Source organism: Phocaeicola intestinalis (genome assembly GCF_014837065.1).
Lineage (GTDB): Bacteria > Bacteroidota > Bacteroidia > Bacteroidales > Bacteroidaceae > Phocaeicola > Phocaeicola intestinalis.
This window is the reverse complement of the sequence record NZ_JACSPP010000009.1, coordinates 1-57,671: the sequence shown is the minus strand read 5'-3', so window position 1 is coordinate 57,671 and position 57,671 is coordinate 1. Positions and strand designations below refer to the sequence as shown.

General features: G+C 49.9%; 48 protein-coding genes (1 of these 48 running past the window's edge). 21 read left to right on the top strand and 27 right to left on the bottom strand.

Annotation, left to right across the window (positions count from 1 at the left end):
* The 7 genes from H9625_RS04820 to polA form a co-directional block, all read right to left on the bottom strand.
* A protein-coding gene (locus tag H9625_RS04820; RefSeq protein ID WP_022041124.1) for a chloramphenicol acetyltransferase crosses the window boundary here: on the bottom strand, positions 1-435 show its 5' portion. The gene continues 216 nt to the left of window position 1, outside the view; 435 of the gene's 651 nt are visible here — the first part of the coding sequence; its start codon is at positions 433-435; its stop codon lies off the left edge, out of view.
* A gap of 6 nt (positions 436-441) precedes the next feature.
* Positions 442-1,353, bottom strand: a complete 912-nt coding sequence (locus H9625_RS04815) for a ketopantoate reductase family protein (protein WP_191763215.1) — start codon at positions 1,351-1,353, stop codon at positions 442-444.
* 150 nt (positions 1,354-1,503) lie between these two features.
* Positions 1,504-2,607, bottom strand: a complete 1,104-nt coding sequence (ychF, locus tag H9625_RS04810; protein ID WP_191763213.1) for a redox-regulated ATPase YchF — start codon at positions 2,605-2,607, stop codon at positions 1,504-1,506.
* A gap of 114 nt (positions 2,608-2,721) precedes the next feature.
* Complete coding sequence (locus H9625_RS04805) at positions 2,722-3,330, bottom strand: zeta toxin family protein (protein WP_191763211.1); 609 nt, start codon at positions 3,328-3,330, stop codon at positions 2,722-2,724.
* Positions 3,317-3,532, bottom strand: a complete 216-nt coding sequence (locus tag H9625_RS04800) for a hypothetical protein (protein WP_191763209.1) — start codon at positions 3,530-3,532, stop codon at positions 3,317-3,319. The genes H9625_RS04805 and H9625_RS04800 overlap by 14 nt, the downstream gene beginning before the upstream one ends.
* Before the next feature lie 398 nt (positions 3,533-3,930).
* On the bottom strand, positions 3,931-4,317 hold the full coding sequence (locus H9625_RS04795) for a DUF3836 domain-containing protein (protein ID WP_022040529.1): 387 nt from the start codon (positions 4,315-4,317) through the stop codon (positions 3,931-3,933).
* Between the two features lie 152 nt (positions 4,318-4,469).
* Positions 4,470-7,241: a DNA polymerase I gene (gene polA, locus H9625_RS04790; RefSeq protein ID WP_191763207.1), complete on the bottom strand. Its 2,772-nt coding sequence runs from the start codon at positions 7,239-7,241 to the stop codon at positions 4,470-4,472.
* A 94-nt stretch (positions 7,242-7,335) separates the two neighbouring features.
* Here polA and H9625_RS04785 point away from each other — a divergent pair, with 94 nt between their 5' ends.
* The 5 genes from H9625_RS04785 to H9625_RS04770 all read left to right on the top strand — a co-directional run bounded on the left by H9625_RS04785 (position 7,336) and on the right by H9625_RS04770 (position 15,965).
* Positions 7,336-8,310 (top strand): polyprenyl synthetase family protein, encoded by a 975-nt coding sequence (locus tag H9625_RS04785; protein ID WP_191763205.1) that lies wholly within the window; start codon positions 7,336-7,338, stop codon positions 8,308-8,310.
* A gap of 751 nt (positions 8,311-9,061) precedes the next feature.
* A complete protein-coding gene (locus H9625_RS04780) occupies positions 9,062-12,316 on the top strand; it encodes a SusC/RagA family TonB-linked outer membrane protein (RefSeq protein ID WP_087212452.1) in 3,255 nt (1,084 codons plus the stop codon).
* 23 nt (positions 12,317-12,339) lie between these two features.
* On the top strand, positions 12,340-13,329 hold the full coding sequence (locus tag H9625_RS17955; RefSeq protein WP_317173076.1) for a RagB/SusD family nutrient uptake outer membrane protein: 990 nt from the start codon (positions 12,340-12,342) through the stop codon (positions 13,327-13,329).
* Position 13,330: 1 nt separating this feature from the next.
* Positions 13,331-14,296: a RagB/SusD family nutrient uptake outer membrane protein gene (locus H9625_RS17950; protein ID WP_317173075.1), complete on the top strand. Its 966-nt coding sequence runs from the start codon at positions 13,331-13,333 to the stop codon at positions 14,294-14,296.
* A 25-nt stretch (positions 14,297-14,321) separates the two neighbouring features.
* A complete protein-coding gene (locus H9625_RS04770; RefSeq protein WP_191763203.1) occupies positions 14,322-15,965 on the top strand; it encodes a DUF5123 domain-containing protein in 1,644 nt (547 codons plus the stop codon).
* 202 nt (positions 15,966-16,167) lie between these two features.
* Here H9625_RS04770 and H9625_RS04765 read toward each other — a convergent pair whose 3' ends face one another.
* From H9625_RS04765 to H9625_RS04755, 3 genes are all read right to left on the bottom strand, one after another.
* Positions 16,168-17,583: a glycoside hydrolase family 28 protein gene (locus H9625_RS04765; RefSeq protein ID WP_191763201.1), complete on the bottom strand. Its 1,416-nt coding sequence runs from the start codon at positions 17,581-17,583 to the stop codon at positions 16,168-16,170.
* 343 nt (positions 17,584-17,926) lie between these two features.
* Positions 17,927-20,233 (bottom strand): GH92 family glycosyl hydrolase, encoded by a 2,307-nt coding sequence (locus H9625_RS04760; RefSeq protein WP_191763200.1) that lies wholly within the window; start codon positions 20,231-20,233, stop codon positions 17,927-17,929.
* Positions 20,234-20,397: 164 nt separating this feature from the next.
* The gene (locus H9625_RS04755) at positions 20,398-21,468 is read right to left on the bottom strand and encodes an acyltransferase family protein (RefSeq protein ID WP_191763198.1); all 1,071 of its coding nucleotides are present in this window, start codon (positions 21,466-21,468) and stop codon (positions 20,398-20,400) included.
* Positions 21,469-21,556: 88 nt separating this feature from the next.
* On the opposite strand from H9625_RS04755, the gene H9625_RS04750 reads away from it, so the two are divergent.
* Positions 21,557-21,727 (top strand): hypothetical protein, encoded by a 171-nt coding sequence (locus tag H9625_RS04750; RefSeq protein ID WP_162608482.1) that lies wholly within the window; start codon positions 21,557-21,559, stop codon positions 21,725-21,727.
* Positions 21,728-21,755: 28 nt separating this feature from the next.
* Here H9625_RS04750 and H9625_RS04745 read toward each other — a convergent pair whose 3' ends face one another.
* The 6 genes from H9625_RS04745 to dtd form a co-directional block, all read right to left on the bottom strand.
* The gene (locus H9625_RS04745) at positions 21,756-23,927 is read right to left on the bottom strand and encodes an alpha-N-acetylglucosaminidase (RefSeq protein WP_191763196.1); all 2,172 of its coding nucleotides are present in this window, start codon (positions 23,925-23,927) and stop codon (positions 21,756-21,758) included.
* 711 nt (positions 23,928-24,638) lie between these two features.
* Entirely contained in the window at positions 24,639-25,121 is a 483-nt protein-coding gene (locus H9625_RS04740; RefSeq protein WP_087209154.1) for a DUF3990 domain-containing protein, read from the bottom strand.
* Positions 25,118-25,357, bottom strand: a complete 240-nt coding sequence (locus H9625_RS04735) for a DUF3791 domain-containing protein (protein WP_013618368.1) — start codon at positions 25,355-25,357, stop codon at positions 25,118-25,120. Before H9625_RS04735 ends, H9625_RS04740 begins: the two co-directional genes overlap by 4 nt.
* A gap of 88 nt (positions 25,358-25,445) precedes the next feature.
* Complete coding sequence (gene deoC / locus H9625_RS04730) at positions 25,446-26,354, bottom strand: deoxyribose-phosphate aldolase (protein WP_191763233.1); 909 nt, start codon at positions 26,352-26,354, stop codon at positions 25,446-25,448.
* Between the two features lie 44 nt (positions 26,355-26,398).
* Positions 26,399-26,728, bottom strand: a complete 330-nt coding sequence (locus tag H9625_RS04725; protein ID WP_022040543.1) for a nucleotide pyrophosphohydrolase — start codon at positions 26,726-26,728, stop codon at positions 26,399-26,401.
* Positions 26,729-26,846: 118 nt separating this feature from the next.
* Entirely contained in the window at positions 26,847-27,299 is a 453-nt protein-coding gene (dtd, locus tag H9625_RS04720) for a D-aminoacyl-tRNA deacylase (protein ID WP_013618371.1), read from the bottom strand.
* A 136-nt stretch (positions 27,300-27,435) separates the two neighbouring features.
* Here dtd and H9625_RS04715 point away from each other — a divergent pair, with 136 nt between their 5' ends.
* The gene (locus H9625_RS04715; protein ID WP_225226272.1) at positions 27,436-28,776 is read left to right on the top strand and encodes a nucleoside hydrolase-like domain-containing protein; all 1,341 of its coding nucleotides are present in this window, start codon (positions 27,436-27,438) and stop codon (positions 28,774-28,776) included.
* 98 nt (positions 28,777-28,874) lie between these two features.
* Here H9625_RS04715 and uvrC read toward each other — a convergent pair whose 3' ends face one another.
* The 5 genes from uvrC to H9625_RS04690 form a co-directional block, all read right to left on the bottom strand.
* A complete protein-coding gene (gene uvrC / locus H9625_RS04710) occupies positions 28,875-30,683 on the bottom strand; it encodes an excinuclease ABC subunit UvrC (protein ID WP_191763194.1) in 1,809 nt (602 codons plus the stop codon).
* A 126-nt stretch (positions 30,684-30,809) separates the two neighbouring features.
* Positions 30,810-31,334: an adenine phosphoribosyltransferase gene (locus H9625_RS04705; protein ID WP_191763192.1), complete on the bottom strand. Its 525-nt coding sequence runs from the start codon at positions 31,332-31,334 to the stop codon at positions 30,810-30,812.
* Between the two features lie 56 nt (positions 31,335-31,390).
* Positions 31,391-33,262, bottom strand: coding sequence for a tRNA uridine-5-carboxymethylaminomethyl(34) synthesis enzyme MnmG (mnmG, locus tag H9625_RS04700; protein ID WP_191763190.1), 1,872 nt, complete (start codon positions 33,260-33,262; stop codon positions 31,391-31,393).
* 517 nt (positions 33,263-33,779) lie between these two features.
* Entirely contained in the window at positions 33,780-34,205 is a 426-nt protein-coding gene (gene ybeY, locus H9625_RS04695) for an rRNA maturation RNase YbeY (protein WP_191763188.1), read from the bottom strand.
* 120 nt (positions 34,206-34,325) lie between these two features.
* A complete protein-coding gene (locus tag H9625_RS04690; protein ID WP_191763187.1) occupies positions 34,326-35,555 on the bottom strand; it encodes a nucleoside recognition domain-containing protein in 1,230 nt (409 codons plus the stop codon).
* A 207-nt stretch (positions 35,556-35,762) separates the two neighbouring features.
* Between H9625_RS04690 and H9625_RS04685 the strand changes: the two genes are divergently transcribed.
* The 5 genes from H9625_RS04685 (at position 35,763) to H9625_RS04665 (ending at position 42,382) form a co-directional block, all read left to right on the top strand.
* On the top strand, positions 35,763-36,812 hold the full coding sequence (locus tag H9625_RS04685) for a DUF3810 domain-containing protein (protein WP_191763185.1): 1,050 nt from the start codon (positions 35,763-35,765) through the stop codon (positions 36,810-36,812).
* A gap of 295 nt (positions 36,813-37,107) precedes the next feature.
* Positions 37,108-38,238 carry an N-acetyltransferase gene (locus H9625_RS04680; protein WP_087249485.1) on the top strand — a complete coding sequence of 377 codons (1,131 nt, stop codon included), beginning with the start codon at positions 37,108-37,110 and terminating at the stop codon, positions 38,236-38,238.
* A gap of 118 nt (positions 38,239-38,356) precedes the next feature.
* A complete protein-coding gene (locus H9625_RS04675; RefSeq protein WP_022040551.1) occupies positions 38,357-40,285 on the top strand; it encodes a DNA topoisomerase IV subunit B in 1,929 nt (642 codons plus the stop codon).
* A gap of 16 nt (positions 40,286-40,301) precedes the next feature.
* Entirely contained in the window at positions 40,302-40,766 is a 465-nt protein-coding gene (gene coaD, locus H9625_RS04670; RefSeq protein ID WP_087209133.1) for a pantetheine-phosphate adenylyltransferase, read from the top strand.
* Entirely contained in the window at positions 40,763-42,382 is a 1,620-nt protein-coding gene (locus H9625_RS04665) for a S41 family peptidase (RefSeq protein WP_394354915.1), read from the top strand. Before coaD ends, H9625_RS04665 begins: the two co-directional genes overlap by 4 nt.
* A 65-nt stretch (positions 42,383-42,447) precedes the next feature.
* Here H9625_RS04665 and H9625_RS04660 read toward each other — a convergent pair whose 3' ends face one another.
* Positions 42,448-44,505 (bottom strand): HD family phosphohydrolase, encoded by a 2,058-nt coding sequence (locus H9625_RS04660; protein ID WP_191763183.1) that lies wholly within the window; start codon positions 44,503-44,505, stop codon positions 42,448-42,450.
* Between the two features lie 85 nt (positions 44,506-44,590).
* Here H9625_RS04660 and gltX point away from each other — a divergent pair, with 85 nt between their 5' ends.
* The gene (gltX, locus tag H9625_RS04655; protein WP_087209130.1) at positions 44,591-46,117 is read left to right on the top strand and encodes a glutamate--tRNA ligase; all 1,527 of its coding nucleotides are present in this window, start codon (positions 44,591-44,593) and stop codon (positions 46,115-46,117) included.
* 8 nt (positions 46,118-46,125) lie between these two features.
* Positions 46,126-47,349, top strand: coding sequence for a 3-deoxy-D-manno-octulosonic acid transferase (locus H9625_RS04650; protein ID WP_191763181.1), 1,224 nt, complete (start codon positions 46,126-46,128; stop codon positions 47,347-47,349).
* A 94-nt stretch (positions 47,350-47,443) separates the two neighbouring features.
* Here H9625_RS04650 and H9625_RS04645 read toward each other — a convergent pair whose 3' ends face one another.
* The gene (locus H9625_RS04645; protein ID WP_191763179.1) at positions 47,444-49,717 is read right to left on the bottom strand and encodes an outer membrane beta-barrel family protein; all 2,274 of its coding nucleotides are present in this window, start codon (positions 49,715-49,717) and stop codon (positions 47,444-47,446) included.
* A 227-nt stretch (positions 49,718-49,944) separates the two neighbouring features.
* Here H9625_RS04645 and H9625_RS04640 point away from each other — a divergent pair, with 227 nt between their 5' ends.
* On the top strand, positions 49,945-50,250 hold the full coding sequence (locus H9625_RS04640; RefSeq protein WP_191763177.1) for a helix-turn-helix domain-containing protein: 306 nt from the start codon (positions 49,945-49,947) through the stop codon (positions 50,248-50,250).
* Between the two features lie 92 nt (positions 50,251-50,342).
* Here H9625_RS04640 and H9625_RS04635 read toward each other — a convergent pair whose 3' ends face one another.
* Positions 50,343-50,648 (bottom strand): helix-turn-helix transcriptional regulator, encoded by a 306-nt coding sequence (locus tag H9625_RS04635; protein WP_191763175.1) that lies wholly within the window; start codon positions 50,646-50,648, stop codon positions 50,343-50,345.
* Complete coding sequence (locus tag H9625_RS04630; RefSeq protein ID WP_191763174.1) at positions 50,608-50,961, bottom strand: type II toxin-antitoxin system RelE/ParE family toxin; 354 nt, start codon at positions 50,959-50,961, stop codon at positions 50,608-50,610. Before H9625_RS04630 ends, H9625_RS04635 begins: the two co-directional genes overlap by 41 nt.
* 439 nt (positions 50,962-51,400) lie before the next feature.
* Here H9625_RS04630 and H9625_RS04625 point away from each other — a divergent pair, with 439 nt between their 5' ends.
* From H9625_RS04625 to H9625_RS04600, 6 genes are all read left to right on the top strand, one after another.
* On the top strand, positions 51,401-52,156 hold the full coding sequence (locus tag H9625_RS04625; RefSeq protein ID WP_191763172.1) for a DUF6261 family protein: 756 nt from the start codon (positions 51,401-51,403) through the stop codon (positions 52,154-52,156).
* Between the two features lie 141 nt (positions 52,157-52,297).
* Positions 52,298-52,561 (top strand): DUF6364 family protein, encoded by a 264-nt coding sequence (locus H9625_RS04620; protein ID WP_087395929.1) that lies wholly within the window; start codon positions 52,298-52,300, stop codon positions 52,559-52,561.
* Positions 52,558-52,974: a type II toxin-antitoxin system VapC family toxin gene (locus H9625_RS04615; RefSeq protein ID WP_087395931.1), complete on the top strand. Its 417-nt coding sequence runs from the start codon at positions 52,558-52,560 to the stop codon at positions 52,972-52,974. The genes H9625_RS04620 and H9625_RS04615 overlap by 4 nt, the downstream gene beginning before the upstream one ends.
* Before the next feature lie 25 nt (positions 52,975-52,999).
* Entirely contained in the window at positions 53,000-54,370 is a 1,371-nt protein-coding gene (locus H9625_RS04610) for a sensor histidine kinase (RefSeq protein WP_191763170.1), read from the top strand.
* 109 nt (positions 54,371-54,479) lie between these two features.
* Entirely contained in the window at positions 54,480-55,175 is a 696-nt protein-coding gene (locus tag H9625_RS04605; protein ID WP_191763168.1) for a response regulator transcription factor, read from the top strand.
* Between the two features lie 146 nt (positions 55,176-55,321).
* On the top strand, positions 55,322-56,566 hold the full coding sequence (locus H9625_RS04600) for an alpha/beta hydrolase family protein (protein WP_191763166.1): 1,245 nt from the start codon (positions 55,322-55,324) through the stop codon (positions 56,564-56,566).
* Between the two features lie 52 nt (positions 56,567-56,618).
* On the opposite strand, the gene H9625_RS04595 is transcribed toward H9625_RS04600, so the two are convergent.
* Both H9625_RS04595 and H9625_RS18100 read right to left on the bottom strand, forming a co-directional pair.
* Complete coding sequence (locus H9625_RS04595; RefSeq protein WP_022040565.1) at positions 56,619-57,266, bottom strand: DUF1349 domain-containing protein; 648 nt, start codon at positions 57,264-57,266, stop codon at positions 56,619-56,621.
* 25 nt (positions 57,267-57,291) lie between these two features.
* Positions 57,292-57,671 (bottom strand): hypothetical protein (locus tag H9625_RS18100; RefSeq protein ID WP_225226270.1); only part of this gene is annotated, 380 nt, incomplete at its 5' end.

Sequence of the window (57,671 nt, the reverse complement as noted above, 5' to 3'; positions counted from 1 at the left end):
GAGCAGGAAGACATCGAAATCCCCCTGCTGGGCTATCTGCTTGTCTGTTCCGTACGGGTCTCCGTCTTCGGGAATGGACGTGATGATGCGCCGCGCTTCACGGTAGAATGTATCGAAGTCGGGATGATAGGGAATACGCACGGTGTAGAATGTACGTCCCGGTACGGCGATAGGTGTAATCACATCCACCGTATCGTGGTAGACCACTTGCCCGTTCTTATCCCAGCGATAGCGCAATTCCTTGATTTCGTTTACCGCCTTCGTGATGGCATAAAGATAATAGAGGAAAAACGAATGCCCTTGTGCCTTTGCCCGTGCGTATGCCTCGGTGCAATCGGCTTCGCTCGTTATGGCAATCCACGAGTTGGCAAAGCCTCGGAAGAAGTTATAATTGTCTTTCCGTTCCCATGTATCAATGTTGATGATGTGTTTCATGCTTTCTTATGCTTTCTTGAATTTTAATGCCACTTTGTGATACGTCGGCAAATCGATGCCCAGCCGTTCGCCCAAGTCAATCATATCGAACAGCAAGCCTTGTATTTCCGATTCGTGTCCGCGGGCAATGTCTTTCTGCATCGAGGCGGTGCTATGCGGGTCGAGCTTGTCAATGACTTTCAGGTTATACGTTACGGGGTCTTCGGGGAAGATTACACCCAGTTTACGCCCGATTTCGGCACTTTCCTGCGATAATCCGATAAAGGTATCGCGCACCTCGCCTTCGTGCTGCACTTCGCCCATGGGCACATTGTGGTAGGCTCCGGTACATGCCATGGCGGAGATGAATGCCCACTTGATGAAGGTGTCGCGGTTGATGTCGTCCGATACGTCTACTTTGATGCCGCACGCACGCAGTTCTTCGGCTATTTGATTCAATTGTTCGCAGGAAATGCCTTGTTCAGGGCGTGCGCCGAACACCAGGCGGAAGATGCTTCCCATTTGGGTAATCTCGCCTTCTCCCGAAACAAATCCTACGATGTAGATGCATCCGTCGAGCACGTGTACCGAAGGCACAAGCCTTCCGATGCGCGGTCCGGTGCCATACACGTTGAGGATAGGGATGACCAGCGTTTCGGGGGTGGAAGCACGTTCTAATACTTCCTTGATAGAGTCGATGGAATATCCTTTCACGCATACGAAAATCACGTCGGCTTTTCCTTCGAATTCTTCGGCGGTATAAGCCTTCACGGGAAGAAAATGTTCGCCTTTCAAGTCTGATTTCAGGTGAAGCCCTTTTTGTCGGATGGCATCCAGGTGTTTGCCGCGTGCGATGCAGGTCACGTCTTTGCCTGCCAGAGCGAGGAATCCGGCGATAGAGCCTCCCACGCCCCCTGTTCCTACTACTAAGTATTTCATGGTGAGTTTTTTAAGTTCTTGAGGTTTTCACCACAGATTACACAGATTTTATTCTATTAAAAATCAAAGAGAGACAATAATAACACTATTCTCGCTTGCCATTATTATAATAAATAGAAAAATCTGTGTAATCTGTGGTGAAAAAACGGATTACACATTAAAGCGGAAGTGCATGATGTCGCCGTCCTGCACCACGTAGTCTTTGCCCTCTACGTTCAGCTTGCCAGCCTCGCGTACGGCGGCTTCACTTCCGTATTGGATATAGTCTTCGTATTTGATGACTTCGGCACGGATGAAGCCCTTTTCGAAGTCGGTGTGAATGACACCGGCACATTGCGGGGCTTTCCATCCTTTGTGGTATGTCCATGCCTTGACTTCCATTTCGCCTGCGGTGATGAATGTTTCCAGGTTCAAGAGCTTGTATGCTGACTTGATGAGGCGGTTCACGCCCGATTCTTCCAGTCCCACTTCTTGCAGGAACATCTGGCGGTCTTCATACGTCTCCAGTTCGGCGATGTCGGCTTCGGTCTTGGCTGCAACGACCAATATCTCGGCATTTTCGTCCTTTACGGCTTCGCGCACCTGTTCTACATATTGGTTGCCCGTTACGGCACTGGCTTCGTCTACGTTGCATACGTACATCACCGGTTTTGCCGTGAGCAGGAACAGGTCATGCGCTATTTTCTGTTCGTCTTTCGATTCGAACTGTACCGTGCGTGCCGATTTGCCTTGCTCCAGTGCCTCTTTGTAGCGCACCAGTACATCATAGGTTTGTTTAGCTGCTTTGTCACCTCCGGTTTGTGCCTGCTTTTGTACGCGTTGGATACGGCTTTCGATGGTTTCCAGGTCTTTCAGCTGGAGTTCGGTATCAATGATTTCCTTGTCGCGTACCGGATTTACCGTACCGTCTACGTGGGTCACGTTTTCATCATCGAAGCAACGCAGCACGTGGATGATGGCATCTGTTTCGCGGATGTTCGCCAAGAACTTGTTGCCCAGTCCTTCGCCTTTGCTGGCACCCTTCACCAGTCCGGCGATGTCTACGATTTCTACGGTAGTAGGCACGATGCGTCCCGGATGGACTAATTCCGCCAATTTGTTGAGGCGTTCATCGGGAACGGTAATTACGCCCACATTCGGTTCGATGGTACAGAAAGGGAAATTGGCTGCTTGAGCCTTTGCGTTTGATAAGCAATTGAAAAGCGTAGATTTGCCCACGTTCGGCAAACCGACGATGCCACATTGTAAAGCCATAATGATATATTGTTTTTATTGTTTTGATTTCTTGCTTGTTTCAACGGGCAAAGGTAGTCATTTCTTTTGGCATATCGGGCAGGGCACTCCGATTATTTACATAGAAGCCTCTTATTATCGGGCATCTGGTAATAGGATTTTCGCCCATTCAGACACTTCGGTCACATACATTTTCTTTAATTCGCCATTGACCAAGCGGAATTGAAGTCTGGCATCTTCGCCGTCTATGGAATTGTCGTACACATAAAGGCGGTCCACAATCGGTGCTACGGTCTTGCAATTTTCTATGGACTTGAAATAGCGCGAAATGATTTTAGTGATGGGCACGTCATGTCCCCCTTTCATCACCCTGTTGGCAATTCTTGCCGCATTGATAGAGGGGTGTGAAGTCGAGATAAAGAATAAACGGATAAAGAAGCCTTGCCGTTTGGCTTTAATGATGAATGCGACTTTATCTTCGGCGGACATTACGGTTTCAAACACAAAGCTTTTTCTTTCCGATAAACATGTTTCTCGTAGCTCGGCGCAATAATTAGCTGCTTTTAGTACAGCTTCCGGTGAGTTCCAGTCGCCATATTTATCTTTAGCCACTTCGTCCGGATTGATGTATAGCGTGCCTTCCGCCCATTCGTGATGCAGGAACTTTTGAGTGACGGATGTCTTGCCTGAGCCATTAGGTCCGGCTATTACAATCATTTCCGGTAAGCGTTTATTTGTGTCCATTCCGTATGTTTTCTATGTCTTTCGCCCATTTTGCTTGTTTTGTCAAAACGTTTTGCCGCATTTGCATGAAATGCTCCTCCGTCGCCTTTTGGTTGCTCGTTCTCGCTTCCTCGGCAACTTCCCTCATGATTTGTTCCAGCATTTCGTCCGTAGGCTCCTGCTCCGGACTGAAGCGGTATGCGTTTAATTCTTTCTCTGACATGATTGAGGTATTACGTTAGGGTGCAAATATAGTCATTTCTTTTGGCATATCGGCACACCTCTGATATTTGTTATGCAAAATTTACTTGCATAGCCAGCTTCTTTTTACGTCCTCCGTCCCGAGGACGTATGTTTTTGGTATGGAGGACGCACATCCTTCGAACGGAGGATGTATATCCTTGGGACGGAGGACGTAAAAGGATGCAGGTTGATTCAAGAAAAGTATATGGGTGAAACGAGAAAGAATAGACTGATTGCTTACAAATCGTAACTTAATGAGGCTTTATTTGGTATGAATCTATACTTTAAGGACGCTAAAAACAAAAAGAGACGCTTCCTCGCGAGGCGTCTCTTTCGGATTGTTGAGAGTTTATGAAAATATGTTTGTTTATGTGCTGCTTATTGTTGTACCGTAACGGTCATTTCCGGAACAAGGATAAAGTCTTTCTTGCCTTTATTCCACTTGTAGTATTCGATGGTTACGTTGTCTCCAGCGTATGAATACTTGATACACATGTGGTTACGCCAGTCGTTGCGGGTTGCATCCCACTTCATCAATGTGCTTTCAATGACTTGTTTATTGTCATTGTACTTATAGTTATATTTCTCGTAGTTGGTCAGGATGCCTTCGTTCATCTTGTAAACGGTTTCCGACATCTTAACGCCATCCACTTCTTCGGTGTTGTAAATCAGGTTCGCTTCCGGTGTGTTAGCGGAAATTGTAAGGTTTGCTACGAAAATGCAAGCTACAACAAAAATACTCTTCAATAAATTCATTGCTTTCATATCTTTAAGTTTTTAAGGGTTTACTATCTTTTTGTTTTTGATTACGCTGCAAAGGTAGTGAAACTTTTGATATGAGCTAACATTTCGGCTAAAAATTTATTCGATTTTAGCAAAATGTTAGCAAATAAAGATATGTTAACTATTGCGAATCCTTAGTGCGCTTCCAGCCAATTTTGACCCCAACCGCAGTCGGCTTGCAAAGGAACTTTCATTTTGTAAGCACTCTCCATTTCAGTTATCACAATCTGTTGCACTTTTTCCTTTTCTTCGGGCAGGACGCTGAAGTTAAGTTCATCGTGTACTTGGAGAATCATCTTCGAACGGATTCCCTCTTCGCGGAAGCGGCGGTAGATGCGCGCCATTGCTACCTTGATGATGTCGGCGGCACTTCCTTGGATAGGGGCGTTGATGGCATTGCGCTCGGCATATCCCCGCACTACGGCGTTGCGTGAATTGATGTCGGGCAAATACCTGCGGCGGCGGAAGATGGTTTCGATGTAGCCTTTTTCGCGTGCCGACTGGATACTTTTGTCCATGTATTCCTTTACGTGCGGATAGTTTTCGAAATACCCGTCTATCAGCTCCTTGGCTTCCTTACGGTCGATGTTGAGACGTTCGGCAAGTCCGAATACCGAGATGCCGTAAATGATGCCGAAATTGGCGGTTTTCGCCTTGCTCCGTTGCTCGCGGGTCACGTCTTCCAGCTTTTCCTTATATATCTTGGCGGCGGTGGCGGCATGGATGTCCTGATTCTCGCGGAAGGCTTCTATCATGTGCGGGTCTTCGCTGAGGTGCGCCATGATGCGAAGCTCGATTTGTGAATAATCGGCCGAGAAGAACTCGCAACCCTCGTCGGGGATGAATGCCTTACGGATTTCTTTCCCGTCCTCGTTGCGTATGGGGATGTTTTGCAGGTTCGGGTTGCTCGAACTAAGCCGTCCCGTGGCGGTCACGGTCTGGTTGAACGAGGTATGGATATGGCCTGTCTGCGGGTTGATAAGCTGGGGCAGGGCATCGATGTAGGTGCCGAGAAGCTTCTTCAATCCGCGGTGTTCCAGAATCTTTGCTACGATTTCGTGTTTTCCCTTCAGGCTCTCCAGCACTTCTTCGGAGGTGACATATTGCCCCGTCTTGGTCTTCTTGGGCTTGTCTGTGATTTTCAGGCGGTCGAACAACACTTCGCCCACTTGCTTGGGAGAGGCGATGTTGAACTCCACACCTGCCAGGCGGTGCACTTCTTCTTCTATCTGGTTCATACGGGCGGTGAAATGGCGCGAGGTTTCCTTCAGGGCTTCGGTGTCGATGCGCACGCCATTCCGCTCCATGTAAGCCAATACGGGGACAAGAGGCATCTCGATGTCGCGAAAAAGAGATTCGGCATCGTTTTGCTTCAATTCTTTCTCCAATACGTTTTTCAGCTTCAGGGTGACATCGGCATCCTCGCACGCGTACCTATATATATGAATAGGGTCGAGGTCGCGCATGTTTTTCTGGTTCTTTCCTTTCGGGCCGATAAGCTCTTCTATCTTGATGGTTTCGTAGTGCAGGTAGATTTCGGCAAGGTAGTCCATTCCGTGATGCAGTTCGGGTTGGAGCACATAGTGGGCTATCATCGTGTCGAACATTTCGCCTTGCAATTCTACTCCGTAGTTCGCCAAGACCAGCATATCGTATTTGATGTTCTGTCCCACTTTTAATGTTTGCGGGTTTTCGAAGACGGGCTTGAATTTATCCACGATGCGTTGTGCTTCGGTGCGGTCGGCAGGGACGGGAACATAAAATGCCTGGTTTTCGGTATACGAGAAGCTCATTCCCACCAGTTCGGCACGTATCGGGTCGGTTCCGGTGGTCTCCGTATCCAGACTGAAAACCTTCCGTGTCAGGATATTTTGTAATAATTGGTTGATTTTCTCTTCTGTATCAATGAGTTGATAGTCGAAAGCAAGGTCGTCAAGCCTTGTGAGATTTGAATTTTCAGGAGCTTCCGTACTCTCGGGCGTAAAAAAGCCAAAGAGATCGCCTTGCGCGGAGGGTGGGGGAGCGGCGGTTTTCTTATCGGTTCCCACCACGCGGTCGAGCAAGCTCCGGAACTCCAGGTCTTCGAATATCCGCTTGAGCGTTTCCTTGTCCGGCTCCTCCCGTTTCAGCCCGTCCATATCGAGGCGGATGGGTACATCGGTCTTGATGGTGGCAAGGAATTTGGAGAATAGGATTTGTTCGCGGTTGGTTTCTACCTTGGTCTTGATGGCACCTTTCAGCTCACTGGTATGTTCGAGCAGGTTTTCGATGCTTCCGAATTGGGCTATCAGTTTCTGGGCAGTCTTTTCGCCCACGCCCGGGCATCCGGGGATGTTGTCGGCGGTATCGCCCATCAGTCCCAACATGTCGATGACTTGTGCAGGAGACTGTATGTCGAATTTGGCTTTGACTTCCTCGACTCCCATTACTTCAAACTCCTTGTCGCCGTATTTGGGACGGTACATGAAGACGTTGTCCGATACCAACTGCCCGTAGTCTTTATCGGGCGTCATCATGTAAGTGGTGATGCCTTGCCGTCCGGCTTCGGTGGCAAGGGTTCCGATGACGTCATCGGCTTCGTATCCGCTTACCTCAAGAATGGGGATGCGGTAGGCACGGATGATGTCTTTTATAATAGGCACCGAGAGACGGATGACTTCGGGTGTTTCTTCACGCTGGGCTTTGTATTGTTCGTAAGCCTCGTGGCGGAACGTGGGACCTGCAGGGTCGAAGGCGATTCCAATGTGTGTGGGCTGCTCTTTCTTCAACACATCTTCCAGTGTATTGACGAAGCCCATGATGGCGGAAGTATTGAATCCCTTCGAGTTGATACGGGGATTTTTGATGAAAGCATAGTATGCCCGGTAAATCAAAGCGTATGCGTCCAGTAGAAAAAGTTTCTCCATTCGTGTAAAATATTTAATGTTTTGAACGTAAAAGTACAAAAAAACACCGTATTTCGATGTTTTATTATTACTTTTGTGCCCAAATAAATCTCTAATGGACAAGATAGGACTAATCAGGAAACCGATAGAAAGGGAACTGAGCGAATTTAAGATGCTTTTCGATACCGCTTTGACCAGTACCGCTCCGATACTGGGCGATGTGCTGGGCTATATCCGGAAGCGTAACGGGAAGATGATGCGCCCCATGCTGGTATTGTTGATGGCGAAACTTTATGGCGAAATCAATTCCGCCACGTTGCATTCGGCTTTGTCGTTGGAATTGCTTCATACGGCAAGTCTGGTTCACGACGATGTGGTTGACAAGAGCGACAAGCGGCGCGGACAAGCGTCGGTCAATGCGCTGTATGATAACCGTGTCTCGGTATTGGTGGGCGATTATATGCTTGCTACGAGCCTCCGTCATGCCGCTTATACAAAAGAAATCGAACTGGTGGACCTGGTGGCCCGCTTGGGACAGAACTTATCTGAAGGTGAAATTGTGCAATTGGCAAATACCAGCAATACTTATTTTTCCGAAGAGGTTTATTTTGACGTGATTCGCAAGAAGACGGCTGCCCTTTTTACGGCAAGTGCCGAGAGCGGTGCCCTGTCGGCAAAAGCTTCGACTGATGAGGTAGGCAATGCTGCTCTTTTCGGTGAGATGATCGGCATTGCTTTTCAGATAAAGGATGATATTTTCGATTATTTCGAGAACGAGGAGCTGGGAAAGCCTACGGGCAATGATATGCTGGAAGGCAAACTGACCCTGCCTGCCTTGTATGTACTCAATCATCAGGCGGATGAAGCGACGCGAGAACTGGCCCTGCGCATCCGTTCGCTGAAAGCCTCACAGGAGGAAATTGCTTCTTTCGTGTCTTACGTGAAGCGTGAGGGAGGCATCAAGTATGCCGACAAGGTGATGCACGATTACCGTGACAAGGCACTTGGCTTGCTTCCTGCCCAGACGGACGAGTCGCTCCGTGCGGCACTCACCGCTTATGTAGATTATGTGGTGGACCGGACGAAATAAAAAACTGAGAAACTGTTTTGAATTTCTACCAAAAGTTTTTTTCGTCTTGATGTATTCAGAAGCTGTTTTGAATTTCTCCAAAAAGTTTTTCTTGACTTGATGTATCCGTTTCCGTGTGTGCTTTGGGCGATTTTTTGGTCCTTTCCGCTCCTGTTCTTCGTCAGATAGCCCGCTATCTTCCTCATCACAGAAGCGAAAATGCCTCAAAAACTCATCCCAAATCATCGCACGATAAATTCAAAACAGCTTCTCATTTTCGTGTGTGCTTTGGGCGATAAATTCAAAACAGTTTCTGAATGAATGTCCTCAAAATGCCAGTCGAAATGAAGCTTATCCGGTGGCTGATGGATATGGCTGCATTGGGCATTGCAACTAGCTTCATAGGCTTATGAAACTAGTTGCGTTTCGGACGGCCTCTCGTGCGGAGGGAACCGTGCGGTAATAAAAATGTATTCTTGGCAGGGCACAATCGTATCTAGGAGTACAAGTGTGTGGAATATCTATCTGATTCTGCTCTTTTTAAATTAATTTTTCCACACAAATAACCAACTATTTCACCTTCTTTCATAATATTTGCTATAATTTTGTTACCCAAATGTGGAACGAAGTTAAGCCTACTATTATGAAAGGCACATGCGGACAGATAAAAGGGGGAGAATGCACTTTCTTCCAAGATATTTTCTCTTCGTGTCCTTTCAGAGTAGACGCAAGGACTGGATTTATTTTTAATACTCAACTTAATATTTAGTTTATGGATTTAGCAAATTTAGTTCGTAGGGCAGGAGCTACGCTATTGCTGGCTATGCTGTGTCTCGTTACCTTTGCTCAGGGAAAGACGGTGACCGGTACGGTTGTAGACGGCACAGGTGAGCCGCTGATTGGAGTAAGCGTATTAGTGAAAGGTACTACTGCGGGAGCGATTACCGATTTCGACGGTAAGTTTTCTATTCCGAACGTGAAAGCAGGAAGTACGCTGGTGGTGTCGTATATCGGGTATGCTACTCAGGAAATCAAGGTGGATGACCAAACTACATTTAACATTACATTGGCAGACGATGCCCAGCTGCTGGACGAAGTGGTGGTAATCGGATACGGAACAATGTCAAAGAGGGACTTGACCGGTTCAATCGCTTCGGTTGACGCGGAACAATTGGCAGCCGTACCTGTAAACAATGTGTCGGAAGCATTGACTGGTAAGATGCCGGGTGTATCTATCACAACCACGGAAGGATCTCCCGATGCTGAAGTGAAAATCCGTGTGCGTGGAGGTGGTTCTTTGTCGCAGGATAACTCTCCTTTATATATTGTGGACGGATTTCCGGTAAGCAGTATCAGTGATATCGCTTCGGCAGATATCGAAAGCATCGATGTGTTAAAGGACGCTTCTTCTACCGCTATTTACGGTGCTAAAGGAGCCAATGGTGTTATTATCATTACTACGAAGTCCGGACACGAAGGGAAGCCGCAAGTCAATTTCGGTGCATCTTTCGGTATACGCAAGCGGGTAGGCGAAGTAGGTGTGTTAAGCCCGTATGAGTATGTGATGTACCAGCAGGAACTGAACCAGGACGGAACGAATTACGGTTTGTATCAGGATTTGGACATCTGGAAATCGGTAGAAGGGACTAACTATCAGGAAGAGCTTTTCGGACGTACGGGTAACCAGCAACAATACAACGTGAGTGTAAACGGTGGTACGAAAGAAACCAAATATGCGGTCAGCTATTCACGCAATGACGAAAAGAGCGTCATGATCGGGTCGGGCTATGCACGTAACAATATTACCGTAAAGTTGCAGACCAAGTTGAACAAGTGGTTGACGCTTGACTTGAACGACCGTTTCTCGTATACGGAAATTGACGGTTTGAGTGGTGGTGCTGATACACAGGAGAGCAGTAAGGCATACTCAATCGTGGCGCGCAGTACCATCTATCGTCCGATAACCCGTCTTTCGGAAGACTTTGTGGACGAGGATACCGGTAATACGGATTTTACTCCGTTGGAACGTATTAACGCGACTTATAAGAAGCAGACCCGTCTGCAGAACAATGCCAATGCCAGCCTGACATGGGAGCCGATAGAAGGCTTGAAATTCCGTTCGGAATACGGATACGGATGGCGTTATAATAACACAGACCAGGTGTGGGAAGCCAAAGCTACCGCCAATTCGAAGTTCGGTTATTCCGGCCAGCCTCAGGCATATCTGACCAAGCGTGTCCAAAAGGAATGGCGTTTGGCGAATACGGTGACATACGACCATAAGAACCTGTTGGCAAAACAAGATAAGTTTAACGTAATGATTGGTCAGGAAATGACCAGTTCATGGTATGATGATACCAATATGACTTCGGTAGGCTTCCCGACCGACAATACGGTAGACCAGGTGCTTGCCTCTATGGGTAACGGAACGGCATTGCCCACTGAAACTTATATTGGTATTAAGGATAATACTTCTTCTTTCTTCGGACGTATCAACTATTCATTGCTTGACCGTTATTTGCTGACCGCTACGGTCCGTGCCGATGGTTCCAGCAAATTCACCGACGGCAACCGTTGGGGTGTATTCCCCTCTGTGGCTTTGGCATGGCGCATCAGCGAAGAATCATTCATGAAAAAAGCGAGCGATTGGCTTTCCAACCTGAAACTCCGCCTTTCGTTCGGTACAGCAGGTAACAACCGCATTGATGCCAAATACATGTATACGACTTATTCGCTGGGTAGCACGAGCGACCGCACCATTTACTTCGGTGAATCGGCAGCTTCGATGTTGCAACGCGGTGACATGCTTTCTAATCCTGACTTGAAATGGGAAACTACCATAACCCGCAACATCGGTATTGACTTCGGTTTCTTCAATAGCCGCATAACCGGTAGCATCGATGCTTATTGGAATACGACAAAAGACTTGCTGATGCGCCAGACGCTTCCGGGGGCTTCCGGATACAGTTATCAGTATCAGAATGTAGGGCAGACTTCTAACAGGGGTATCGAGTTTATGACGGACATTGTGATTGCCGATAAAAACGACTGGGGATTGAACTTCAGCTTCAACATTGCATACAACCGTGGCAAGATTGACAAGTATCCTGGCGGGGCTACTTGGGAAAGCAGCCGTTGGTCTGGTTCGGGTGTTATCAGTCAGGAAGAATTCTATCTGGAAGAAGGCGGACGGCTGGGTGAAGTATACGGCTATATTTACGATGGTGTGTATACAACCGATGATTTGCAATGGAACGGCACGGGATGGGCAATCCGTACAGACGCGGAAGGAAATCCTGTAACTCATGGATTAGGTACTGTAACAGGTTCATTGGAACCGGGTTCGATGAAGCTGAAAGACGTGAATAACGACGGTGTTATCGATGCCAATGATAAAGTCCGTTTGGGCAATACCATTCAGCCCGTGATTGGTGGTTTCGGACTGAACGGCCGTTTCCTGAAGAACTTTGACTTTACGGTATTCTTTAATTATCAATTGGGAGGTCAAATCATCAACGGAACAAAAGCCGCTTCAAGTTATTATGAAGGCTCACGCCAACACTATAATGTGAACAATAACTTTACAATGGCCAACCGTTGGTCGCGCGTAGACCCTGTTACAGGCGAAAATATGATGAACCGTAATTTTGCCAATGACTACATTGCCGCTCATGGCGAACAGGCTTATTATGACTATATCAATGGCGTGAACAGCGGAAAGTCTATTTATAACCCGGCTACCGTAACCGGACGTCCCCTTACCAGCTGGGATGTGGAAGATGCGTCTTTCTTGCGCTTGCAGACCGTTTCTATCGGTTATACCTTGCCGAAAGCATGGAGCCAGAAGATGCTGATGCAAAATGTACGCATCTATGCTACAGGATATAACTTGTTCTGCTTTACAGGTTATTCGGGAGTAGACCCTGAAGTGGATTGCTGTACCAGCACTCCGATGACTCCGGGTGTGGATTATGCGGCTTATCCCAAGAGCTTCTCTATTGTTGGAGGTATCAACGTTACATTCTAAAAACCTGAAAAAAGGATTGAAATATGAAAAATATATATAAGACATGGGCACTGGCAGGCTTGGCCTTTGCCACAACATTGACATCTTGCTCCGACTTCTTGGACCAGACGTCTCCTTCTGAAATGTTTCCCGAAACGGTATACAATACGGAAGGATATACCCAACAAGCTTTGAACAAAGTATATGCCGGACTTGTGTTAGACCACACTTACGGATGCCGTATTCCGTTGAACTTTTCTACCAACAGCGACATTGAACTGGTAGATGCCTTGACGCAAGAAACTACTACGGCAGATTCCGAACGCGGTCTTTGCAGCTACAATGCTCCCAATTGGAACCGCTTGGCAAATAACTGGAGCGAAATGTTCGAGATTATCGAGAATGCCAATTTGGTTATCGAGGGCATACGCGGTTCCGAAATCCGTGAAAATGAAAACATGCGCTACTATTTGGGTGAAGCACTTACCTTGCGTGCCATGGTGTATTTCGACTTAATCAAGCATTACGGCGATGTGCCCATGAAGATGGAATCCACCAAAAGTGACGGTTCCAATCTTTATTTGGAAAAGACAGACCGTGATGTCATCATGGACTCTCTGCTGGTGGATTTGCAGGAAGCTGCCGAACTGTTGCCGTGGGTAGGAGAGGCAGGTTATACTTCTGAGCATTGTACCAAAGGTTTCGCATACGGACTGGCTGCCCGCATCGCATTGGCTGAAGCCGGTTATGCCATCCGTGAGACACCCAAAGAAGGTTATGTAAACCTGAGCGAGAAGCGTGAAGGCCAGTTGGGATACAGTGACCCTACTTATCCGACAATGCGCCCGGGTGATGAGAAACGCCGCGAACTGTATGAACTTGCCTTGAATTGCTTGGATGCCATCATCACCAGTGGCAGACACCAGTTGAATCCCAGTTATGAAGATGAATGGTATCGTATCAACCAGTTGACACTGGACCAGACGTATTACGAGAACATCTTCGAAGTGGCACACGCTGAATTATTCAGGTGAGATGGGGTATACGGCAGGTGTGCGTATCAATACGGCGGGTAGCCCGTTTGGCTTCAGCAATTCATCAGGAAAAGTGAAGCTGACTGCTCCTTTCTTTATGTCGTTCGATCCGGAAGATGTGCGCCGTGACATAACTTGTGCACCGTACGAATTGCGTGATGTGACTGCTACGCAGACCTTTACGAATGCTCCTTTCGGCATTTATGTGGCAAAATGGGATGTACGTAAGATGACGGAAGAGTGGCGTGCCCAAAATGCTGCTGTAAGTACAAAGACCGGTTATGGCATCAACTGGGTAGTGATGCGTTATTCTGACGTATTGCTGATGTATGCCGAAGTGGTAAACGAACTTTACGGGCCTAACGGTAGCGGGACATGTGGTAAGTCGGCTATGGAAGCTCTGGCAGAAGTGCGCAGCCGTGCCTTTAACGGAAATGCCGAAAAGGTTTCACAATATGTAGCCCAGGCAGCCGGAAGTAAGGAGTCGTTCTTCGACGCTATCGTGGATGAACGTGCTTGGGAGTTGGCAGGTGAAGCTGTACGTAAGTACGACCTTATCCGCTGGGGATTGCTGATAGACAAGACCGTGGAAATGCTTGATTCTTACAAACACGCCATTGAAAATGATGAGTATGTGGCAGACCTGTATTATAAGGAAAGTGCAGGTGCCGACCCTTGGTATCTGGTAGACTATTCCAGTGTATGCTGGTACGAAGAACCGGAAAGTACCAACGATTATAAGAGCGTCAGCTTCTGGGGCAATGTGAAGAAAGACGGGGTGATTCCTGATGACAACAGCACGTACGATGCGCTCAATTACATCAGCAGCGGCCTTATCAGCTACGATAAATATGCTGGTTTCCAAGGTGCTGCCGGACCGGTGGTTAACCGTCACGTGTGGCCTATTCATACCACGACTATCAACGATTCTAACGGGCACTTGAAGAACTCTTACGGATTTAATTAATCTCCAATTTTAAAATGATATGAATATGAAAACCAACTATAAATATCTATTCATGGCAGGTCTTCTTTCTGCAGGAATGACCGCCTGCGTGGATGACAATGACTGGGGCACCGACAGCAGCTATAACCGTCTGTTCGGGGCACAGGACATACAGGTTTCGGCTATGGCAACTACAGCCGAAGTAACTTTCGACCGTCTTTCAAGCGTGGATTATTACATCCTGGAACTGAGTACAGACAGTCTTTATCAAGAAGACTATCATCAAGGTTCCCGGATTGATACGGTACGCGAATCGCCTTACATCCTGGAAGGGCTGACCGGTGAAACTACTTATTTTCTCCGTATGAAAGCTTTCTCGAATAATGGTACGCCTCCTTCATTGTGGAGTTATTTCGAAGATGGGGACCGCCGTTCGTTTGAAACCGATGGTGAACAGATTTTCAATTCTGTGGCATCGGCAGACTTGACTGAAAGCACGGTGCGCCTGACTTGGCTGGCTGATGCCGAGGTTACACATATTGACGTGTACGCTTCTGAGGAGGCTTTCGATGCCGGTGAACCGGCTCTTCAAACCTATCAGATAACAGCAGACGACCGCGCGGCAAGTGCATGCACCATCAGTGGGCTGGAATCGCAGACCGAATACTGGTTTGTTATCTATAATGGAACAACGAAGCGTGGCGAAATCGGTGCTATCACCACACCGCCGATGCCTGACGCTGACTTGAAGATTTCGCTGGAAGAAGGCGTTACGCTGATTGACCAAGTGCTGATTGACGACCTCGCCGCACAGGCGCAAGCCGCTGCCGGAGGCGCATCAAGCTACAGCCTGACGCTGGGTATTCCGGGCGGTGCTGCGATGGAGGTACATGGAGTAGATGAGGAGACAGGCGAAGCGACTGGGCTGGCAATACCTGAAGGCATGTCTGTTACGTTCTTTGCATTACCGGGCGAACGTCCTGTGCTGAGTTTCCAGAAGTCGCTTGAAATCGGAGGTACGCACGGATATATCCGTTTCGAAGGAGTGACGATTGTAGACGACGGCTGCCAGTATCTGGTAAACGAAAGCAACGGTGCCGCTATCGGCGACTTTACGCTGACTAACTGTATGATAGATAACATGAACAGAAGCATCGTACGTCTGCAGGCTTCGGATGCTGTGACTTTCAACGCTATCACGATTGACAATTGTGTGGTTACCAACATCGGTTCAGGTGGCTATGCCGTATTCCGTGTGGACAATGCAGCGTATACCATTGGTGCTATCAACGTAACAAATTCTACGTTCAGTAATGTAGGGCATAACTTTATCCAGGCAGGCAAATGTGCCTTGTCAGAAGTGAATTTCAACGGAGTGACCTTCTATAATGCACCGAACAATGCCAGCCGTTACCTGGTAGATGCGAATGGAAACAGCACGAATGTCAACGTAGAAAATACTCTCTTCGGTCTGACTCCGGGACGAGGCATCCGTACCGATGGCACGGTTACGGTTGTCAACTCTTTCAAGACTACCGATGGCGTGTTCAGCAGCAATGACTTCGATGTAGATGTGACTTCGCCTGAAGCGACTTCTGCAGAAGTGTTTACCGATCCGGAAAACGGCGACTTCACGCTCTTGCTGGATGATTTGAACGGCATCGGCGACCCGCGTTGGTTTACCGAGTAAAAAGGACAAACAGCCGTAGGCTGAATTTTAATATGTTTTTTCAATAAAAAGAGGCGGTACATCATGCACCGCCTCTTTTGGGCTTCTTATACAGATGCCCGTATTGGCCGATACAAGCGTTTACATTTGCTGATGTAAGCGTTTGTGATTGCCAATACGGGCATTCGTGTTTTCGGAAACTTTAGGTATAACTTGACGGTGCTTACGGCATCACCTTCACTCCCGTGGCATTGACCGTTTTCACATTGTCTGCCGCATGGTCAGGGCGGGGAGTGCCCCATGCTACGTTGCACGACTGCAGCCGGATGTCCGAAGCCGTGTCGATGTAGAAGCCGTACGTGTTGCCACGCACGAAGCCTTCGCCGTCGCACGGACGCTTGTCGTAGATACCACCCTCGTAGGCGGTCTTTTTTTGCAGCGAGAGCGACACTTGGTCGAAGTAGATGTGGTTTACCTTTTCGGGTGTGTCGCCGCCTACAAATGCCCCGTTTTCGCTCGTACAGCGGATATTATGGAAGTAGATGTGGCTCACCTCGCCGCATGCGCCTTTTGTCGCTCCTTTCGGGAAACGCCAGCCGGCATCCTTGTGGTTGCCTACGGCGCGTGGGTAGGAGGTGACGTAAATGGCTTCAGCCTTTCCCCACCACACGTCGGAGAAGAAACGGCAATCTACTATCATGTTCGAGAACACTACGTTGGTTACTGTGCCTTCGTCGCGGTTCTGGATACCGATGCCCCGGTTGCTGTCCTTGATGATGCAGTTGGTGAAGAGCACGCGGCGGATGCTGTCCATGTTTTCCGACCCTATCTTGATGGCGCACGAGCGCGAGGTCATTGTGCAGTTGCTCACCACTACATCCTCGCAGGGACCGTATTGCTCGAATTCGCGGCGGTTCTTCAGGCAGATGCAGTCGTCGCCCGACTCGATGAAACAGTTCGCGATGCGCACGTCTTTCGAATGGTCCACGTCGATGCCGTCGCCGTTGCGGATTTTCAGGTTGTTCAGGATGCTGATGCCGTCTATCGAAGCGTCACGGCAGCCGATGAGATGTACGGTCCAGTAGGCGCTGTTGCGGATGGTCACGTCACGGATGACCAGCTTCTCGACATCCGTCAGTGTCAGCACGTGCGGGCGCGGGTCGAAGTCGGTCACGGGCTTCAGTTCGTACGAGTCTTCCAGTTCCTTGCCCATGAATGCCACGCCGTTGCCGTCGATGGTTCCCGTTCCGGTGATGGACACGTTTTTCAGTCCTTTGCCGCTAATCCACATCATCCCTTCGCCCCGGTTTTCGCCGAATGCGCTTTCGGTGTAGACGCTCTCGTTAGGGTTCGCCAGCAGGCACGAATTGGGTTCAAGATGCAGGTCGACATACGAGGCGAGCTGGAAGGGGCTGCACAAGAAGGTATGTCCGGCAGGGACGAGCACCGTGCCGCCTCCTGCCTTCGAGCAGGCGTCAATGGCGCGTTGCAGGGCAGGGGCATCGTCGGTGGTGCCGTCGCCCGTGGCTCCGTAGTCCAGGATGTTGTACACATTGGTTTGCTTCGTCTGGCACGAGCCGAGGAGGCAGATGCCCAGCACGAAAAGCAGCAGTCGGTTTGTCTTAAAGATTCCAGTCATATCAAAATTGGTTTTTAGGTGAATAATTCGGTTATAAGTAGATGTTGAGAATTAGTTTATATAATGTGTCAGCTCAGAAACGCAGATTAACGCAGATTAGCGCGGATTCTTTTGATTTACTATTTTTCGATTTACGAAATACGATTTAATGCTCGAATAGTAAATTGTCAAATCGTAAATTAAAAGAATCTGCGCTAATCTGCGAAAATCTGTGTTTCTGATAATATCATTTCATTTTGCATACTTACTTAAATCACTACAAAAATGCGCACCGGACCCTCGCCGGAGACCTTCGGGGTGTCGGAAAATGCGCGGCGACCCCTCGCCTCGCATTTTCTACCTCTCAGAAGGCTCTTGGCGGACAGTCTTCCGGCTTGTTCCCCCAGCCGGGAACAGGCTCCGGACCCATTTCGAACTCCATGGTGCCGCCCCGAAGGATGTCTTCGTGACTGATGTAGTTCTTGGTATAGGGCTTGCCGTCGAGGGTGACGCGTTGGATGTAGATATTCTCAGCAGAGGCTTCGGGTGCCAGGAGGCGGAATGTGTTTCCGTTCTCCAAGGTCAGTGCGGCTTCTTGGAACGAGGGGCTTGCCAGGGCATAGTAGGGCGTGCCGGGGCAGACAGGATAGAAGCCGAGGGCGGCAAAGACGTACCATGCTGACATCTGTCCGGCATCATCGTTGCCCGAAAGGCCGCCGGGTGCATCAAGGTATTCGGTCTGCATGATGTGGCGTACTGCCCGCTGGGTTTTCCACGGCTGGCCGGAGTAGTTGAACAGGAAAGCCACTTGGTGGCAAGGTTCGTTGCCGTGCCAATAACGGTTCTGGCTGAACATCGAGTCAAGCTTGGCAATGTACTGTTCTTGCCCGCCCATGCATTCCATTAGTCCATAAGGATCGTGAGGAACGTACCATGTATAATGGCAAGGGGCACCTTCAGTGATGAACTTGGCGAATCCGAAAGCGTTGTTTTCATTCAGGAAAGTGCCGTCGGCATGCCGTCCTTGCGCATATCCGGTACGGGGGTCGATGACGTTGCGGTAGTTTTGCGCACGGCGCATCAGAGTCTCATAATCCTCTGTCTTGCCTAAGTGTTTCGCCACTTGGGCAAGGACAAAATCATCGTAAGCGTATTCCAACGTACGCGATACTTGTTCGCGGACGTGGAAAGCATCGGGCACACTGTCTTCCAATGGGATGTAGCCATACTGGAGGTACGACTGCAGAGCGCGGCGGCCCATTCCGTTGACGTATTCTTCGTGCGTGGCAGGGCTTTCAAAAGCATTGCGGCGCATCCCTTCGTAGGCTTTCTGCACATCGAAATTACGGATGCCTTTCACGCAGGCGTCTCCAAGGGCTGCAATGCAGTGGTCACCTATCATCGCTGCCGTATAGCTGTTCCAGCAGGGGAAGATAGGAAGCCAGCCCCCCTCTTCATATTTATGTACCAACGACTGCATCATCTGTCCGCCACGGGTGGGGTGGAGGAGGTTAATGAGCGGATGCAAGGCGCGGTAGGTATCCCATAGGCTGTAGTCTTCGTAATAAGTCTCACCCTCAGGCAATTGGCGGATGGGCTTGCCGGTGGCGAACGAAGGGTAGCGTCCGTCTGCATCGCTGAAGGCGCGGGGCAGGAACGAGGCGTGGTAGAGGGCGGTGTAGAACTTCCGCCGGGCGGTCTCGTCACCGGTCTTTACCTGGATGCTTGCCAGGTGCCGCTCCCAGATGTCGGAAAGCTCCTGGCGCGTGCGGTCGAAGTCCCAGTGCGGGATTTCGGCGGCGAGGTTGCGCAGGGCGCCTTCGCGGTCGGTGAACGATGAGGCGGCTTTCACCAGCAGCGTTTCGCCCTCCGTCACGGCGAACTGCACGTACACGCCGATGCCTTGTCCCGACTGGATGCAGGTCTGGTTGGCGAAGAGATTGTCGCCACGGAAAGTGCCGAAGGCGGAGGGCTGGTTCTGGTATTCGATGACGAAGTGTCCGCTGTAGCCTGCCGCTTCGCCCCAGCCTTGGTAGATGCGGTGCACGGGGTTGTAGCCGTAGATGCGTCGGTTCAACGTATCGATTTCGATGTAGCCTTCGCCTTCGTCGCTGTTGGGGTTGACCACTAAGTAGGCGTTGCCTTTTTGTTCGTAAGTGAAGCGGAAGATAGCGGCACGCGAGCGTCCGGTCATCTCTGCCTGCAGGTGCTCGTCGGGTAGGGTTACGGCGTAGTAGGAGGGGGTTGCGGTCTCATCGTCGTGCGAGAAGCGTGTGGCGCGTGCTTCGGGTGTGCAGCGCAGCGTGCCGCTTAGTGCCGCGAGGGTCATCGAGCCATAGTCTTGCGTGCATCCGCCCACTATCCAGTGCGAGTTGCGGAAGCCTTGCATCAGCGAGTCGCGGTAGTAATATGGGGCGATGCACTTCAGTTCGGTGTCTTGTGTCTGTGGTGTCCAGAAATTCATGCCGTTCGGTTCGAGTACGGCGGGCAGAGTCTGTCCGTATTCTTCGGTATGCTTGCCGAACATGCCGGCTGTGCGGGTGACGCTGGCCGCTGTTCCCACACGGGTGTCGATACAGCTCAATCTGTCCGGAATAGTTGGGGATGTGCATGACGGCAGGAATGCCGTCAGCAGCAAAACCCAAAGGCTGTTGGGATTGAATCGTTTCATGGCGTTGATGTTTTTTAGGGAGTTAGAAGGAGTTAGAGGAGTTATCGCCCGCTTTAGCGGGCTTAGGAGTTAAAAGCCAATAGTCTTGTTATGGCTCACATTTGCAACGGTATTGTCTTTTAACTCCTAACGGAGCGAAGCGGAGTGATAACTCCTTTAACTCCTTATATTTTAATATATATCTTTTTCTTGTACAACGGATATCCGATGGCTCCCATTACGCTCACGAAGAGCAGGGAGTAAACGGCGGAGGCTACATAAGGATTGCCGATGACGCTGTGGATGGCTCCGTAGACGGCGGGCTTGCACTCCGTGACGTTGAGCACCACTGCGGTCAGCTCGCTCAGCACGTAGAGGAAGAGCGGATTGACCCCGAATACTTCGAAGATGCGGCACCAGCGTTTCTTCCCTTGTGCGTCGATGAAGTAAAGCAGCGTAGCCTGGAGCATCGCTGCCATTCCACACGTGGCGAGGGCATAGCTGGGCGACCAGATGCGCTTGTTTAGCGGCAACCATTCCACTAGCAGGAATCCGGCAGCAGCCAGCAGGAATCCGGCAACGAAAAGCTTCACAATTTTCTGTCCTAAGTCTTGCGTCTCCATAATCAGTCGTCCGCAGAGAAAACCGATAATCGTGTGGGCGATGGCAGCGAGGGTGCTGGTCAGCCCTTCGGGGTCGACGGGGCTTTTATGGTACAGGTGCTCGTAACCCAAGACCTTTGTGTCCCAGATGGCAAGGATGTTAGTAGAATCCATTGCGTAACCGTTTCCCCACTGGAGTAGGAGCGCATAGCCTAACAGCAGGATACCGGCTATCCACGCCAGTCCTTTGGGGCGTACGTAAAGGGCAAGCAGCGAGACAATGCCGTAGCACAAAGCAATGCGCGGCAGCACGCCCAGGATGCGGATATGGGCAAAGGGCAGGAAATCGCCTTCGCACGCAAACTCGAACCAGTAGATACCCCAACCGATGAGGAAGATGAGCAGGGTACGCCGCATGATTTTCCGTAGGACGGCAGGGGAGGGTTGGAACTGGAATTTGCGTAGAGCGATGTAAGTGGATATTCCCATGATGAAGAGGAAAAAGGGGAACACAAGGTCGCACGGCGTCAGTCCGTTCCAAACGGAGTGGCGGAGCGAGTCGTACGAATATTTCCCTCCGGCATTGTTGACCACAATCATGCCGAATACGGTGATGCCCCGCAGGACATCGAGAGAGAGAAGCCGTTGTTTCATATAAATGGTTCTATTAAATTGAAACGCAGATTGTCATTTTATTTGTCTGTCTATTCTGCGTTAGAAGCTGTTTTGAATTTATCGTGCGATGATTTGGGATGAGTTTTTGAGGCATTTTCGCTTCTGTGATGAGGAAGATAGCGGGCTATCTGACGAAGAACAGGAGCGGAAAGGACCAAAAAATCGCCCAAAGCACACACGAAAACGGATGCATCAAGCCAAGAAAAACTTTTTGGAGAAATTCAAAACAGCTTCTTAATCTGCGAAAAATCTGCGTTTCAATTATATTAATCTGTGTAATCTGTGGTGAGAAGCGACATTGCTTCGCGGGCGGTGTCGATGCAGTCGCCTTCCGCTTCAGCCTTGTACGGATTGTGCTGCAAGGTCCACGGCTCTTCCATGGCGTACCAGTCGATGTCCTGCATCTCTCCGCCGTCCAATACGCCTTGCAGCATTTCCCACCATGCCGCCCAACGCTTGTAGTAAAAGTCCTTCAAGATACCGTTCCATTCCTTGTGGGCATAGTCGCGCAAGCCGCCTTTGTCGGCACACTCGCGGTTGCCCCATGTAGTGATTTGCACACGGGCGTTCCATTCGTACAGGTCTTTTTCTTCGGGTGTGTTGCCCAAGCTGCGTGCCTGGTTTATCCAGCGTCCTACGCGGAATTCGCTACGGGTAGCAAGCAGGCGGTCTTGTGCCAGCAAGAGGTCGAGGAATTCTTTCGAATGGCGTGCATAGCTGCGCTTGTCAAAGCTCTTGAAGTCGGCTATCGCCCGATTGTAGACGATTCGTCCGCGGTCGGCAAGTGCCTGGCGCACGATGTCCACCAGGTCGTATTCGAAATTGTTGTTACCACGGAACTTGTCGGCTGCTTCCAGCATCAGGCGTGCGGCGGCCTCGGTAGAGGTAGGATCGTAATAGTTTTCCATCTTCGACCAGCTCGATACTTGGAAGTTGTTCATGCTGGGACGTCCGCAGAAGATGGATTCGTGAGGTCCTTGCTGGTTGTTTCCGAAGGGACAGTTGTAGATGCCATCGGCAAGAATCATCCATGCCTGTTCTATCTTTTCGTCTTTTGCTCCATAACGGGCAGCCAGATACTCTTTCAGCCAGCTTTCCTTGGTGATTTTCTCGGGACGCCACGGCAATTCGCACATCAGTTCGAACATCACCGGATTGTTTTCGCTGCCTTCCATGGTCAGGCCGATGCCTTTCAGGTGGGCGGCAAGCGGGTTGTTCTTGGTAAGGTAGAAGTTATTCAGCAGTTGGTCCATGCGCCCGTGCAGCCCAACATTGGCTCCGAAGTTCTCCAGCATACAGAACAGCCAGTCGTGTTGCTCGTATCCTTTCTCGCGCTTCCAAATAGAAGGGATGCCCCACATGGGACGGCATTCGCTGAAGAGGTCAAGGATAAGCAGGTCGCCGTTCTTCAGGTTTTTCATCATTTCCGGACGCGGGTTCTCGGTCCAGCCTTGCACCACCCAGACGGCTTTCGGGTTGACCTGCTTCATCGCATCCATTACCGCCTTGCCGGCTGCATCGAAATCAACTTCTCCGGCATTCTCTAATTCGTGGAAAGGATCCATTGAATAGTAGTTGGCTTTGCCGAAGAGTTTTTCTTGTTCCTCGTAATAGAGGGCGGCGATTTCGGCAAACCGCTTGTCGGTAGGCATTAAGAATGCCGGACGGGTAAAACCGTTCCACAATTCCGGTTCGGTCACGTTCAGTCCCAGTTTCTGGTGAGCGTCATGAGGAACCATGCCCGAGTATCCCGGCAGTACCGGCTCGATACCGTATTCGCGCATCCGTTTCAGGATTTTCTTTTGCAAGGCTTCCTGCTGCGTGTACCAGCTGTCGGGATTCGGCCCGCCCCATCCTTCGAGGTTATTCATCGCCCACCAGGCAAGGAACGCCGGACCGGCAATGAAGCGGTTGGTTTCTTCTTTTGTGTAGCCCAGTTTGGCAAGCATGTTGCGCCATACACATTCCTGTCCCACGGCGGCAAGCGGAAGGTTGATGCCATGCAGTGCCATCCAGTCGATTTCCTTTTCCCAGCGTGCCCAGTCCCAGAAAGCCATGGTATACGAGTAGGTGCAATAGTTGAAGTCGTAGCGCAGGCTCAGGTTGGTTTCATGTCGTTCGGGCTTGGTGACGGGTGGGAGAGAAGCGGGCAGTTCTGCCGTCATGTTGTTCCACGAAAGGTGGATGCCGGCATAGTATTTCAAGTACCAGTTCAGACCGGAAGCAATGTTTACGTAGGTGTTTCCGCGTACCACAATTTTGTTTCCTTTTTGGTCCAATTCGAAGAAGTCGGTATCTGCGTTCTTCTGGAGCTGAATGATGAATTTTTTAGATGCTCCCAGTTCGATTCGTTCCAATAGTCCTTTGATAGGGTTTGCAAAAAGAGAGAAGGGAAGCAGGCACAACAAGCCTGCCAGCAAGAGGTTTCTGAGCTTCATATTATTACATTGTTTATAGGTTTTTGCAAATGTAATAAAAATGAACGAATGAACAAAGAAGCCGCATGGGGCTTTTCGCAATATGGATACCGTATTTTCCCAATAAACTGTAGGGGCGTATCGCATACGCCCGAAAACATCCACGTGGATTAGTTGACGCATTCGGGCGTATGCGATACGCCCCTACATGGGATGTTTGCGGAATTTATATTCCGCCATTCATTTTTGGATTGTATACGATGATGCAAAAGGGAAGAACCAGGCTTATTCCCCTGCATCAGGTGCATGGCTTCGTGCATACAGGCAGCTGCGTTGCCGGATGCATATCAGTCCTTCCATCAGTCCTGATAGGTAGGACTGTAGTCCTAGTATATAAGGACTGCAGTCCTAGCACGTTAAAACAGCAGTACTGGTTCATCGGGACTGGCAGGACAGCCGTTGTCTTTGCCTATGCAGCTACTGTTTACTTTGGAATCATTCGTATTTCATGTTTTCTTTTCAATTCATCTGAGAATTCCGCATAGAGAGCTACGGGGCCCAAGTGCCAAAGCTTCGTAGTTTCCTCTGCCAGTCTTTTGTAAGTATCCGAACTATAAAACCGGTAAAGAGCTGTTCGAAGTGGTATCTTTTGGTCATTAGCGTATATCTGCGCTACCCGGCTTACTTTTCCCGGCAACAGTAAATACAGATTTTGGTTGGTAATTTCTAAGTTCATCCTTTCACCTCCTTTGCTTCTTTAAATATGAGATAATGCAGGGAACATTCCGTATGGAACAGCCATTGGTCAACAAGCACGTATGTCTTCAACTCATTGATTAGCTCCGTTTTGTTCAACAATCCACCTTCATATAAGGCAAAAGCGGCATACACACGGTCGTTGGCCACAGGACCTATCACGATGTCATGATGATGTTCAAAGTCCTTGTCCATGCGGTTAGCCATTACGAAATCTAACCACTGCTCTGTAGGTGACGTAAAATGGAGAACGTCTAACTGTGTGCGATATGTTTCGTCCAGTTCATAGACATTGACGTAACCTGTGCCGCTTTTTTGTCCCAATTTGCGTTTTACCCAAAGCGTAGCCTGCCTTTCTGAAGTTGTCGTATAGAAACCGCTTCCGTAGTCTAACGCCCTGTTGGTTCTTCTTATTTCAGGCTTCTTCACCTGTTCTATACTGCCGTGATAAAGTATCATTTCTTCGCTTCGCTTTTTCGTCTGTCTATCAGTTCTTCTATCTCATCCATTAGCCATTGATGACTTTGCGTGTGAAGCACCTCAAAATTGTCTTCCAAATAAGGCAATACGCCATATCGTTCAAACAAGGTAGCGACTTCTTCACCACTCATTTGATGCTTGTTCTTGTACTGTTCAATGCAGAACGACAAGAAATAGGCTATGTCAAGTTCTTTATCTTTCTTATCGGTTTTCATTTCTTCATCATATTAACGTGTAGCTTAAACAAACATTCCAATAAACACATCATGATATGGAAAAGGAAGAGGGGAGACTGATAACCGCTTAGAAGAACTTTGTGTCTTCGCCTAGGATGTCGGAAAGAAGCAGGTTGGCAAGACGGCTGGTCCCGAGGCGGAACAGTTCATTGGTAAGCCATTCCTTGCCCAACAGTTCTTTTACGATAGTATAATATACCACCGCATCATGTACCGTGTTGATGCCTCCGGCAGGCTTGAATCCTACTTTGCGTCCGGTCTCCAGGAAGTATTCCTTGATTGCCTGGCACATCACGAAAGCTGCTTCGGGAGTGGCGGCGGGCTTTTCTTTCCCGGTGGAAGTCTTGATGAAATCGGCTCCTGAATACATGGCGAGGATAGAGGCTTTCTTGATGTTTTCGGCAGAGCCTAATGCGCCCGTTTCGAGGATTACTTTCAGGTGTTTTTCACCACACACGTCTTTCAGTTCCTGAATCTCGTCGCACATGCCTTCATAGTCGCCGCTGAGGAATTTGCCTACCGGAATCACGATGTCTATCTCGTCGGCTCCGGCATGCAATGCCATGGCGGTCTCTGCTACTTTCACTTCGGTGAATGTCTGCGAGGAAGGAAAACCTCCCGACACGCAGGCTATCTTCACGTCATCGGCTTCCAGCGTGTCGTGCACGATTTCCGCCATGTTGGGGTAGACGCAGATGGCTGCTACGTTCTTCAGGTCGGGGTGTTCGTCATCGAAGGCATTGACCCGTTCGGTGAACTTCATGACGCTGGTTTCGCTGTCCGTACATTTCAGCGTGGTGAGGTCGATGCAATGGAAGAGGAACTTCTTTACTTCGGGCGTGTCGTTTTCCGCCGCGTATTTCTCGATAATGTGGGCGGTCTTTGCCGCGATGTCCTCGTCTTTTAATGCCGTGTTGTATTTCCCCAATGCCATGTCATACTTGCTGGGTTGGTTCAGGTGCTCTTTGTCTTCCATATCCAAGTTTTGGAAGAGTTCGCTTTCAAATTCTTCGTTCTTGCTCATGTCGTTTTCAATTTTGGGTTGTTTTGATGTCTTTCTTTATCGCGTGCCGTTTTCTTTTCCAGGTTCTTCCGGAAAGCTTCGGTCAGGTTCACGCCCGTTTGGTTGGCAAGGCAGAGCAGCACCCAAAGTACGTCTGCCATTTCGTCGCCCAGGTCGTGTTTCTCGCCTTCCTTGAACGACTGGTCGCCATAGGTGCGTGCCATGATGCGTGCCAGTTCGCCAACTTCCTCGGTCAGTACCGCCATATTGGTCAGTTCGCTGAAGTAGCGTACGCCGTAGGTCTTTATCCAGTTATCGACTGTTTTCTGTGCTTCTTCGATTGTCATAATTATTTAGTTGACAAGTTAACGAGTTGACAAGGGAACAAGGTCTTGAATTGTTATGCAAGGTATTTAGAGCCTTGTTAACTCGTCAACTTGTTACCTTGTCAACTGGATTGTTTTTTTATTCCTTATTCTTCGTATCCATACATATCGTGACGGGACCGTTGTTCAGCAATTCTACTTTCATGTCGGCTCCGAATTCTCCGGTACCTACCTGCTTGCCTAAGGCGATGCTCAGTTCGTTGCAGAAGTATTCGTAGAGAGGAATGGCGGTTTCGTGCTTGGCGGCGCGGATGTACGAAGGACGGTTCCCCTTCTTGGTAGAAGCCATCAGGGTAAACTGGCTGACGACGATGATATCGCCTCCTGCTTCCAGAATGGATTTGTTCATCACTCCGTTCTCGTCATCAAATACACGCAGGTTGACGATTTTCTTGCATAGCCAGTCTGCATCTTCTTGTCCGTCGGCTTCCTCGATGCCAAGCAGGACGAGGAAGCCTTCCTTAATAGCCGATCTGCACGTCCCGTTGATGGTGACCGATGCATGGCTTACACGTTGGATTACTACTCTCATATCGGTTTTTAGGTTTTTCGCAAAGATAATGATTCTTATTCAATTCTCTGGTATGAAACTTGTATGAAACATGAAGAACTTCTATATTTGCGGAAGGGGTAATTATTTTTTTAGTTTACAGAAAATTGATTTTGTTATGAACATGAAGTTTTTATTTGTTGGGGTTTGTATGCTATTGTCTGTATTGTGTAGCGCAGCACAGACATTGTCACCAGAAGAAAAGTGCCGGTTGATTGTAACGACAGATTTAGGGGGCACTGACCCTGATGACATCCAATCGATGCTTCATTTGTTGGTATGCTCGAATGTAATCGATATTGAAGGGTTGATCAGTTCACAGGTATGGATGGACGATCCGGATAAGACAGAGAAACTGGAAGATGTCGTTCGGAAGTTTGGAGAAGTCTTGCCACGCTTGAAAAAGCATGCAGCAGGATATCCGGATTTAGATTATCTGTTGTCATTGGTTAAACGGGGACAAGCAAAATCGAATATGGATGGAGTAGGAGAAGGCAAAGATTCTCCTGGCTCTGAACTGATAATTTCAGCTGTAGATAAGGCTGGAGACAAACGTCCGGTTTGGGTTGCAGCATGGGGTGGAATGAATACAGTAGCACAAGCTATATGGAAGGTAAAACATACCCGGACCGAAAAAGAACTTGAACGTTTCATAAACAAGCTACGTATTTATGATGTCTTAGGGCAAGATGATGCCGGCGCGTGGATTGCTCATAATTTTCCAGAGATTGTATATATCCGGAATAAGGAAGTGTATGGATGGGCACCATCTGATGAGTGGACAGACGAGCATATTCAATGCTGTATGCCTTTGGGTGTATATTATCCCGACCGGATGTGGGCAACGGAAGGTGATAGCCCTTCTTTTCTATATGTGTATGCCAATGGACTGAACGTTCCGGATAGTTTGGAGTATGGAGGCTGGGGAGGCCGGTTTTCTAAGAAAAAAACAATGGGTGTACGGGGTATGGATTTTATAGAAAAGAGCGGAAAAGACGAAACGCAGTACGACCCTTATGGTGTGTATGCAAGTACATCCGAAGGTGTTGGAAGTATAAATAAGTGGCAGAAGCAGATATGGAATGATTTTGCGGCACGTATGCTGTGGACTTCTACAGATAAGTTTGAGGATGCCAATCATCATCCGTTGGCGGTATTGGATGGGGATGCATCTTTACATTGTGTATTCCGTAGGGTAAAAGCAGGAGATGTTTTGTGCTTTGATGCTTCTGCATCGAAAGATGTAGATGGGAATGAATTGCATTACAAGTGGACAATTTATGAAGCCCCCAGCACTTATAAAGGGAGTATGCTACTTGATGGAGATTCTTCTGCTCAATGTACCTTACAAATTCCGACAGATGCTTCGGGTAAAAGTATTCATTTGATTCTGGAAGTTACAGATAATGGTATGCCAGCATTGACGGCATACCGTCGAGTTGTGTTGAATGTGGAATAATGAAGCCCAATCGGATTTTTCAGATACGGTAGAAAGTATACAGGCACAGAGCTTTTGGAAAATATTTCCGAAAAGCTCTGTGTATTGTTAGACTCGTTTCACAAAGTCTCTTTGATGGTTTGCGCCACGCTCATCCCTACCACTTCGGCGAGTTCTTCCAGCGAGGCTTTCTTGATGCGTGCCACGCTCTTGAAATGTTTCAGCAGCGCTTCCTTACGCATTTTGCCTACGCCCTTGATGCCGTCCAGTGCCGAGGCAATCTGGCTTTTGCTCCGCTTGTCGCGGTGGAAAGTGATGGCAAAGCGGTGGACTTCATTCTGTATGTTTTCCAATAAGTGGAAGAGGGGAGTCCCCTGCTTGAGCCCGATGTTTCTGGGTGGAAAGCCGAAGAGAATTTCCGAAGTGCGGTGCTTGTTGTCTTTGGCAAGTCCGGCTATCGGGATATGCAGACTGAGTTCGTCTTCGATGACTTGGCGCACCACTTCCATCTGTCCTTTGCCGCCATCGGTTAGAATCAGGTCGGGCAATTCTCCTTGCTCTTCCAGAATGCGTGTGTAGCGGCGGCGTACCACTTCTTGCATCGAAGCATAATCATCGGGACCTACTACTGTCTTGATGATGTATTTGCGGTAGTCCTGTTTGCTGGGGCGTCCTTTCTTGAATACCACGCAAGCCGCTACGGCATCCGCTCCCTGGATGTTGGAATTGTCGAAGCATTCGATGTGCAGGGGCATCTTGTCCATGTGCAGTTGTTCCTGGATTTCCTTTAGCAGACGGACACTGCGTTGTTCGGGATTCAATTTTTCGGCTTGCTTCAGCCGGTCTACTTTGTATTGCTTTACGTTGAGGATGGACAACTCCAGCAGATGCTTCTTGTCGCCCCGCTGGGGAATGGTGAAAGTTACGTCTTCCATTTCCAAATCTAACTCAAACGGCACGATGATTTCTTTCGACTGGCTTTTGTAGCGTTCGCGCATTTCTACGATGCCCATCTCCAGCAGTTCTTCTTTCGTTTCTTCCAGCCGCTTTTTGTATTCGAACGTGAAGGCTTGGTTGATACACCCGTTGGTGATGTGCAGATAGTTGATGTAGGCGGATTGCTCGTCGTCTTCGATGGAAAAGACATCGATGTTGTGCAGCACCGAACTTACCACTTCGCTTTTCGACCGGTAATTCTCAATCAGCTCGTATTTCTCTTTGATGAGCTGTGCTTCTTCAAACCGCATTTCATCGGCAAGCCGCATCATTTCCTGCATCATCCCTTGGCTCACTTTTTGCGTGTTTCCCTTTAGCAGTTCTTTAATGGATGCAATATTTGCCATATATTCTTCGTGCGATTGCGCTCCTATGCAGGGACCTTTGCAATTCTTGATGTGATATTCCAGGCAGACCCTGAATTTGCCCGCCTGAATGTTTTCGGGTGTGAGAGCCAGGTGGCAAGTACGGAGAGGGTACAGTTTCTTGATAAGGTCGAGCATGGCTTGCATGGAAGGGAAATGGGTATAAGGTCCGAAGTAGGTGGAACCGTCGCGCACAATCTTCCGTGTCTTGAACACACGCGGAAAGTATTCGTTGCTTACGCAAATGGAAGGATAGCTTTTGTCATCTTTCAGCAAGACGTTGTAGCGGGGCTTGTATTTCTTGATAAGGTTGTTTTCGAGCAGGAGCGCATCTTCTTCCGTGTTTACCACGATGTAGCGTATGTCGGCTATCCTGCTCACCAGAATACGGGTTTTTGCCGAGTGGTGGTCTTTCGAAAAATACGAGTAGACACGGCGCTTCAGGTTCTTTGCCTTCCCCACATAGATGATGGTTCCCTCTGCATTCAGGTATTGGTAGATGCCCGGGCTGGTTGGCAGGTTCATTACGATTCCCCGCAAGTATTCGTTGGTCTTCAGTTCTTCCATTTTCGTAGTTCGTTTGAGGTGACTAGTAGACTAGGTACTAGGTCTTAGATACTAAAGCTTTCTTCGCCACATCAATGGAGGTATTAAAACCTAGTCCCTAGTACCTGGTTAACTAGTCCCTGCTGATTATAATTGCAAGAGGGTAGTCACTTCCACGTCTTCGGGGAATGCCTTACGCCCGTTCAGCCCTTTCAGCTCAATGACGAAGTTGATGTAGGATTGCTTGGCTCCGCATTTCTTAACCAGCCGATGAGTAGCCGCCATGGTGCCTCCCGTGGCGAGCAGGTCATCGTGAAGAAGCACTACATCGTTTTCATCGATGGCATCGCGATGGATTTGGATGGTATCGGTTCCGTATTCTTTGGCGTAGGTCTCTTCGATGACTTCGGCGGGAAGCTTGCCCGGCTTGCGTGCCATGATGAAGCCGGCACCCAACCGTGCCGCCAAGGCTCCGCCCAGAATAAAGCCTCTCGACTCGATGCCTACTACTTTGGTGATGCCTTTGTCCTTGTACATCTCGTACAATTCGTCGATAAGTCCTTGCAGGCACTCCGCATTTTTAAAGAGCGTGGTTACGTCGTAGAACAAGATTCCCGGCTTGGGGAAGTCTGGGATTTCTCTTAGATTTTTTCTTAATGTTTCTTTGTTCATAGCCAGTGTTTTATGATTGTTTCTTAAACTTGTTGTTTCACGTGAAACATTGTGCTTTACCTGCCCAGCAGGACAAGGAGCACGTTGATGTCGCTGGGCGAGATACCCGGTATGCGGCTTGCCTGTGCCAGTGTCTCGGGATCTATCTTGATAAGCTTCTGACGTGCTTCGGTGGAGAGCGAGTTCAGGTTGGCATAGTCGAACCGTCCCTTTATCTTGATGCTTTCCAGCCGGTGTATCTTGTCGGCTATCATCCGTTCGCGGTCGATGTAGCCTTGGTATTTTATCAGCACCTCCGCGGCTTCGAGGGTCTCTTCTTTCCGGTCGGTCACTTTATCCAGTTCGGCTTGGAAGGCGGGGATGTGCGGCGCGATGTTTTCGATGGTGATTTGCGGGCGGCTCAGCAGGTCGATTAGCTTGCATCCGTGGGCCAGCCGGGCGGTGCCCAGACTTTCCAGCGTGTCGTTTATCTTATCGGCTTTGATGGAGTAGGTCTTGGCAAAGTCTACCAGGTGCTGTATCATTTCCCGCTTGCGGCAAAGCATATCGTAGCGCTCGCGCTTGGCAAGACCGAGGCGGTAAGCCTGTTCGGTAAGGCGCATGTCGGCATCGTCCTGACGGAGCAAGATGCGGTATTCGGCGCGTGAAGTGAACATGCGGTAAGGCTCGTCCACGCCTTTTGTCACGAGGTCGTCTATCAGCACGCCGATGTAAGCCTCGTCCCTTCCCAATACGAACGGCTCTCCTCCGGTGCAGTTCTGGTGTGCATTGATGCCGGCAATGATGCCTTGCCCGCCTGCTTCTTCGTATCCGGTAGTGCCGTTCACTTGTCCGGCGAAGAACAGGTTCTTGATGACCTTCGATTCCAGCGTATGCGTGAGCTGGGTGGGGTCGAAATAATCGTATTCGATGGCATAGCCCGGACGGTAAGCCACTACGTTGCGGAAGCATGGTATCTTACGCAGGGCGGCAAACTGGATGTCCATCGGGAGCGAAGACGAGAAGCCGTTCAGGTAAAGCTCGCGGGTCGTTTCGCCTTCGGGTTCCAAGAACAACTGGTGTTGCGGCTTGTCGGGGAAGGTCACGATTTTGGTCTCGATGCTGGGGCAATAGCGCGGACCGATGCTTTGGATTTGCCCGTTGTAGAGAGGAGAGTCGGCAAGCCCGCTCCGCAATACGGCGTGCACTTCCTCGTTTGTATAACATGTCCAGCATTGCAATTGCTTCAGGTGGCGCGGTTCGCTCAGGAACGAGAAGCTATGGAAATCGTTTTCTCCGTCCTGCGTTTCCATGAGCGAGAAGTCTACGCTCCGTGCGTCGATGCGTACGGGGGTACCTGTCTTCATCCGTCCGGCGGTAATGCCGTGCCGGGTGATGGATTCAGTCAGGTGATACGAAGCCGGTTCGGCGCACCGTCCTCCGGCGAGCATCTTGCGTCCGATGTGCATCAGCCCGTTCAGGAACGTGCCTGCGGTAAGGATGACACACCGTGCGTGGAAGGTGACACCCCAGCAGGTGACCACTCCTTTTACTTCTCCGTCTTCTACCAGCAGTTCTTCTACCGTGTCTTGCCAGATATGCAGGCTGGGGATGTTTTCCAGTATCTCGCGCCAGGTCCAGATGAACTTCGCCCGGTCGCACTGGGCGCGGGGGCTCCACATGGCAGGCCCTTTCGAGCGGTTGAGCATCCGGAACTGGATAGCGGTGCGGTCGGTCACGATTCCCATATAGCCGCCCAGTGCGTCAATCTCTCTTACGATTTGGCCTTTGGCGATTCCGCCCACGGCAGGGTTGCAGCTCATCTGGGCAATCTTGTTCATGTCCATCGTAATGAGGCAGGTCTTCGAGCCTAAGTTGGCGGAAGCCGCCGCGGCTTCGCATCCGGCATGTCCCGCCCCGATTACAATCACGTCGTAGTTAAAATCCATTCGTCTTTTCGTTTTAATATACGGCACAAAAATACGAAAAAAAGGCGGGTTAAGCTATGGAATAAGGGAAAAAGAGAAAGAGATTTACTTGCGTCGCCCGATGCATATAGTTGCTCGGTCCTTCGGATGCCAGTCCTCCCTAAATCCTAATAGGCAAGGACTGCAGTCCTATATATGCAAGGACTGGAGTCCTGATGTGTTAGGATTGCGGTCCTGACTGCATAGGACTGGAGAGTTGATTAATTGCATAGGTGGACATGGCTCTATGCGTTTGTATAAACACCACTCTCTGCGCTTTTGCATCTCTGCGTTCCATTAAGAGTGGTGTGTGATTAAAAGATGAACACAGAGGCACAGAGCCACGGAGAAATAAATAGAGAAAGGACAAAGAACGCCGAACCAAATCTTTTCTACGTGAGCTTTGTTCTCTCAAAAAATAGAACTCTGTGCCTTTGTGTCTCTGTGTTCCATTCTATTTTTCGCAAACCAATTTTGTTCTACTATATTGTGGTGAGTTTCATCTTTCCATCTCCGCCAGCAGGGCGAGTGCCTTGTTCTCGGCTTGCTCCATGATTTCGCGCTCGCCCGGACCCTTGTCGTTGATGCCGCACAGGTGCAGGATGCCGTGGATGATGACCCGGTGCAGCTCGGTGTCATACGTGGCTCCGAACTGTTCGGCATTGGTGCGCACCGTGTCGAGGCTGATGAAGAGGTCGCCCGCGATGCGGTTTCCTTCGGTATAGTCGAAGGTGATGATGTCGGTGTAATAATCGTGTTGCAGGTATTGGCGGTTTACTTCCAATATCTTTTCATCGGAACAGAAGATGTAGGCTATTTCTCCCACCTTCTTCCCATACGTTTGGGTGACGGCTTTCACCCATTCCGTCGTTTCTCTTTTCTTGATGTGGGGCATTTCCACCCCTTCGGTCTGATACGTAATCATAGTTGGCTTGTTTAAGTTATCGTATTGAAACTCAGATTTTCGCCGATTAACGCGGATTTCTTATATGAAATAAACAGATAGTCATCTGTGAAAATTTGCGAAACTCTGCGTTTTATTAAATCAGAAGAATAAATAGCAAACGAATATCGCGGCAAGGATGCCTGCAAAGTCGGCAAGCAAGCCGCAAGGCACGGCATGGCGGGTCTTCGCTACACCCACGCTCCCGAAATACACCGCAAGGATGTAGAATGTGGTGTCGGTAGAGCCTTGGAAGATGCATGCCAATCGTCCTACGAACGAATCGGCTCCGTAGGTATTCATGGCATCCACCATCAATCCGCGTGCACCGCTTCCGCTTAACGGTTTCATCAGAGCCGTAGGAAGCGCGCCTACGAAATCGCTATCCAGCCCACACATCTCTACCAGCGAGGCGATGCCTTGGGTCAAGTAATCCATACACCCCGAAGCACGGAACACGCCGATAGCCGCCAGTATCGCCACCAGATACGGAATGATGCGCACGGCGGTGGTGAATCCCTCTTTCGCTCCTTCGATGAATGCATCGTACACATTCACTTTCTTGCGGATGCCCGCCAAGATGAAACCGATGATAATCACAAATAGGAAAACATTGGCAAAGGTGGTAGAGTAGAGGTCGATTTGGTCTTGCGACAAGGTGCTGAAGAACCAGATGATGCCTGTTATGAATGCGATTGCTCCTCCTAAAAAGAGCAGAATCGTGCGGTTCAAAAGGTTGATGCGCTGGTAAAGAGCCACGGCAATGATACCGGCAAGGGTGGAAATAAAGGTGGCGATGAGTATCGGCACGAATACATCGGTGGGTTGTGCCGCCCCCAGCTGGGCGCGGTAGACCATGATGCTGATAGGTATCAGGGTCAGTCCCGAAGTGTTTATCACCAGGAACATAATCATCGGGTTGGTAGCAGTGTCTTTCTTCGGATTCAGTTCTTGCAAGCCTTCCATGGCTTTCAGTCCGAGGGGCGTGGCGGCATTGTCCAATCCCAACATATTGGCCGCCATGTTCATAAAGATGCTTCCCGTTACGGGATGCCCTTTGGGAATATCGGGAAAGAGTTTGGAAAACAAAGGGCTAAGCACGCGCGAGAAAAGGGCGATGACTCCGCCTTGCTCGCCAATGCGCATGATGCCCATCCAAAGTGCCAGCACACCGGTCAGCCCGAGGGAAATCTCGAATGCCGACTTGGAAGAGGCAAAGGTGGAGTTGATGATGTCGGGGAATACCTCCGCGTCACCAAAGAATACCAGCCGTATTGTGGCAACAATAAAAGCCAGCACGAAGAAAGCAATCCAGATGTAGTTCAGAACCATAGTCTTATTGTTTTGTCAAGTAAGCAGATGTCTTTATGAAACGCAGATTAGCGCAAATTTTCGCAGATTATTATTTCCCCTATCTGTGAGAATCTGCGTTAATCTGCGTTTTAAAGTTGGAAACATAAAGATTTGTGCCTCATTTTCTGTTATTAAAATTCTCCGCAAAAGTAAAGAATTAATTCCGAAAATGATAACTTTGCATTCATGAAATACATTCGATTCCGATATATTCGTTGGGCGGTACTGGCTCTGCTTCTGATAGGTGTGTGGATGTTCCGCTGGATACCCGGTGCCGGAGAATGGTACGCACGGGAGGTATATCCTGGGCTTTCCGTTTGCCTTTCGGGTGTGGCTTCGGTAGTTCCGTTCTCGCTTTGCGAAGTGACGGTTATCGGGATTGGAGGCTTCCTGCTGGTTTATCCTTTTGTGGCACGGCGGAAGAAACGGAGCGGATGGCACATCTTAGGGCGTGAAGTGGAAGTGTTGGTGTGGGTTTACGTCTGGTTCTATTGGGGCTGGGGCATGAATTACTTCCGGAATGATTTCTTTTCCCGTTCGGGCGTAGCGCGTGTTTCGTATGAAGAGGCACGGTTTCATCGTTTTCTCGAAGCCTATACCGATAGCTTGAACGCCTCATATAGTCCGGAAGCATTCTTGCCCGAAGCTGATATCCGGCGTGAGGTGAAACGGATTTACCGGCAAGTGCCGGGATATTTCGCCCTGACCGTTCCGAAAGACTTTCAGCATCCGAAACGCTCTTTGGTAAACGGATTGTATTCGAAAGTCGGTGTGCTGGGCTATATGGGACCTTTCTTTGATGAGTCGCACGTCAATCACGAATTGCTTCCGGCACAATACCCGTTTACATACGCCCACGAGCTTTCCCACCTGTTGGGCGTGAGCCAGGAAGCCGAAGCCAATTTCTGGGCGTATCAGGTTTGCGTCCGCTCCGCAAATAGGTACGTGCGCTATTGCGGATACTTCGGTTTGCTACCTTATATATATAGGGACGCTTATCGGATATTGGGCGAAGCCGGCTGTAAAGAATGGGCAAACCATATCCGTCCCGACATTATGCGGGAACTCCGCGCGAAAGAAATTTATTGGGGAGAACGGTATAGCCCGTGGATAGGTGCGGTACAGGATGCTGTCTATAACTGGTACCTGAAAGGAAACCGTATCCCGTCGGGGACGAAGAATTATGGTGAGGTGACAGGCATGATTCTTTCCTTGCCCGAAAACTGGTGGCAATGAGGCTGCGAGAATCTGGAATTTACGTGGGGAAGTCAGTGCGTTGCGCGTTTTTTCGATTCTGGATGTATTTGGAAAAACGGAAATGATGCTTGTCTGCTTTCATTATGTGTAAATGAAGTGTACAGATTGTTTGTTTTGCTTTCTTTTTGTCTGTAAAATAAGCTTATTCCTGTCTGTCTGGTATTTTGTTTTGTGGCGTCCCGTTCTTCGTTCTGGAAAAAGTATTCTTCTTTCCTTATGCTTTCGGATAAAAATTTGTATCTTTACGCCCTGAAATACATACTTTAACGAACAGATGGCCATTATCATTAAGAAAGTAAGCTCGAAAAAAGAGCTGAAGACCTTTATTCGCTTCAATTACGAATTATACAAGGGAAACCCTTATTCCGTTCCCGATTTGTACGATGATATGTTGAACACCTTTAACCCGAAGAAGAATGCGGCGTTCGAGTTTTGCGAAGCCGATTACTTCCTTGCCTATAAGAATGATAGGGTCGTAGGGCGAGTGGCGGCGATAATCAACCATCGTGCTAACGATACGTGGCAGAAGAAAGAAGTGCGCTTCGGATGGATAGACTTCATCGATGATGAAGAAGTATCAGAAGCATTGCTTGATACTGTGGCACAATGGGGGAAAGAACGAGGAATGAAATCCATCGTAGGTCCGCTGGGCTTTACTGATATGGATGCAGAAGGAATGCTGATTGATGGGTTCGACCAGCTGGGGACAATGTCTACCATCTATAATTATCCCTATTATCAGAAACACATGGAAAAGTTGGGTTTCGAGAAGGATGCTGACTGGGTGGAATTTAAGATGAAAGTGCCCGAAGCCATTCCTGAAAAGTTTGTGCGTATTTCAGAAATCATACTTCAGAAGTATAAGCTGAAGATAAAGAAGTTGAAACGGAAGGAAATAAAGGAAAAGAATTACGGGCAACGCATTTTTGACCTGATAAATGAGGCATACGCTCCACTGTATGGCTATTCGAAGATGACGCAAGGTCAGATCGACCAATATATTAAGATGTATTTGCCGCTGATAGACCTGCGTATGGTGTCGATTATCGAAGACGAGGAAGGAAATCTGATAGCCGCAGGTATTTCGATGCCTTCGCTGTCTGAAGCTTTGCAGAAAGCGAAAGGGAAGATGCTGCCTTTCGGATGGTATCACCTGCTCAAGGCATTGTTCATCAAGAAACCGAAGATACTGGACCTCTTGCTGGTGGGAGTGAAGCCGGAGTATCAAAGCAAAGGCGTGAATGCTTTGTTGTTTTATGACTTGATACCGGTGTACCAGCAGTTAGGGTTTGAATACGGTGAAAGCAATCCCGAACTGGAAGACAACAAGAAAGTCCAGTCGCAATGGAGTGTATTCAATCCCGAACAACATAAGCGCCGCAGGGCTTACAGGAAGATGTTGTAATTCATTTAAGTTGACAAGGTGACGAGTGGACAAGGCGACAAGGTTCTAAATAGTATCGCATAAGATTTTAAAACCTTGTCAACTTGTTACCTTGTCAACTGACTAAAAACTTTAAACCATGGCAGAAGAGAACGAATCGATACAACCGACCGTTTCTTATACGGAGGAGAATATCCGTCACTTGAGCGATATGGAGCACGTGCGCACTCGTCCCGGTATGTATATCGGACGTTTGGGCGACGGTTCGCAGGCCGAGGACGGTATCTATGTCTTGCTGAAAGAAGTGATAGACAATAGCATTGACGAGTTCAAGATGGGAGCCGGAAAGCGCATCGACATCCAACTGGAAGACAACCTGCGTGTATCTGTCCGCGATTATGGACGAGGCATTCCGTTGGGTAGTCTGGTCGATGCCGTGTCGATGTTGAATACCGGAGGTAAATACGATACGAAGGCATTCAAGAAGAGTGTCGGACTGAACGGAGTCGGTGCCAAGGCGGTCAATGCGTTAAGTTCCCGCTTTGTTGCACGAAGCGTGCGCGACGGACAGATGCGTGAGGCCGTATTCGAACGGGGAGAACTGAAAAGTGACAGGACTGGAGATACAGATGAGGAGAACGGAACATTCATTTTCTTCGAACCCGACCATACGTTGTTTCTGAATTATCATTTCCGTCCTGAGTTTATCGAGACGATGCTCCGCAATTATACCTATCTTAATACAGGGCTTTCCATTTATTATAACGGAAGGCGTATCGTGAGCCGGAATGGATTGGAGGATTTGCTGAACGATAATATGACCACTTCGGGGTTGTATCCGATTGTGCACCTGAAAGGAGAGGACATAGAGATTGCCTTTACGCATACCGCTCAATACGGTGAGGAATATTATTCGTTTGTCAACGGCCAGCATACCACGCAAGGAGGTACTCATCAGAGCGCGTTCAAGGAACACCTTGCCCGTACCATCAAGGAATTTTACGGCAAGAATCTGGAATACCAGGATATCCGTAATGGATTGGTGGCGGCAATTGCCATCAATGTGATTGAACCGACGTTCGAAAGTCAAACCAAAATCAAGTTAGGTTCGTTGGTGATGGCTCCCGAGAAAGATTCGGACGGGAATCCATATCCCCTTTCAGGCATTAGTGTCAATAAGTTCGTGGGCGACTTTATCAAGGAGAATGTAGACAATTACTTGCATAAGCATGCTGATGTGGCGGATGTGATGCTGCAGAAGATTCAAGAGTCGGAAAAAGAGCGGAAGGCAATAGCCGGCGTGACCAAGATAGCCCGCGAACGGGCAAAGAAAGCCAACCTGCATAACCGCAAGTTGCGCGATTGCCGGGTGCATCTGAACGACCAGAAAGCACCGAAAGATGAAGAAAATGACCCACGTCTGGAAAGTTCCATTTTCATTACCGAGGGAGATTCGGCAAGCGGTTCTATTACGAAGAGCCGTGATGTCAATACACAGGCTGTCTTCAGCTTGCGTGGAAAGCCGCTTAATTCATTCGGGCTGACTAAGAAAGTGGTCTACGAAAACGAGGAGTTCAATTTGCTTCAGGCGGCTTTGAACATCGAGGACGGGCTGGACGGTCTCCGGTATAATAAGGTAATTGTAGCTACCGATGCCGATGTAGATGGCATGCACATCCGTCTGCTGATGATTACGTTCTTCCTCCAGTTTTTCCCCGATCTGATTAAGAAAGGACATGTATATATTCTCCAGACTCCCTTGTTCCGCGTACGGAACCGGAAGAAAGGTGTATACGAAACGATTTATTGCTATTCGGAAGAAGAAAGACTGGCTGCGATCGAGAAACTTGGTCCGAATCCGGAAATCACCCGGTTCAAAGGTTTGGGAGAAATCTCGCCCGATGAGTTCCGGAATTTTATCGGCAAGGATATGCGTCTGGAACAGGTTTCTCTTCGTAAGACCGATGCCGTAGGTGAATTGCTGGAATTTTATATGGGAAAGAATACGATGGAACGTCAGAACTTCATCATCAACAACCTGGTGGTGGAGGAAGATTTGATTCAGTAATAATGAATGGTTGATAATGAAGAAGCGTGCAATATTTCCAGGGACATTCGATCCCTTTACCATCGGGCATTATTCGGTAGTGAAACGTGCCTTGACCTTTATGGACGAAATCATCATCGGTATCGGCGTGAACGAGAAGAAGCGGACGTATTTCCCTACCGATAAGCGTGTGCGGATGATTGAGAAGCTGTATGCCGGTAACCCACGTGTGAGTGTAGAGGCATACGATGGATTGACGGTAGACTTTGCCCGTATGCGCGATGCCAAGTTCATTATCCGTGGCATCCGTACGGTACACGATTTCGAGTACGAAGAAACCATAGCCGACATCAACCGCAAATTGTCGGGAGTGGAAACCATCTTGCTCTTTACCGAGCCCGAACTGACCGCAATCAGTTCCACCATCGTGCGCGAACTGTTGCATTATGGCAAGGATGTCACGCCGTTCTTGCCGGCAGAACTTGATATTAATGAAGAATGAAGATTATGATGAAATACCGTTGCTTGATAACATGGCTTTGTGTGCTGTTTGCACTTTCAGCAGGTGCACAGAGCAACAAACTTTTAAATTCTCCTTCCCGTAAATTACAGTTGGCAGAGTTTGCCATAGCCAATCTGTATGTAGACGAAGTGAATGAAGGAAAACTGGTAGAAGATGCAATTGTCAGCATGCTGAAAGAACTCGACCCTCATTCTACATATTCCAATCCCGAAGAGGTGCGAGAATTGAATGAACCCTTACAGGGTAATTTCGATGGTATCGGCATTCAGTTCAATATGGCTACCGATACTTTGTTTGTTATTCAGCCAGTGTCGGGAGGTCCTTCTGAAAAGGTCGGTATTTTGGCGGGCGACCGTATCATCGAAGTCAATGATACAGTGATAGCCGGTGTAAAGATGAGTACAGATGATGTGATGCGCCGTTTACGCGGCAAACGTGGAACAAAGGTGAATGTGAAGGTGATGCGCCGTGGAGTGAAAGAGTTGCTTCCGTTTACCATTACGCGCGACAAGATTCCTGTCTATAGTCTGGATGCTTCGTATATGGTGAACGACCGTATCGGCTATATCCGTATCAACCGCTTCGGAGCTACTACGGGCAAAGAGTTTGTAGATGCTTTGCATCGCCTGCAGAAAATGGGTATGAAAGACTTGATTCTCGACTTGCAGGGCAATGGTGGAGGATACTTGAATGCTGCCATAGAGGTCGTAAATCAATTTTTGGGCAAGAAACAACTGATTGTATATACCGAAGGGCGCCGTAATCCGCGTGCCGAATTTGATGCTGAAGGAAACGGAGATTTCCTCGACGGACGGCTGGCGGTATTGGTGGATGAATTTTCGGCTTCAGCAAGCGAGATTGTTACCGGCGCCATACAGGATTGGGACAGAGGAGTCGTGGTTGGTCGCCGTACATTTGGCAAAGGATTGGTGCAGCGTCCCATTGACTTGCCCGATGGTTCGATGATTCGTCTTACTGTGGCTCGTTATTATACGCCTTCGGGACGTTGTATCCAGAAACCTTATGAAAGTATCGAACAGTATAACCGTGACTTGATAGACCGTTACAACCGTGGTGAAATGCTGAGTGCTGACAGTATTCATTTTCCCGATTCGTTGAAATATAAGACTTTGCGCCTGAAGCGTACGGTTTATGGTGGCGGAGGTATTATGCCCGATTATTTTGTGCCGGTGGATACCACGATGTATACTGATTATTACCTGGCTTTGCGCGATAAAGGAGCCATTGTGCAGCAAAATTTGAAATGGGTGGATGCTCGTCGGACAGAATGGTTGAAGAAGTATAAAGACTTCCGTCATTTTGACCGTGAGTTTGAAGTTACTCCCGAAATGCTGGACGAGTTGAAAGCTTTGGGAGAGACATTGGGAGTTGTTTATAAGGAGAAAGAATATCAGTTGGCGATGCCTCTTATCAAAGCCCAGCTGAAAGCCCTTATCGCCCGCGACCTTTGGGATATGAATGAATATTTCCAGGTTATCAATCGTTTGAGTGACAGTATGAATAAGGCTATCGAATTGCTGGAAAGACCTGAAGAAGAGTTCTTGAAGCGTGGAACTTCTTCAGGCAGCTATTGATGGTGGCATGATGTGACAACGGGGTTGTCTTACATCATGCTCACCATGGATTGGCATTTGTTTGCTTATTTCTTCAGTTCCGGGTAACTGATACGGGTGTGGTACATCGTTTTCAGTTTTTCTTTGAATACGCTTTTCACTGTGGCAATGTCTTTGAAGGTGATGGGGCATTCTTTGAAGTTACCGTCCTGTACCTGGCTGTCAATGATTTTGTCTACCAGGTTCGAGATGCTTTCCTCGGTGTATTCAGGCAGGCTGCGCGAGGCAGCTTCTACCGAGTCTGCCATCATCATAATCGCCTGTTCCTTGGTGAAAGGGTTCGGACCCGGATAGCGGAATGCTTCCTTATCTACTTCTTCATCGGGATGTTCGTTCTGGTACGAGATGTAAAAATATTTGGTTAATCCTTTTCCATGATGGGTGCGGATGAAGTCTTTGATGACCTCGGGCAGGTTGTTCTTTTCTGCAAGTTTCACGCCGTCGGTTACATGGCTGATTACAATTTGGGCACTTTGTTTGTAACTTAGCTGGTCGTGTGGATTCACGCCCGACTGGTTCTCGGTGAAGAAGGCAGGATTCAGCATTTTGCCGATATCGTGGTACATTGCTCCGGTACGCACCAGTTGGCTGTTGGCTTCGATACGGTTGGCAGCTGCGGCGCAGAGGTTGGCCACCTGCAAGGAGTGGTTGAATGTACCGGGAGCTACTTCCGACATTTCACGCATCAGTTTGTTGTTGATGTTCGAGAGTTCCACTAGTGTGACGTTGGATGTAAACCCGAAAGTCTTTTCGAGGATGAACAGCAACGGATAGGTAAACAGCAGCAATATGCCGTTGATGATGAAATTGATGTAGATATTCGTGTTCAGTTGCGAAACGTCGTTGACATGGATCAGGTCGAGCGCGAAATATAATACTGAATAGGCAACGACAACAATCAGGGCACTGCGTAATAACTGTGAGCGTTGCGACAGTTCGCGCAGGCTATAAATACTTGCCATGCCTGCGATGGTCTGCAGCAAGATGAATTCGTGCGGCGTACGCAGGCAGATGGAGCAAAGCAATATAGACAGGATGTGTGCCATGAATGCTGTGCGCGAGTCGAGAAAGATGCGTACAATCATCGGCAGCATTGTGAATGGTACGATGTATACGCTCATAAACGGATGTGATATCATCAATGATGAGATGACAGGGAAGAAGATAATCAGGAAGAACAGGATGCTAAGGCTTCCTTTCTTGTCGTAATAATCGCGGCGGAACAGGGCGAGGTATATCATAAAGCATCCGATGAGAATGGATACAAACAGGATTTGCCCGAATAGGGTCAGGCGTTTTTCGGTAGTGGTTTCGTTCCGTTTGTCCCATTCCCGTTGCAGGGATTTCAAGATGTTATAGGTCTGCTGGTTGATGATTTCACCCCGGTCGATGATTTTCTGTCCGTTCATTACGAAGCCTTTGGCGAATGATACTCCTGAGAGCAAGTCTTTTTTTGCCGTTTCCGATTTGTTGGCATCGTAAATAAGGTTTACGGTCAGGTAATTGTTCAGGTTGCATCGTTGCAGCAGGGTCTTGCTGAAGTGTACGGTGTCCGAATTGACCAGTGCTTCATAAGCCCGTTTCGTACTGTAGATTTCGCTGATGCTTTGCAGGATGGAAGTGTTCTGGTAGACAATCTGTATGCTCAGGATACTGTCTTTGTGCAGACGCGCCAGTTGTTCGACAGGCATGATTCCTTTCCGATAGATTTCCTTCAGTTTTTGTTCGATGTAATGTGGATACGTGGGGTCGGGGATGATTTGCCGGAGTTTTCTGTTGTAGTCTTCCTTGAACTGGCTGATAATCCGTTCACCCATGGTTTCCGATAACTGGAAGTAGGGGTGGTAGCTTCTCATAATGCTGTCCTGTTCGCGTTGCACTTCGTCTTCTCCCTTGTAGATGGGAAAGTCGAACGAGGCTTGGAGCAGGCCGTATTTCCACGGTTTGTTGATGTCAAACTGATAGTTGAATTGTCCTTCCCGCGGCAGGAAGTATACGATAATGGCCACTGCAGCAAGGAAGATGCCGCATTTATAGAAGAACTTCTTATATGAGAACTGTCTTTCGGTTTGGAAACTTTTCATAAGATTCGGATATTTTGCCTGCAAAATAAGAAAAAAACGGGAAAAATACCTTAATTTTGCGCTGTATTTTTTAGATAAAATCACTATGGCAGAAAGAAAAGTTAGAGTTCGTTTCGCTCCCAGCCCTACGGGAGCGTTACACATCGGTGGTGTGCGCACTGCCTTATACAACTATCTGTTCGCCCGTCAGCACGGGGGGGACTTGGTTTTCCGAATCGAGGATACCGACTCGAACCGCTTCGTTCCGGGAGCGGAAGAATACATACTCGAATCGTTCAAATGGCTGGGTATCCAGTTTGACGAAGGGGTTAGTTTCGGAGGAAATTATGGACCTTACCGTCAGTCGGAGCGTCGCGACATCTATAAGAAATATGTGAAAGTGTTGCTCGACAGTGGAAAAGCCTACATTGCTTTTGACACGCCCGAAGAACTGGATGCCAAACGAAAGGAAATACCTAACTTCCAGTATGATGCCTCTACACGTATGTCGATGCGTAATTCGCTGACGATGCCGCAAGAGGAAGTAGACCGTCTTGTTGCCGAAGGAAAACAGTATGTGGTTCGTTTCAAAATTGAACCCGATGAAGATGTGCACGTGGACGATCTCATTCGCGGCGATGTGAAAATCAACTCTTCTATTCTGGATGACAAGGTTCTGTATAAATCGGCAGACGAACTGCCTACGTATCACCTGGCAAATATTGTCGATGACCATTTGATGGAAATTTCCCATGTTATCCGTGGTGAGGAATGGCTGCCTTCCGCTCCCTTGCACGTCTTGCTTTACCGTGCTTTTGGCTGGGAAGATACGATGCCCCGTTTTGCACATCTGCCCTTGTTGCTGAAACCCGAAGGCAATGGAAAATTGAGTAAGCGTGACGGCGACCGTCTTGGTTTTCCTGTGTTCCCACTGGAATGGCATGACCCCAAGACTGGTGAAGTGTCATCGGGATACCGTGAATCGGGATATCTGCCCGAAGCGGTCATTAACTTCCTTGCCTTGTTGGGTTGGAATCCGGGTAATGACCAGGAATTGATGTCGATGGACGAACTGGTGAATCTTTTCGACTTGAATCACTGTAGCAAGGCGGGGGCTAAATTCGATTACAAGAAAGGCATCTGGTTCAATCATGAATATATTCTGCGCAAGAGTGACGAGGAGATTGCTGCCCTGTTCAAACCTGTGCTGGAAGCGCATGGAGTGGCAGTGCACGATTATACCGATAGTTATCTGACAAAGGTCGTTTCACTGGTGAAAGGCCGTGTCAATTTTGTGAAAGAACTTTGGGAGCAGGCACGCTTTTTCTTCGTGGCTCCTGAAACCTATGCCGAGAAAGATGTGAAGAAACGCTGGAATGCCGATACGCCCCGTATTATGGACGAACTGGCCGGTGTGCTGGAAGGTATCGGTGATTTCACTTCGAAACCGTCGGAAGACATTGTGATAGCCTGGATTACAGAGAAGGGATATCACTTGGGCAATGTGATGAATGCTTTCCGTCTTGCCGTGGTAGGCGAATGCAAGGGACCGCATATGTTCGACATTACCGAACTGCTGGGCAAGGAAGAGACTATCAGGCGTATGCGCCGTGCGGTGGAGGTGCTTAAATAACCGGTGTGATGATATACAATTTTGCAATCTGCCTGTTCGTAGGGGCAGTCCGTCTGATTGCGCTGTTCAATAAGAAAGTGGCGCGGATGGTAAAGGGTGAGCGTGAAGCTTTCGATGTGCTGGCACGGAAAATTGATCCGCAGGCGAAGTACATCTGGTTTCATGCCGCCTCATTGGGTGAATTCGAGCAAGGACGCCCGTTGATAGAGCTTATCCGCCGGAATTATCCTCAATACAAAATCTTGCAGACGTTTTTCTCGCCTTCGGGCTACGAGGTGCGTAAGGATTACCGGGGTGCCGATGTGGTGTGCTACTTACCGCTTGATACACCGCGCAATGTGCGCCGTTTTCTCGATGCAGCACATCCTTGCGCCGCATTTTTCATCAAGTATGAGTTTTGGAAAAACTATCTTGGTGCGCTTCATCGTCGTGGGGTGCCGGTCTACAGCGTCAGTTCCATCTTCCGTCCGCAGCAAGTGTTCTTTCGGTGGTACGGTGTAGCATATCGGGACGTGCTGAAATGTTTTACCCATCTCTTTGTGCAGAATGAAGAGTCTGTGCGCCTGCTTGCAGGGATAGGTGTCACCGCTACCACCATTGTGGGTGATACACGATTTGACCGCGTGCTGGACATCTGCCGTCAGGCGAAAGAACTTCCGTTGGTAGAAGCATTCAAGGGCAGCAATCGCTATACGCTGGTGGCTGGCAGTTCGTGGGCACCCGATGAGGATATTTTCATTCCCTATTTCAATGCCCATCCGGAGATGAAGCTTATCATTGCTCCCCACGTCATTGATGAAAACCATCTGTCCGAAATCGAAAGCAAGCTGCACCGCACTGCGGTGCGTTACACGCAGGCGACGCCAGAGAACGTGTGCCGTGCAGACTGTCTTATCATAGACTGTTTCGGACTGCTTTCGTCTATCTATCGGTATGGCGAGATGGCATACATTGGCGGTGGTTTCGGCGTGAGCATACACAATACGCTCGAAGCGGCTGTTTATGGTATCCCTGTTGTTTTCGGACCTAACAACCAGAAATTCCTTGAAGCTCAGGGATTGAAAGCCTGCCGTGGCGGTTTTGAGATAACCGATGCTACCGGTTTCGAAACCCTGATGGATCGCTTCCTGTCCGATGAAGCCTTTCTTTCTGCTTCGGGTAAGGCGGCAGGCGATTATGTAAAAGACAACGCCGGTGCGCTGGACAAAATAATGGATATCGTCCGTTTGTGACGTGTCTTTCTTTTATCATTCGGGAAGAGGCTGTCTTTAAATGAAAGTTGTTTTTCATTTAGAGACAGCCTCTTTTGTTTATCTGTTTGAAACCTCACATCCCGAACCGCGACGTATCCACCTCCTTCGCCTCCTTCTTCTTATACCCGCCGAAGCGGTAGCTGAACGAGACGGTGAGGCTGCGGGCGTAGTTCTTTACGTGCATGCCGAAGTGCTGGGTGCCGTTGCGCGACTCGATGTCGAGGTGGTTCATCCCGTTGAAGAGGTCGGTGCCTTTCAGTTGGAGCATCGCTTTGTCGCCGGCGAAGGTGTAGCGCAGGGCGGCATCCACATAGCCCACGGCACCGAGGCGGTAACTGCCCTGTATGGCTCCTGTCTGCCCGAAGGCGGAGATTTCCAGACGGATATTGGGGCGGCTGCTCAGGGTGAAGGTGTTGGTCCACTGCCCGATGCCTGCCCACCGCTTGTTGTCGAAGGGAGCGTCGTAGTAGCGGCTCGCCTTGTCGTGCTTCAGCTGGGCGTTCAGCGTCAGCTGGCTGTCCCACCACGTGCCTACGCGGAAGGGGACGACGGCGGTGAACGTGAGCAGCTGCAGGTAGTCCCAGTTCTGGTAATTATAAATGGCACGCAGCTCGTTCGAGTCCAGGTATGCCATCTGCATAAAGTAGTCGGGCACGTAGCTGTATTCCGCCTGCACGATGTACTTGCTCTTCCAGATGTAGGTCAGCGTGGCGGTATAGTCGGTGTAGGGGTGCAGGCTGGCGTTGCCTTCTATCACCTGATAGCCGTTCAGGTAGCTGGTGCTGCCGCTCAGCGTCCAGTAGTCGGGATAGGTCTTGTCCGAGCTGAACGAAAGCTGGAAGATGTGTGCCGCCGAAGGCATGTAGTTCAGCGAAAGGGTGGGGTAGACCGCCCACTTCCGGTAGTCCGTCATCTTATAGTATTCCACTGCTGCCGACGCGCTGAGGTTCCATTGCGGACTGAACGCCTTGTCGAATCCGGCATAGACGTTGTAGGTATATTCATCGATGCGGCTTTCGCTGTTCATGCCGCTCATCTCGGGCAGGTCGTAGCGTTGCGAGTTGCGGTTGTTCACGTAGGTGAACGCCGTGCCGTAGTTCAGCGTCCAGCCCTTTGCGAGCGAATGGCTTTGGTCGGCATACACTTTCCAGCGGTCGATGCGCTGGTGCGAGTCGCTTCGGAAGGCGGACGGCTCGGCTTCGGTATCGGTGAAGTCCTGCGTGCTCTCGTCTTCGTAATACGTGTAGTCGGCGCCTGCGCTCAGCCCGAAGCCGGAGGTATAGTTCAGCGCGGCGTTATGCAGCTGCGTATCGCTCCGCTTGCCGTTGTGCGAGTCCGTCACGTTGCCCCATGCGTCTGCCGTCGATTTCCCGTCGGGCTTGAGGCTTCCGGTATAGCTGAGGCTGAGGCGGTCGTCCTCCGTGGGCTTGTAGGTGGCGGCGGCGCGGAAGGTATGGGTCAGGCTCCGTCCGCTGTCATCTTCAGACAGGCGGATGTCGTGCGTCTCGCCGTCCACGGTGTGCAGGGCGCGGAAGTCCATTCCTTGCCGGTAATAATAGTCGCTCAGGTGGTACATCGCGTCCACGTCCCACCGCGGCGAGAGCCACGCCAGCGTTACGCCCCCGTTGCCTCCGGCTTCGTCCTTCTGCGCGTAGTTGCCGTTCACCTCGCCCTGCAAGCCGCCTTCGCCAGCCTTGTAACCCTTCAGTACGAGGTTGACCGCCGCGCCGCGCACGTGGTATTGGGGCGGCGCGCTATACATCACCTCCGCCCGTTCCACGCGCGAGGCAGGCGTTGCCTTCAGCAGGGCGATGACTTGCTCGGCGCTCATGGATGAAGGCTTGCCGTTGAGCACGATGCCCAGACTTCCGCTTCCGGCAAGGGCAGGCACGCCGTCCTTCTCCACCACGCCCGGCAGCTGCAGCAAGGCTTCGTAGGCGTTGGTCACGAGGCGGCTGGCGGCAATTTGCGCCACGTCATAAGTCAGGCGGTTGCCCTCCACCTTCACCAGCGGACGCTCGCCGCGCACCGTCACCTCGTCCAGCGCATAGTCGCGCGGCGTCAGCACGAGGGTATCCGCGTCCGCCCCGCTCCCTTCGCGGATGCAGGTATTATAAATAAGGTGCTGCACGATGAGGCGGTACCTCTCGGGACGCTGTCCGAAGCGGAACACGCCCAAGCTGTCGGTCAGGGTCGCATCGATATAGGTAGAGTCGGCGGTTTGCAGCACCACCGTAGCGGCTTCCACGGGCCGGCGGTCGGCATCGGTCACCGTCCCCGTAAGGCTTTGGGCGGAAGCCGTTGCCACGCCCGCTCCGCACATCAGCAAGAAAAAGAATGTTTTCATGTCGTTCTGTCGTTTTTGATTGATGCCGCAAAGGTAAATAGCCGCCTCCGCATCGGTGGTTAACGCAAGGTTAACGTAACGTTAACGGGAACTTTGTTCACCACAGATTAAGATAATTAATTTTTCTAATCCGTGCAATCTGTGGTGAAAAAATACCGCATAAGAGTGGGGAGTGGAAAATCTTTATAAAAGTTGTATCAACGTACAACTTTTACTACTTTTACAGCATGAAACAAAAGGAGACAAGCAACGAAATCTATGACATCAGCGCATTGCTTGATGAAGAATTGGGAAAAGAGGGAACGCCCGAACGGGAGAGAAACCGTGAAAAAGCATGGGAGGAATACAACGCACAGATTCTAATGGACGCCCGAAAGAATGCCCACCTTACGCAGGCGGAACTGGCACGGCGCATCGGTGCGGACAAAAGCTACATTTCAAGGATAGAACGGGGACTGACCGTTCCTACCGTCGCCACACTTTACAAGATAGCCGCCGCAATGGGAATGACGGTAGAATTGCGCCCAATCTGACAATCATAAATCACGGTAGGGGCGAGGTCCGCTCGCCCGAAGACATCCGCTGTAGATGCATTCGGGCGGGCAGACCCCGTCCCTACAATTTGTCACACAATCGGCTTAACCACCTCAACCCTCATCCCCAGGGCGTGCATTATCCGGTAGAAAGTGGCGACACTGGGGGTTATCACTCCTTTCTCAATCCGTGAGATGTACGATTTTGTCACGCTGAGGCGGTCGGCAAGCTCGGACTGGGTCATTCCCGCCTCCTTTCTTGCGTCAAGCAGAATCTGGCTTGTGTAGAACGCATACGCTTCTTCGTCGAACTTCGCACGTTCGGGCGTGCCGGGCGCACCGAACTCCTTATCCAGTTCAGCGCTGAGGTCGGTCAGCATTTCTTCGTTTGTATTCATAATATTCCTCCTTTATTTGTAATGCCTTTGCTATTTCCGAGGGCGGCGTCTTCTGCGTCTTCTTTTGGAATCCGTTGAAAAGCACTACGATTTGCCCTTCATCAAAGATAAAAAAGATGCGGTAAATATTTCCATTATACGATATGCGCAACTCATACAAGCCGTCGCGTATGGCTTTTATGAATTTCACAGGCATCCTGTCTTCTGTTTCCAATAGCGACAAGACGTATTTCACTTTCAACACTTCCTTCTCGCCCAATGCAGAAAGGAAGTCCTTATAGTATTTCCCGAATGCGATTATCTTCCGTCTCATAGCGCAAAGATAACGCAAGTTGCAATATAATGCAACTTTTGCAGGATTTTTTTCCTCTGCGTCTTTGTGTCTCTGCGTTTGGCTGCCGTCACGCCGGATTTTTTCGCTTCGCCCAACAAATCGTGCAATCCGCAAGAACCGCCCATTCGTCCCGAAACGGTGAAAAAACGTAGTCCAGAGCGGATTTTCCCCGCCAAACTGTTGCCCAATCCGCCGATTATGCTAACTTTGCGTGCGGATGCGTTTCGGCGGCACTTCGTAGCCCTGCGGAAGCTTGCGGAAACGTTTCGGCGGCACTTCGTAGCCCTGCGGAGGCTTGCGGAAACGCTTCGGCGGCACTTCGTAACCCTGCGGAGACTTGCGGAACCGCTTCGGCGGCATTTCCGAGGGGTACGGCACCGCGAAGAAACGTATCTTTAACTTTTAAAGTATCTACATCATGGCAAATCAAATCAAAACTTTCGGCATGAGCCGGATGACTATCGGCTCGTGCAGCGATTTCCACACGAAAGTAAACGACTGCATCACCGCCACCACTCCGGCGGCACTGCACATCACTGAAAAAGCCACGGCATACAGTGCCGCCAGCGAGCTTCTGGCATCCATAGTCAACCGCGAACGGGCTTTCGTTGCCACCGCTACGCTTGCCGAGGCGGACGACGTGCGCGACCGTGCTTCGGGGGTCATCGGGCAGGTGGTAAACGCTTACCTCACCTCGCCTGTCGCCGAGAAAAAGGCGGCGGCTACGTTGCTCGACGCCAAGATGTCGCCCTACCGCGGCATCCGCAAGCACGAGTACACCAAGCAGACCGCCGAGACACGCGGGATGCTGGCGATGCTCGATGCCGAGGCTGAGGCGGTCGCCGCATTGGGGCTGACGGAGGAAGTGGAGGCGGTGCGTGAGGCAAACGCCGCTTTCGACACTGAATTTTTGAAGAAGACCGAAGAGATGAGCAGCCGCATGACGCAGAGCGACGTGAAGTCGGAAGATGCCGTCAACGAGGCGAACGCTCTCTACCAGGATATCGTGCAGACGGTGAACGCCTACGCCATTGTGCAGCCTTCGGACGAGATAAACACGTTCATCGCGAGCGTGAACGGGCTGGTGGGCACGTATTCGTCGATTGCGGGCAGCGCATCGAAAGGCGGCTCCGCATCGGGCGGCGACACGCCTGCGCTGGAACCCGAAGAGTGATTTGCACCACAGATTACACGGATTATTTACGTTATTTCCGGCGACAGCAGTAGAGACGATGTGCACATCGTCTCTACATCAACACAGATTGTTTTTATTTACGATTTGAACATTGAAAGAAGAAACGAAAGGAGAAACACTATGAACCAGAATGTGACATTGAGCATCAATAGCAACGTACTGCAACAGGCATCCGACTATGCACGTTCGAAAGGGACCGATTTGTCGGAATTGGTAGAAAATCTGTTGAAGCAGGTGACGGGAAGCAAGCAGAAAGAGAAAATCCGTCCCGTTTCGGAATTGGACCCGAGGGTGCAGCGTCTGGTCGGCGTTGTCCGCCTGGACGAGAAAGAAGTGGGACTGGACGGTGAAATCAGCAGAACGGAACATCTGGAGAGAGAATGAAAACAAGAATTTTTTTAGATACCAATATCGTGATAGACATCATTGGCGACCGCCAGCCTTTTTGCGTACCGGCTGCAAATATTTTAGATTTGGCCTATAGCGGTAATGCCGAACTGTATGCCACCGCATTGACGTTTGCCAATGCTCTTTATGTATTGCGGAAAAGCCTTGGGACGGAAGACGCTACCCGTTACCTCAGGCAGTTGAACGAAATCGTCCGTGTGGCTCCTGCCACCCAGCATGAAGTGGAACAGGCTTTCCGTTCCGAAAATCCGGACTTCGAAGATGCCATTCAGTATTTTGCAGCTGTAGCGGTAGGAGCGGATGTTATCATCACCCGTAATTCCAAACACTTCAAGCTGTCGGATATTCCGGTTATGGATGCTGCCCGATATTGCAACGATTATATTTAGATTCCGGTAACCGCCATAAACGCCGATGAAAGAGATAAGACACTTGCGCTGGATAGCCCTCATCGCCCTGCTGGCGATAGCGGAGCTGCAATACGTGTGGCTGGCGAACAGCTACCGGCTGGCGAGGGAAAGCCTGCGGATGAAGGCGGACGAGGTGTTCCGCGATGCTTCGCTGGAAGAGGCGTTCCACCGGATGTCGGTATACAAGGAGCGGAAATTCGGCAAAGACACCACGCTGTCGATGAAATTCGAGGTGGACACCGCCACTTCCGTCTTCCGGAACATGCCGAACCGGTGGCTGATGTCGAGCATCCATACCGGCCTGCAGGATTATATTTATACGGAAATACACCAGGACGTGTCGCTCCCCGTGCTCGATTCGATTTACGCCCACATGCTCGACTCCGCCGGTATCCGTGCCGAGGTGGCTTCGTGCATCACCGACTCCACGGGGCGGGTGCTCCGTTCTTCCGTGGGGAAAGAGCTGCATCGGGAGGGCATCCTGAAGACCGACTCGCTGATGCTCGACTTCAATGAGGCACGCTTCGTGCAGGGCATCATCACCAATCCCTACTGGGTCATCGCACGGCGCATGACGCTGGTGCTGATAGCCACGGTGCTGATTATCGCCGTGGCGGTGGTGTGCGTGGTGTGGCAGGTGCGCATCATCCTGCGGCAGGACAAGGTGGCGAAGCTGCGCGAGGACTTCTCGTACGCCATGATACACGACATGAAGACGCCGCTCAGCTCCATCGTGATGGGCACGCGCATCCTCGAGACCGGACGGCTCGACAGCCAGCCTGAGAAGCGGGCGCAGTATTTCCGCATCCTGCGCGAGGAGGGCGAGCACCTCATCAGCCTGACCAACAAGGTGCTGACGCTCGCCAAACTGGAGCACCGCCAGCTGAGGCTCGACAAGACGGAATGCCTGCTGCGCCCGATGCTGGAGGACCTTGCCGCAAAGTATCAGGCGAAGGCGGAGAAGCCGATACGCTACGTGTGGAAGCTGGACGCTCCAGCGGTGTATGCCGACGAGGAGTTCCTGCGCGAGGCACTGAGCAACCTGATAGACAATGCCGTGAAATATTCGGGCAGTGAGGTGGAGATAACCTTCGCTTCGGCGAAACGTGCCGACGGAAGCATCGCGGTCTCGGTGCGCGACAACGGCCTGGGCATCCCGCTGAAGGACCAGGCGAAGATATTCGAGAAATACGAGCGTGCCTCGGCGGCAAGCCGGAGCCGGGGCGGAGGTGCACCGGGCTTCGGGCTGGGGCTGAACTACGTGCTCCGCATCGTGGAGGCGCATGGCGGCACGGTGAAGCTGGAGAGCATCGAAGGCGAGTACAGCGAGTTCACGCTGGTGTTTCCGAAGGGCACCACAGAGGGCACAGGTTGAAACGCAGATTAACGCGGATTGACGCGGATTGAAAAATAAAAAATAATCTGCGTGAATCCGCGTTAATCTGCGTTTCAAAAAAGGAAAAGACAACTTAAACGACAAGCAAATGACAAGACTATTATTGGTAGAAGACGATGCCAACCTGTGCTACATCATCCGCGGCGGGCTGGAAGACATGATAGGCGGATACGAGATACAGACCGCCGCGGACGGCGAGGAGGGCTTGCGGATATGGAAAACGTGGAAGCCCGACGTCATCGTGTCCGACATCGAGATGCCCGTGATGGACGGCTACGAAATGGTGCGCCGCATCCGCGAGACGGACGAGCGCATGCCTATCCTCTTCACTTCGGGCAGGGTGTCGCCCAAAGACGTGGTGAAAGGATATGAACTGGGCGTGAACAACTACATCAAGAAGCCTTTCCTGCCCGAAGAGCTGCATGCCCACGTCACCGCCCTGCTGCGTCTGACGCAGGGCAGGCAGGCGGAAGCCCACGAAACGCTCTTCCCGATAGGCAGGCTCTACACGTTCAATGCCGACCGCTCTACCTTATTAAAGGCGGACGGGGAAGCGGAAACCCTCACTGTGCGCGAGGCGGACCTGCTCCGCCTGCTGTGCGAGAACAAGGGTAGGGTGGTGCGCCGCGAAGTCATCCTCTCGCGCCTGTGGAATACCGAAGATGACTATTTCGCCTCGCGCAGCCTCGATGTGTTTGTGTCGCGCCTGCGCAAGCTGCTCGCCGCTGACGAGAGCGTGCAGCTGAAGACGGTGAAGGGGATTGGCTTGCAGCTGGTGGACTGATGGCGTTTTAAACTAAATTAATTGGCTGTAGGGGCGTATCGCATACGCCTTGAAGACATCCGCGTGGATAAGTGGACGCATTCGGGCGTATGCAATACGCCCCTACATGGGATGTTTACGGATATTCAATTTAAACTAAATATCTTATGAAAAGAATTTCTTTGATTGTGATGTTCCTGATAGGAACGTGTATGGTTCATGCCCAGCATATCACCGGCTCGTGGCATGGCGATTTGAACGCAGGTTCTCAGAAACTCGGCATCGTTTTCCATTTCGAAAAAGACCCGGCCGGAAAAGATGTGGTGAAGATGGACGTACCGGCACAAGGTGCCAAGGATATTCCTGTAAAGGTGGACTGGCTTGCCAATGATTCCGTAAGCCTGCAGGTGCCGGTAATCAATGTGGTTTATACCGGAAAGTGGAAGGAGGGAACGGTGGAAGGCACTTTTGTCCAGCACGGGATGTCCTTTCCTTTGAATCTGACAACAGGAGAACAGGATGCTCCTGCTCGTCCACAGGAGCCTAAGGGAAGTCTGGAATATAAGACCGAAGAAGTGAGCTTCTCCAACGATGCAGCCGGTGCCACGCTTTCAGGCACATTGACCTGTCCGGCAGGTTATTCCGAAGGCAAGAAAGTGCCGGTGGTATTGATGGTGACCGGAAGCGGTGCGCAAAACCGGGATGAAGAAGTGTTCGGGCACAAACCTTTTCTGGTCATAGCCGATTATCTGGCAAAGAACGGCATCGCTTCCTTGCGGTATGACGACCGGGGCGTAGGGCGTTCTACAGGAAACTTCAAAGGAGCCACTTCAAGAGATTTTGCGGATGATGCGGCAGCCGGCATTGCGTGGCTGAAGAACAGCCGCCGATTCGGCAAGGTCGGTGTGCTGGGGCATAGCGAAGGCGGAATGATTGCTTTCATGCTGGGTGCCGATAGCGTTGCCGACTTTATCGTCAGCATGGCAGGACCGGGAATCAAAGGCGACAGCCTGTTGGCAGAGCAGCAGAATGCTCAGTTGCGGCTTTACGGCAAGCCGGCAAACCGGACCGTAAAGCAGGTGCGTGAAGAAATGAAGCTGCAGCCCAAGAATGCCTGGCTGGACTATTTCGCTGATTACGACCCGGCATCCGACATTATGAATACCACTGTGCCTGTAATGGCTATCAACGGCACCCACGACATGCAGGTGCTGGCGGAAAGCAATTTGGGGGCAATCAGGAAATACTTGGTGAACGGAAACAGACAGAATTTGATTAAAGAATATCCCGAACTGAACCATCTGTTCCAGCATTGCCAGCTTGCTACGTCATTGGATTATTACCGCATAGAAGAGACTTGCGCTCCGGAAGTGCTGAAAGACATTGCGGACTGGATAAATGCACTCCGATAAACGGAACGCAGAGGTGCAGGAGTGCCTCTGCGTTCGGCTATGATACGGAGAATCACTCGGCGTTCTGTTTCAGCCACTCCATACGCCGCATGTCGGGCAGGTGTTTTACCTGGAAGTGCTCGAATGTCACGTTGAAGCCTTCGCCATCGGGGCAGGCACCCATTACGCCTACCATCATCGGGGTGTTGTCTGCCATCCAGGCATTGCGCATCATGGTGTAGGTCTGGTCGTCGAACGAGTAGAACACTTCGACGGCATCTTTGCGGCGTATTGCTTTAATCCATACGTAGGGTACAGGCTTGTCGAGCGAGATGACGCTCCAGTCGCTCGTGTGGTGTGTGACCACGGTACTCAGGTTGAATTTCCCGTCCACGAACTCGATTCCTGCCTTGATGTAGTTTTCCTTGTCGATGCGGAGCATCAGCCCTGCCTGGTCGAAGCGCACCTTGTAGTCTCCCGTAATCTTGACTTTCACTTCAAACTCGCCTCCGTAGGTGGCATAATAAAACGGTGCATCATCGACGGTGAATCCGTAGTGCGAGATGCGCCAGTAGTCGGTGTGCGGAGTGACCGACATTGTCAATGCTTTGTTTTCAATTTTCCATTGCTCCGGTTCGTTGAACCATTGCATTTTCTCCAGTGTCTGTGCCTGGCAGGTCAATGCAGCCAGCACGAAAAGTGTGCAGAAGATTGTTCTCATATCGGTTTTTGAATGAATATAATGTTTACCTTTGCAAAGGTAAGGCTTCCGGCTGGGAGACGCAATGCTTATTAATAACTATTTTTTTTCTTGCAATGGACACGCAACAAGAACTCGACCGCACGCTGCAAAGGCAAGATTTCGGATCACCGGCAGAATATTTTAGAAAAGTTGCATGTCGGCAATTCCATCCGCGCACTGGATGTGGCGAGAGAGTTGCATTTGTTGTAAGAGGTTGTTTTGATTTTTCCGATAAGTTTGCTTGGCAGATACGAACCAATATATGATTGAAAGGTTCAGTATCTGTTCCAAGGTGTCTTCTTTTTATGTTCTCCAATTGAAAACCGTACGGTTTCCATATCGAGAACGTACGGTTTTCAATTGGAGAACGTACGGTTTTGATAT

Bases quoted from the DNA above. Each gene is read 5' to 3' on its own strand.
- H9625_RS04815 (WP_191763215.1), bottom strand. From the start codon at position 1,353: ATGAAATACTTAGTAGTAGGAACAGGGGGCGTGGGAGGCTCTATCGCC.
- ychF (WP_191763213.1), bottom strand. From the start codon at position 2,607: ATGGCTTTACAATGTGGCATCGTCGGTTTGCCGAACGTGGGCAAATCT.
- H9625_RS04805 (WP_191763211.1), bottom strand. From the start codon at position 3,330: ATGGACACAAATAAACGCTTACCGGAAATGATTGTAATAGCCGGACCT.
- H9625_RS04800 (WP_191763209.1), bottom strand. From the start codon at position 3,532: ATGTCAGAGAAAGAATTAAACGCATACCGCTTCAGTCCGGAGCAGGAG.
- H9625_RS04795 (WP_022040529.1), bottom strand. From the start codon at position 4,317: ATGAAAGCAATGAATTTATTGAAGAGTATTTTTGTTGTAGCTTGCATT.
- polA (WP_191763207.1), bottom strand. From the start codon at position 7,241: ATGGAGAAACTTTTTCTACTGGACGCATACGCTTTGATTTACCGGGCA.
- H9625_RS04785 (WP_191763205.1), top strand. From the start codon at position 7,336: ATGGACAAGATAGGACTAATCAGGAAACCGATAGAAAGGGAACTGAGC.
- H9625_RS04780 (WP_087212452.1), top strand. From the start codon at position 9,062: ATGGATTTAGCAAATTTAGTTCGTAGGGCAGGAGCTACGCTATTGCTG.
- H9625_RS17955 (WP_317173076.1), top strand. From the start codon at position 12,340: ATGAAAAATATATATAAGACATGGGCACTGGCAGGCTTGGCCTTTGCC.
- H9625_RS17950 (WP_317173075.1), top strand. From the start codon at position 13,331: ATGGGGTATACGGCAGGTGTGCGTATCAATACGGCGGGTAGCCCGTTT.
- H9625_RS04770 (WP_191763203.1), top strand. From the start codon at position 14,322: ATGAAAACCAACTATAAATATCTATTCATGGCAGGTCTTCTTTCTGCA.
- H9625_RS04765 (WP_191763201.1), bottom strand. From the start codon at position 17,583: ATGACTGGAATCTTTAAGACAAACCGACTGCTGCTTTTCGTGCTGGGC.
- H9625_RS04760 (WP_191763200.1), bottom strand. From the start codon at position 20,233: ATGAAACGATTCAATCCCAACAGCCTTTGGGTTTTGCTGCTGACGGCA.
- H9625_RS04755 (WP_191763198.1), bottom strand. From the start codon at position 21,468: ATGAAACAACGGCTTCTCTCTCTCGATGTCCTGCGGGGCATCACCGTA.
- H9625_RS04750 (WP_162608482.1), top strand. From the start codon at position 21,557: ATGATTTGGGATGAGTTTTTGAGGCATTTTCGCTTCTGTGATGAGGAA.
- H9625_RS04745 (WP_191763196.1), bottom strand. From the start codon at position 23,927: ATGAAGCTCAGAAACCTCTTGCTGGCAGGCTTGTTGTGCCTGCTTCCC.
- H9625_RS04740 (WP_087209154.1), bottom strand. From the start codon at position 25,121: ATGATACTTTATCACGGCAGTATAGAACAGGTGAAGAAGCCTGAAATA.
- H9625_RS04735 (WP_013618368.1), bottom strand. From the start codon at position 25,357: ATGAAAACCGATAAGAAAGATAAAGAACTTGACATAGCCTATTTCTTG.
- deoC (WP_191763233.1), bottom strand. From the start codon at position 26,354: ATGGAAGACAAAGAGCACCTGAACCAACCCAGCAAGTATGACATGGCA.
- H9625_RS04725 (WP_022040543.1), bottom strand. From the start codon at position 26,728: ATGACAATCGAAGAAGCACAGAAAACAGTCGATAACTGGATAAAGACC.
- dtd (WP_013618371.1), bottom strand. From the start codon at position 27,299: ATGAGAGTAGTAATCCAACGTGTAAGCCATGCATCGGTCACCATCAAC.
- H9625_RS04715 (WP_225226272.1), top strand. From the start codon at position 27,436: ATGAACATGAAGTTTTTATTTGTTGGGGTTTGTATGCTATTGTCTGTA.
- uvrC (WP_191763194.1), bottom strand. From the start codon at position 30,683: ATGGAAGAACTGAAGACCAACGAATACTTGCGGGGAATCGTAATGAAC.
- H9625_RS04705 (WP_191763192.1), bottom strand. From the start codon at position 31,334: ATGAACAAAGAAACATTAAGAAAAAATCTAAGAGAAATCCCAGACTTC.
- mnmG (WP_191763190.1), bottom strand. From the start codon at position 33,262: ATGGATTTTAACTACGACGTGATTGTAATCGGGGCGGGACATGCCGGA.
- ybeY (WP_191763188.1), bottom strand. From the start codon at position 34,205: ATGATTACGTATCAGACCGAAGGGGTGGAAATGCCCCACATCAAGAAA.
- H9625_RS04690 (WP_191763187.1), bottom strand. From the start codon at position 35,555: ATGGTTCTGAACTACATCTGGATTGCTTTCTTCGTGCTGGCTTTTATT.
- H9625_RS04685 (WP_191763185.1), top strand. From the start codon at position 35,763: ATGAAATACATTCGATTCCGATATATTCGTTGGGCGGTACTGGCTCTG.
- H9625_RS04680 (WP_087249485.1), top strand. From the start codon at position 37,108: ATGGCCATTATCATTAAGAAAGTAAGCTCGAAAAAAGAGCTGAAGACC.
- H9625_RS04675 (WP_022040551.1), top strand. From the start codon at position 38,357: ATGGCAGAAGAGAACGAATCGATACAACCGACCGTTTCTTATACGGAG.
- coaD (WP_087209133.1), top strand. From the start codon at position 40,302: ATGAAGAAGCGTGCAATATTTCCAGGGACATTCGATCCCTTTACCATC.
- H9625_RS04665 (WP_394354915.1), top strand. From the start codon at position 40,763: ATGAAGATTATGATGAAATACCGTTGCTTGATAACATGGCTTTGTGTG.
- H9625_RS04660 (WP_191763183.1), bottom strand. From the start codon at position 44,505: ATGAAAAGTTTCCAAACCGAAAGACAGTTCTCATATAAGAAGTTCTTC.
- gltX (WP_087209130.1), top strand. From the start codon at position 44,591: ATGGCAGAAAGAAAAGTTAGAGTTCGTTTCGCTCCCAGCCCTACGGGA.
- H9625_RS04650 (WP_191763181.1), top strand. From the start codon at position 46,126: ATGATATACAATTTTGCAATCTGCCTGTTCGTAGGGGCAGTCCGTCTG.
- H9625_RS04645 (WP_191763179.1), bottom strand. From the start codon at position 49,717: ATGAAAACATTCTTTTTCTTGCTGATGTGCGGAGCGGGCGTGGCAACG.
- H9625_RS04640 (WP_191763177.1), top strand. From the start codon at position 49,945: ATGAAACAAAAGGAGACAAGCAACGAAATCTATGACATCAGCGCATTG.
- H9625_RS04635 (WP_191763175.1), bottom strand. From the start codon at position 50,648: ATGAATACAAACGAAGAAATGCTGACCGACCTCAGCGCTGAACTGGAT.
- H9625_RS04630 (WP_191763174.1), bottom strand. From the start codon at position 50,961: ATGAGACGGAAGATAATCGCATTCGGGAAATACTATAAGGACTTCCTT.
- H9625_RS04625 (WP_191763172.1), top strand. From the start codon at position 51,401: ATGGCAAATCAAATCAAAACTTTCGGCATGAGCCGGATGACTATCGGC.
- H9625_RS04620 (WP_087395929.1), top strand. From the start codon at position 52,298: ATGAACCAGAATGTGACATTGAGCATCAATAGCAACGTACTGCAACAG.
- H9625_RS04615 (WP_087395931.1), top strand. From the start codon at position 52,558: ATGAAAACAAGAATTTTTTTAGATACCAATATCGTGATAGACATCATT.
- H9625_RS04610 (WP_191763170.1), top strand. From the start codon at position 53,000: ATGAAAGAGATAAGACACTTGCGCTGGATAGCCCTCATCGCCCTGCTG.
- H9625_RS04605 (WP_191763168.1), top strand. From the start codon at position 54,480: ATGACAAGACTATTATTGGTAGAAGACGATGCCAACCTGTGCTACATC.
- H9625_RS04600 (WP_191763166.1), top strand. From the start codon at position 55,322: ATGAAAAGAATTTCTTTGATTGTGATGTTCCTGATAGGAACGTGTATG.
- H9625_RS04595 (WP_022040565.1), bottom strand. From the start codon at position 57,266: ATGAGAACAATCTTCTGCACACTTTTCGTGCTGGCTGCATTGACCTGC.